This window comes from Brevibacterium sp. HMSC24B04, from assembly GCF_001806835.1.
Taxonomy (GTDB): Bacteria; Actinomycetota; Actinomycetes; order Actinomycetales; family Brevibacteriaceae; genus Brevibacterium; species Brevibacterium ravenspurgense.
In genome coordinates this window covers 1-44,469 of sequence record NZ_KV786124.1, presented here as the reverse complement: position 1 = coordinate 44,469, position 44,469 = coordinate 1, and the positions used below count along the sequence as shown (strand labels likewise).

Sequence of the window (44,469 nt, the reverse complement as noted above, 5' to 3'; positions counted from 1 at the left end):
GTGGCCACGGCCCTTCTGGCGCCCAAACTCACGCGGTAATGCAAACTCACGCAGTAATGCAGCGCTTTAAAGCGTGAAACTGCATTACACCGCAAATCCAGCCCAGCAGCGCCACCCCAACCAGCCGGGCGCACCCACGCAACGCAAATCCAGCCAACCAACACCACCCAGCGCCCCAACCTGCCCACGCAACGCAGAAGCCGGGACCAACACCCAACGGTGTCGATCCCGGCTTGTGCTTTAAGCCAGCGGGCTAGGGCAAGCCGTTAAGGCCAATCGCCCAACCCGCCTAAGCCAGTTACCTGAAAATCAGGCCTTGCCGATCACGTCGAACTTGGCGTTCGCGGTGATTTCGTCGTGCACGCGGACGGTCGCGGTGTAGGAACCGGCCTCCTTGATGTGCTTCGGAAGGGCGATCTGGCGACGGTCGAATTCGTGACCGACGGCTTCCTTCAGTGCGTCAGCGACAGCGGTGGTCGTGACAGCACCGAACAGACGGCCGCCCTTGCCGGCCTTCATTTCGATGCGAGCGGTGGTCGCTTCAAGCTTTTCCTTGAGAGCGATTGCCTCTTCGCGGTCAGCGATCTGACGAGCCTGACGTGCCTTGCGCAGAGCTTCAACCTGCTTTTCAGCACCTGCGGTCCACAGCTGAGCCCAGCCGCGGGGCAGCAGAAGGTTGCGAGCGTAGCCAGCGCGAACGGTGACAACGTCACCAGCGGCGCCGAGGCGGTCAACTTCCTGATTCAGGATGAGTTTGATGTTTGCCATTTCAGTACCCCTCCGATCAGCGAGCTGAGCTCGTGTAGGGCAGCAGCGCCATTTCGCGGGCGTTCTTAACAGCCTTGGCGATCTTGCGCTGTTCCTGCACAGTCACACCCGTCACGCGGCGAGCACGGATCTTGCCGCGGTCAGAGATGAACTTACGCAGAGTTGCAGTGTCTTTGTAGTCGATGTAGGAAGTTTCACCCGCACCCAGCGGGTTAGCCTTCTTCTTCACCGGCTTCCGGATTTCCGGCTTTGCCATTTTTACTCCTGTTGAAAATAAGCGTCGAAACAGTCGGCGCAAAAGCTATAGGCGATAGCTAAAAGCTAAGCGCGCAGGCTGGGCCGTAACGGCCCACAGCGGATCAGAACGGAGGTTCGCTTTCAGTGGGGCTTCCCCAGCCGCCACCGCCCTGATTCTGGTTGGGGTCCGATGCAGCCCACGGGTCGTTCTGCTGGCCGCCGAAGCCGCCCTGACCACCCTGGTTGCCGCCGGGCTGTCCGCCCTGCTGGCCCCAACCGCCGCCGGTCTGCTGGCCGCCGTAGCCGCCCTGCTGACCGCCGCCGTAACCCTGACCGCCGCCCTGGAATCCACCAGAGCGTTCGACCTTCGAAACCTGTGCTTTTGCAAAGCGCAGGCTGGGTCCGATTTCGTCGACGTCGAGTTCCATGACGGTGCGACGTTCGCCTTCCTTCGTGTCGAAGGAACGCGACTTCAGGCGCCCCTGAACGATGACGCGGGTGCCGCGGCTGAGTGATTCAGCCACGTTTTCAGCGGCATCGCGCCACAGAGAGCAGCGCATGAAGAGGGTTTCGCCGTCGCGGAATTCGCCCGACTTGCGATCGAACATGCGGGGAGTCGAAGCGACCGTGAAGTTGGCAACCGCAGCACCGTTGGGCGTGAACCGAAGTTCAGGGTCCGAGGTGAGGTTGCCGACGAGTGTGATTACTGGATCTCCGGCCATTCTGACTCCTTAGCTGAGCGCTGACTGTTTTCGAAAGTGATTACTGAGCTTCGGGACGAAGGATCTTGGTGCGCAGAACAGCCTCGTTGAGGCCGAGCTGGCGGTCGAGTTCGTGTGAAGTTTCCGGCTTCGCGGTGAAGTCGACGACTACGTAGTAGCCTTCGGTCTTCTTGTTGATTTCGTAGGCGAAGCGACGGCGGCCCCACACGTCCACGTTGTCGACCGTTCCGCCGTCAGCGGCAACGACCTTGAGCAGGTTTTCAACAGTGGAGTCCACGGAACGCTCTTCGAGTTCCGGTTCCAGAATGAGCATGAGCTCGTACTTACGCACGTGTAACCCACCTCCTTTGGTCTGAAGCGGCCATGGTCTTTCCATGGCAGGAGGGTATGTGCAGTGCTTCCGTCATAGCTCAGTTCTACACCGAGGCCATGACACAAGCCATCCCATCTTAGTCGTTCAGTGCGCTTTGGCGCCACTCGGCTTGGTGCCGGAAGGCTCGCCATCGGCGTTTTTCAGGGCTCCGGCGGCAAACACCCACACCAACAGGCCGGCAAGAGCCATCCAACGCAGAGTCGTGAACACGAAAAGCCATCCGGGCGCGAGCCCCTTGCCGGGGTCAATCGCATCGGCGTCTGCCAGGTTGACCGCGATGAACAGCGCGGCCTCGGACAGCATCCAAAGGAAGTGCAGCACGAGGCTGTGCACGGCTGCCGCCGCGAACGGCACCAGCCACAGGGCCTCACCAACACCCGCCCGAGGTGCCGTCAACAACGCGGCCACCAACAGCACCGCTGTTATCGGCAGGGGGCCGGCGGGGGCGCCAGCGCGCAGGAAAAGCAGAACCGCGACAGCTGCGACGGCCGCAAAGAACACAATGAGCGCCGCCACGTTGAGCGCCGAACCTTCAGCCCTGTAGGCGGCAAGCGAGAACAGCGAACCGCGGTCAATGCCGTCGGTCAGCCACATGTGAACTCGACCGGCAATCCTGCCGTCAACTACAACAAGCGCGCCCAGGACCACCATGAACAGCCCCACCACGGTCAGGACTGACTGCGTGGATCCGCGCCGCGCCGCAGCAATGCCCCACCCAAGCAGAACAACGACAGCCAGCGGGCTGATAAGCGCGGCCACCGCAAACATGACCGCAACCAGCACCAACGCCGACAGAGGCTTGCCCGCCGACCCGCCCAGCACCTCGGCACCCGGCACCTCGGCAGCCGGGCCCTCCCCGGCCAGCACCAGCGCCCACAGGGCCAGTGCGAGACCCACCGGATCGAGCGACTGCCCGATCGAGAAGAACACCACGGGCGACAGCGCGAACACCGCAAACCACGAACGGTCCCCCAGCAGCCGCAACAGGGCCATGCCCGCCAGCAGGAACGCGGCGAAGTTCAGCACCAGCAGAATCGCCATGCTTACAGCCGGTGAAAAAACAGAGCCCGCACCGGCAGCAAACCAATCGGCGGCAGGGCTGATCAGTGCAGAGCCCGTACGGCCGGGCGCTTCCGGCCAAGTGGTACCCAACAGGTCGTTGGCGATGGGGGACGCGCACATGCGGTAGGACGCGTGCGGCATGTCCCAGCCGGCCGCAATGCACGGCACCTGCCGCAGAATGCCTGCAAGCCCCACACATCCCAGCAGAACAAGCGATGCCATCGCCTGAAAACGCAGGTAACCCCTGCCGGGTGCACCGAGGAACTTTCCTCGACCGCCCAGCAGGGGTGCTGCGATATCAGCCGGTGACCGCATGAATCAGTTGCCGCCCGATGAATCCGAATCACGCTTCTTCGGCTTGTCCGGCTTCGGTTCCTTAGGCTTCTTAGGCTTTTCGGGCTTCGGCTTTTCCGGTTCCTTCGGCTTGTCGTTCTCCTTCGGCGGCTCCTTCTTGTCGCCCTCGTCCGGCTTGGAGTCTTCGTTCGAATCCTCGACTTCCGGAGCCTTCGTTTCCTTAGGCTTTTCTTCCTTCTTCTGTTCCTTCTTCTTGGTGCTCGGACGGTCGTAGTTGCGCTGCACCGGTGCGCTGCGCGACCCGCCACTCTTGTTCTTCGGCTTTTCAACATCCGGCAGTTTGCCGCGCTTGGGGAACTTCTCGACGTCCATGCCCTTCATGGCGCCCTGCATGTAGCTCGTCCACGCGATCGTGGGGTACGAACCACCCGTAATGGATCCACGGCCGCCGTAGGCGCCGATCTCGATGGGCTTGCCCTTGTCGTCATAGCGGAAGATCGACACCGCCGTCGCCAGCTGCGGGGTGTAGCCGACGAACCAAGCCGACTTCGACTCGTTCGACGTACCGGTCTTACCGGCAACCGGACGGCCGAGGTTCGACGCGTAGCTGCCCGAACCGCCCTGCACCACGCGGCTGAGCGCATAGGTGGTTTCGGCCATGACGTTCTTGTCGAACTTCCTTTCGCCCTTCGTGTCGGGCTTGTACAGCGATTCGCCTTCGGGGTTGACCACTTCGACGACAAAGTGCGGTGTGCGCTGCACACCCTCAGCGGCGAACGTTGCAAACGCTCCGGCCATCTGCAGGGTGGTGGGGCTTGCGGTGCCGAGCACGTTCGAGGCGTTGGAGTCCAGACCCTGCGTGTTCTCCGGCAGGCCGGCGCGCACTGCGACGTCCTTTGTCTTGTCCGGGCCCACGTCGATGTTGAGCTGCGCGTAGGCGGTGTTGATCGAACTCTGGGTTGCCTTCAGCAGCGTCACTTGGCCGTAGCTGGCGCCGCCGTAGTTTTTCGGGGTCCACGTGCCGCCGCCTGGCCGCTGGAACGTCTGCGCCGAACCGGTGAACGAGTCGCTCAGCGTAAAGCCGTTTTCCAGACCGGCCACCAGGGTGAACGGCTTGAAGGTCGAACCTGCCTGTGCGGTGTCCTGCGTGGATGCGTTGTGCATCCGCTTGAAGTAGTCCTTGCCGCCGTAGATCGCGCGGACTTCGCCGGTCTTGGGGTCAACCGAGGACAGCCCGACGTGCATACCGGCTTTGAGTTCCGGCAGGTTTTCCACGGACTTGACCGCGGACTTCATCATCTTCTTGTCGATGCCGGTCTCAATCTTCAGGCCGCCGCGGTCAATCTGTTCGTCGGTCAGTCCGCCGGCAGTCTTCAGTTCATGGCGCACGGCGTCCATGAGGTAGCCGGTCTGGCCCTTGCGTTCGTTGTCAGACTTGGGCTTCTTGAATTCGGGGAGTTCGACCTTGTAGGCCTGTTCCTGCGTCAGGTAGCCCAGATCGACCATGTTGTCGATGACGTAGTCGAAGCGCTCCTGCAGGCGCGAAGGGTCTTCGGCCGGGTCTTGTGCGCCCGGCGTCTGGATCATCGCCGCGAATGCTGCGGCTTCTTCGACCGTGAGGTCTTTAGCGTCCTTGTGGAAATAGGACTGTGAGGCCACCTGCACGCCGTAGCTGCGACGGCCCAGGTAGATGGTGTTGAGGTAGTTCGCCATGATCTGGTCCTTGGACAGTTCCTGGTCCAATTTGATGGCGATGAACATCTCCTTGACTTTGCGCTGCAGGGAGAATTCGTTCGTCAGGTAGTAGTTCTTGACGTACTGCTGGGTGATTGTGGAACCACCGCCGGCGTAGTCATTGGTGATGATGCCGACTGCTGCTCGGAAGATGCCCTTGATCGAAATGCCGCGGTTTTCGTAGAAGGTTTTGTCTTCGGCGGCCTGTGCGGCGTATGCCATGTTCGGCGAGATCTCTTCGGGCTTGAGGATCTCGCGGTTTTGGTCTTTGAAAGTGCCGATGACGTCCTTGCCGCCCTTGTAGTAGACGTGGGAAGTCTGGCCGGCGGCTTCGGCGTTGGGTTCGGGGATGGGTGTGAGGGCGTAGCCGATGGTGAAGCCGGCAATAGCCAGCAGAAACGCACCGAGCAGGCCGAAGCCCCACAGGCGCGCAGACGGCAGCCAACGCGTCCAGCCCTTCTTGTTTTTTCTCGGATAGTTCAGGAAGCGGCTGGCACTGGAACTCTTTGCCGCTGCCTTTCGCTTAGCAGTGGACACAGTTTTCCCCCAATACGAACAGACAGATCATTTCAGTCAACCACAGTTGACTGGGAGTCGTCCTACAAATGTGCCGAATTTCATTCGGCCTGTTTGATTCCTGTGACGCATCTCAATCACGAGGCGCCGCCCACCTTCCCGCTGCCCTCCCCCAGCTGCCGCTGGCCCGGACACAACGAAGGGCCGGTGCACGGTGCACCGGCCCTTCGCTTAAGCCCAGTCAGCCCTTGAGTCCGGGGAAGTCGGTGTCTGCCCATTCCTGGGCGGTGACGGTGGCTTCGCCGAATTCGGGGTGGAGTTCGAGTTCGCGGGTGCGCAGCTCCACACGGCGGATCTTGCCGGAGATAGTCTTGGGCAGTTCCGTGAATTCGATGCGGCGGATGCGCTTGTACGGTGCGAGCGTTTCGCGGCAGAACTTCAGAATCGACTCTGCCGTGGCCGCGGTGGGCTCCCAGCCCGGCGCCAGAACGACGTACGCCTTGGGCACTGCAAGACGGACGGGGTCCGGGGACGGGACGACGGCGGCTTCGGCGACCGCTTCGTGTTCGATGAGTGCGGATTCGAGTTCGAACGGCGAGAGCCGGTAGTCGCTTGCCTTGAAGACGTCGTCGGCGCGGCCGACGAACGTGATGTAGCCGTTTTCGTCTTTCGCTGCGACGTCGCCGGTGTGGAAGACACCGTCGTAGAAGGCTTCGGCGGTTTTGACTTCATCACCCCAGTAGCCCTTCGTGATGCCGACCGGGCGCGGGTCGAGGATTGCGCAGACTTCGCCTTCATCGCCGAGTTCGCCGGTGGCGGGGTCGCGCAGCACGATGTCGTAGCCGGGCAGCGGGCGGCCCATGGAGCCGGGAACCATTTCCTGGCCGGGCGAATTGCCCACCATGAGCGTGGTTTCGGTCTGGCCGAAGCCGTCGCGGATGTCGGTGCCCCATTCGGCGCGCACACGGGAAATGACTTCCGGGTTGAGTGGTTCGCCGGCGGACATGGTCTTCTGCGGCGGGGTGGGCAGCAGGCTGAGGTCGGCGTGGATGAGCATGCGCCACACGGTTGGCGGGGCGCAGAAGCTGGTAACGCCCACCCGTTCCATGGTCTTCATGAGCGCCGCCGCGTCGAAGCGGCCGTAGTTGTAGATGAAGATGCAGGATTCTGCGATCAGCGGGGTGAACAGGTTCGACCACGCGTGCTTAGCCCAGCCGGGGGACGAAATGTTGAGGTGGATGTCGCCGGGCTCCATGCCGATCCAGTACATGGTCGACAGGTGTCCCACGGGGTAGGACGTGTGGGTGTGGGCGACCATCTTCGCCTTCGACGTGGTGCCGGAGGTGAAGTACAGCAGCAGGAGGTCGTCGGCTTTTGTCACGCCGTCTGCCTGGAAGTCTTCCGAGGCGCCGGCCGAGTCTGCGTAGGAAAGGTCTTGTTCGCGCTGGGGTTCACCGCCGACGACGATCCGCTTGAGGTCGACTGAAACATCGTCGAACTTCGCGGCTGAGGGTGCTTCGACGACGACGTACTGTGCTTTGCCGCGGTCGGCGCGGTCCTGCAGGTCGATGGGGCCCAGCTGGACGGTAGTGGGCATCAGCACAGCACCGAGTTTGATGCCGGCGAGCATGGTTTCCCACAGTTCGACCTGGTTGTTGAGCATGACCATCACGTGGTCGCCGCGCTTAACACCGGCTTCGCGGAGGAAGTTGGCCACCTGGTTGGAGCGGCGGCGCAGAGTGTCATAGGAGTAGATGTTCTCCTGACCGTCTTCTTCGACGATCCACAGTGCCGGGTTGTCGTTGCCTTCGGCTACCTGATCGAACCAGTCCAGTGCGAAGTTGAACTCTTCAAAGCGCGGCCAGGTGAATTCACGGCGTGCTGCTTCGAGGTCGGTCCGGTACCGCAGAAGCGTGTCGCGGGCTTCGCGGAAGGTGGTGGTGACATCGCTCATGTGCGATTCTCCTTCTGTGATCTGGGCCTCTTTGCCAGATCTAAGACTAGCCCGCCTCGGGTTGTTCTGCCCACCAGGCCAGCAGAGCGGCCTTGGCCGTTTCAAAATCGGTCGGCCCGTTCTCCATCCGCAGCTCCAGCATGTGCTTATACGCCCGGCCAACAACCGGCCCGGGTGTGATGCCGAGGATCTCCATGATCTGCTGTCCGTCGAGGTCAGGCCGGATGGCGTCGAGCTTTTCCTGCTTCTGCAGGTTCTCGATGCGCCGCTCGAGGTCGTCATAGGCCCGCGCCAGACGGTCTGCCTTGCGTTTGTTGCGGGTGGTGACATCGCTGCGGGTCAGGATGTGCAGGCGGGTCAGCTGATCGCCGGCATCAGTGACGTAGCGGCGCACAGCCGAATCGGTCCACCCGGCATCGCCGTATCCGTAGAAGCGCAGGTGCAGCTCCACCAGGCGAGCCACCCGCTTGGTCGTGGCGTTGTCGAAGGCGAGCGCACGCATCCGCCTGCGTACGAGCTTCGCGCCGACAACATCGTGGTGGTAGAAGGTGACCGCACCGTTGGGTTCAAAGCGGCGGGTGTCGGGTTTGCCGATGTCGTGCATGAGCGCGGCAAAGCGGACCGTGAAGTCCGGGACTGAGATTCGCAGCTGCGAATCGGCCGGCAGCGGTTCATCGGCATCGTCGTCTTCTGCTGCCGCGGCATCGGCTTCGGCCTGTTTGCGGGCGTAGCGCTCTTCAAGTTCAACGGCCTGGCGCAGCACCGTCAGCGAATGCCAGTAGACGTCCTTGTGGCGGCCGTGTTCATCCTTTTCTTCCCGCAGGCGTGCAACCTCTGGCAGGAAGACATCCGCGAGACCGGTGACCACCAGCAGGTCGATCCCCTTCCACGGTGCTTTTCCGCAGATGAGTTTGACCAGTTCGTCTTTGATCCGTTCAGCCGACACGATGTCCATCCGGCCGGCCATGTCGGTCATGGCCTCGCGGACGTCATCGGCGACCTCGAAGTCCAGCTGGGATGTGAAGCGGGCCGCCCGCATCATGCGCAGCGGGTCATCGCTGAAGGAGTCCTCCGCTTTGCCGGGTGTGCGAATCCGGCCGGCGGTCAGATCTTCCAGACCGCCGAACGGGTCAACGAAGACTCGGCCGGGCAGGCGCACCGCCATCGCGCCGATCGTGAAATCACGGCGCACAAGATCGTCATCGAGATTGTCGCCGAAGGCCACAACGGGTTTGCGGGACTCAGAGTCATAGCTTTCAGCCCGATACGTGGTGATCTCAATCTGGAAGCCCTTCTTGACCATCCCGATGGTCCCGAACTTCTTGCCGATATCCCACCACGTGTCCGCCCAGTCGCGGATCAGCCGCACAATGTCATCCGGCCTGGCGTCCGTCGTGAAGTCGAGGTCCAGCATGTCCCGACCCAGCAGAGCATCGCGCACAGAGCCGCCCACCAAAGCCAGTTCAAAACCGGCATCGGCAAAGGTCCGGCCCAGAGGACCGAGCACATCGTCCAGTTTCTCGAGTGCCTCGCTCAGTCGAATGTGCGCTGTCGCTGCGTCCACGCAGACCTCCTTTTTTGTCCCGTACAAGGGTACCCGCGCGCTCACAGAAGCCGCGGAGGCCCGAACGGTAGGGTAGATCCCATGATTCGACCGCTTCCCAAACCGGGCCCGTTCCCGGTTCGCTCGCAGGCTGTGGAGGAAACCTCCGCCGGCGGGCTCGTGGTCGATTTTTCATCCCCCGGCCGCGAAGTCGCGGTCATCGCCCGCATCAACCGCGCCGGCAGACTCGAATGGTGCCTGCCCAAGGGCCACCTGGAAGCAGGCGAAACACCCGCCCAGGCCGCCCGCCGCGAAGTCGCGGAAGAAACCGGCATAGAGGGCAAAGTCATCGCGCCCTTAGGCAGCGTCGACTACTGGTTCTCCGCGGCCGGGTTCCGCATCCACAAGGTCGTCCACCACTTCCTGCTGCGCGCAGTAGGCGGGGAACTCACTGTCGAAAACGACCCCGATCACGAGGCGGTGGCAGCCGAGTGGGTCCCCTACGCTGATCTTGGCGAACGACTGTCATTCGCCAACGAACGCCGTATAGCGCTCGCCGCCAGCCGACTCCTGCGATACCCGTCATGAAGATCATCCGCCCGATCGCCGCAGCAGCTGCCGCGGCACTGACAGTCCTGCTGGGAACCACTCCCCTGCCCACCCCAGCGCACGCCCAGCCGGCACAGGAGCAGAGCTCCGCCTCGGCAGAAGAAAAAGACAGCGCCCCCGCCCAGAAGCCCGGTGTCGAGATCACCTCGATCACCCCGTGGCTGGATGACAAGGGCACCCTGTCCATCAGCGGGAACGTGCGCAGCGGTGAGGCGGACCTCAAGACACCCACGCTGCAGGTGGGTATGTCCACCCAGATCCTCAACTCCACCGACTCCGTCAACGCGTGGGCAGACAGAGCCAATCCCCACAGGACGCTGACGACAATCGCCCCGAGCTTCAAACCAGAAGACGGCGATGACGCCATCACAGCAGCCCCGCTGCCGGGGACCATCAAAGCCAACAGCACGGCCCGCTTCAGCGTGACCATTCCGGCCGCAAAGCTGGGCCTGTCAGCCAAAAAGCCGCTCTCCACGTGGGGTGCGCGCGGCATCCGCGTTGCCGCCACAACAGAAGCCGGGCCCTTCGGGGAACCGACAACGGCCTACACCACGTGGTACCCCAACCCGAAGATCGACCACACCAAGCTCGGGGTGATCATCCCCGCGACCATCACCCGGTTCGGCCTCGACGGAAAGTACATCCCCCAAGACCTCGAAAAAGCCGCCGCGGGCGGAGAACTCCGCGACCTGCTCGACGCTATGAAAAAAGCCCCGGATGCCGCGATCGCCCTCGATCCGCGCCTGGTGGTCAGCATCAGCAGCACTCTGGAAACCCAACAGGCCCCAGAAGAAACAGAAGCGCCCGACTCAGATGGAGAGAGCGAGTCGAAACCGGGCAGCTACACAGAACTCGAAGCGTTTTGGGACGAATTCCGGGAAGAGCTCACCAAACACGACATCATCCCGCTGCCCTACGCTGACGCCGACCTGCGCAGCATCCGCGCCGTGGGCGAAGACAAGCTGGCCGAAACGGCACAAGCCGCCTCTCGCCAGATCACAGAAGCGGTTCCCGAACTCGAAGGCAACGGCAGAATTCTGCGCTACTCCTGGCCGGCAGCGGCGGGAGCCGACAGCAAACACCTCGACACCTTCCACTCGACCGGGCACGACGCCCTGCTGCTGAGCGAAGACCAGCTGCCAGCAGAAACTTCGTACACATCGAACGCCCGGGCCCGCATCACCGCTGACGATGTCGGATCCAACATCCCGGTGCTCGTCACCAACCGCGACCTCAACGAAGCCCTCGGCATCACCCAGGCAACGCGGACAGGCGACGACACACCCGGCGAAGCTGACGGCGTCGACGATCCTGAGGCTCAGCCCAGCGAGCGCCCCCACTCCCCCAGAACAGCCGAAGACATCAGCCGCACCATCGCACTGACCGCAGCCATCACCTCGGAACGGCCCTTCGACCAGCGCTCCATCCTCATGAGCCTGCCCCGCCACACAGCAGAAGCAGACTGGGCAGACCTGGCAGCCATGCCGGAAGACCTCCCGTGGCTTGACCCCATCAGGCTGCCGCAGCTGGAGAAAAGCGAAGAATCCGACCGTGGGGCCTTCGTCACCGCGCAGAAGACAACCCTGCCGGCCCCTACGCTGGCGCCCCTGCCCGGCCTGTACACAGACATCGGCGTCTTCGATTCGCTTTTCGCCAACCCCACAGAAGCCCGCACCGCCGATTCGCGCATGCTCCTGACCTGCGCATCCGTCGGCTGGCAGAATCAACCCGCAGATCTTGACGAATGCGTCGAAAGCGCTACCAAAGCTGCCGAAGGCTTCGGCGGGCGAATCGGCATCGAGCAGGGTTCAACCGTCCTGCTGGTCACCGGGGAATCGACCACAATCCCGATCACGGTGCACAACAATTCGACCCGCGAAGCCGAACTCTCCGTCAACCTGCGCCCCCAAACAGCACAGCTGCAGGCCGAAACCTCACCCACCCAGACCATCGGCCCGGGCGAACACGCCCGCTTCACCGTCCCCGTCAAAGGCATCGCCAACGCCGACGTGCCCGGCCGCATCAACCTCATCGCAGCTGACGGCACCACAATCCCCACCGACGAAGAAATGCTCGTGCGCGTCCGCGCTGACTGGGAGAACATCGGCACCGCCATCGTCGGCACCGGACTGGCCATCGTGTTCGTCGTCGGCCTGTACTTCTCCGTCCGCCGCGGCCGCCCCAAGATCCCCCAAAGCCAACTCGAAGCGGCCATGGCGCGCGCAGAAAGCCAAAACGACTAGTCCCCCTGAGGAGTTTTGTGAGCACATCAAAAGCAGCGTCATTCGCCAAATCCTCAGCGATCATGGGAGCCGGAACCCTCGTCTCCCGCATCCTGGGGCTGGCCAAGACCATGCTGCTGACCGTGGCCATCGGCGTCACGATCGGCGGTGCCGCTGACGCCTTCGACGTTGCCAACAAAATTCCCAACAACCTCTACATGCTGTTGGCCGGCGGAGTGCTCAACGCCGTCCTCGTCCCGCAGATTGTCCGCGCGGCAGAACAGCCCGACGGCGGCAAGGACTACACCGACAGACTGCTGACCCTGTCGATCCTGCTGCTGGGCGGGCTGACCATCATCGCCACCGCGGCGGCCCCGGTGCTCATCTGGCTGTACTCATCATCCACGTGGTCAGCCGAACAGACCTCACTGGCCGTCGCCTTCGCCTTCTGGTGCCTGCCTCAGCTGTTCTTCTACGGCCTGTACACAATGCTCGGCCAAGTGCTCAACGCCAATTCGTCCTTCGGGCCCTACATGTGGGCGCCGGTTCTGAACAACGTTGTGGCCATCGCCGGACTGATCGTGTTCATCTGGATGTTCGGCCCCGGCTCCGAAGGCCAACACCCCGTGGGCGAATGGACCGGGCCCATGATCGTCGTACTCGCCGGATCCGCAACACTCGGCGTGGTCTCCCAGGCCCTCGTTCTGATCTGGCCGCTGAAACGCATGGGCTTCCGCTACACACCCCGCTTCAATTTCCGAGGCGTCGGGCTCGGCACAGCCGCGCGTGTTGCCGGCTGGACCTTCGGTGCGCTGGTCGTGGGCCAGCTGGGCTTCCTCGTGATTTCCCGCGCGGCTGCGCTGGGCACATCCCAAGGCGGCGAAGTCAGCGCCTCAAACGCCGCATACACAATCTCCTACCTGATCTTCATGCTGCCGCACTCACTCGTCGCGGTATCACTCGCAACAGCACTCTTCACACCGCTGTCAAAATACGCTGCAGCCGACGACACCGCCGCCGTGAAAGACAGCTTCCGCACCGGGGTGAACCTCGTCGGCCTGGTCAACATGTTCTTCACCGCAGCCTTCATCGCACTGGCCGGGCCTGCCGCCATGGTCGTCGGCGGGGCGGGCTTCGAACAGGCCCGAGCGCTCAGCCTGGTCATCATCGCCATGATCATCGGACTGGTCCCCTTCAGCGCCAACTACCTGCTGCAGCGGGTGTTCTACGCCTACGAAGACGCCAAAACCCCGTTCTGGATCAACCTGCCCCAAGTGGTGCTGACCTCCATCGGCGTGATCCTTTCCGCCCTCTTCCTGCCCCGCCACCTGATCGTTGCCGGCATCGGCCTGTCAATGAGCACCGGCTACACCATCGCAATGCTGCTGTCGTTCATCCTGCTGCACAAGAAGATCGGCAACCTCGGCGGCAAGCGGATCGTGTTCGCTCACCTCAAATTCACCGTGGCAGCTGCCCTATCCGGTGTCATCGGCGCATTCCTGCTGAGCCGACTGGGCGACTTCTGGGCAACCCGGGCAACCGCGTTCATCACCGCGGCCGGCATCGGCATGATCATGCTGATCATCTACTTCGGCATCTGCTGGGCCCTGCGCGTTCCGGAACTCCGCTCACTCATCACCACGGTCCGGGCCAAACTCGGCCGCTGATCTTCTTTTCAGACAATGGCGGTTAGAATCAAAAGCCACAGAACACACGGGAGGTGGGACAGCTGACAAGCGCAGACCGCGGCACAGTCATCGCCGACCGCTACGTCATATCGGAAGTGCTCCGGCCCTGGCTTCCCGACCACCCGGAAGCAGGCCAGGTCAACCTCGGCCTCGACGCTGTCCTCGACACCCCCGTCATCGTCTACACCGCCCATGAAGACACCGCGGCCGGCCTCTTCAGCACCGCCAACCGCGCCGCCCTGCTGGCTGATCCGCGCATCCCCGCCATCACAGATGTCGGCATGCAGGACGACCTCGTGTACATCGTGTGCGAACGCACCGGCGGCACCCCTCTGTCGAAAATGCTCGCGGGCGGACCCCTCACGGTCGACCAGGCAACAGCCGTCGTCGGCGAAGTCGCCACAGCACTCACCCACGCCGACAAACGCGGCCTGCACCACCTGATGCTCGGCCCCGAATCCGTTGCGGTCACCCCCGAAGGCGAAGTCATCATCCGCGGAGTCGGCATCGATGCCGCAGTCGCCGACGCCGTCGAAGACCTCGAACTCGACATGCTCACGTCCAGCCGCGCTGCCCGCCGCGACGCCCTGGACATCATCAACATCTTCTACGCCGCAATCACCGGCCACTGGCCCGACGACCACGGCCGGGCCGGCCTTCCCGCAGCCGGACGCAAAAACCGCCGCATCACACCCGTCGGCGCTTTCACGAACGACCTTTCCGACGACCTCGAAGTATTCCTCTCCGGGGTTGTCGGCGGCACCGACCCCGGCCCCCGCTCCCCCAGCGAAATCGTTCGCTACCTGGGCGAATGGGACACAGGCCTTCTGACCGAACTGCCGCAGCTGTCCCGCACAGAAAGCGAACTGTTCGCCGAAAGCGCCGGCCCCACACACCCAGAACCCGACGAAGTCGCACCGGAAGCCAGCGCATCCGACGCCCAGATGGCCAACGCCTGGGCCCGCATCGGGCTTGTGCGCCCCGGAGTTTCCGGCGCCGCCGCCGGCGTCAACGGAAGCGGCGTCACCCCCTATGACGACCGCATGAAAATGGCGAAAGCCACCCGCTTCCCGCTGTCGCCCGACCAGCTGAGCGGCAAACCCGAATGGACCGCCGAAGACTCGACGCCAAGCACCGTCAGCGCGCACGATCCCAACCTCACCGCGCCCATCATGCGCCGTGACGAATCAGACCCCACCACGCAGGCCATGCCCATCGTCCACGAACCCGAAGAACCCGCCGCGGACGACGGCGACGGTTCATGGTTCCTGGGTGGAATGTTCCAAACCCGCGAACAGGAATACGCGCGTCAGCGCGCCGAATACGATCACGAACGCCGCCTGCGCGAACACGCCCGCCAGCGCGCCGAAGAAGCACAGGCAGCAGAACGCGCCCAGGCGACAGACAACCAGCCGGCCCAGCAGCCGGCTGAAGCGCGACCGCAGGCACCCATCGTCAAAAGCGCCCCAGCGGCCACACCGGCACCCAACCAAACCAAACGCACAGCGGCAGGAACCGGCGCTGCGGCAGCCGGCGGCACCTCGGCGGCAGCTGGTGCTGCGGCCAGCAGTGCCGCAGCCCGCAGCACTGCCAGCGGTTCCGCAGCCGGCACCTCGGCAGCTGCGAAAGCCCAGAACAGCCAAACCAAGCGTTCAAAGAAGGGACGCGGACCCGTCTACACGGCACTCGCGCTCATCACCGCCGGCATCATCGTGCTGGTGATCGCAATCATCTGGATGTATGACGCCCGCGGCGGCGACACCGACACTGCGACCCCACAGCCGGCACCCGAAACCAGCACACCGGCACCCGCCGAAACGCAGGAAGCAGCTGAACCGGTCAAGGTGAAGATCACCAAGGCCAAACCACTCGACCCGCAAGGCGATGGAACGGAAAACAACGCGGCAGCCAAGAACGTCCTCAAAAAGAAGGGCGAATGGACCTCCGACCGCTACAACACGCCCGAATTCGGCGGACTCAAAGACGGCCTCGGCCTCGAACTGACTCTGGAAGGCGAACAGAAGCTCACCAAGGTCATACTCGACTCCAAAGCCAAGGGCGGTTCCTACGAAATCCGGGTGGGCGACGACCCCGAAGACGCCAAAACCATCGGCACCGGCGAATTCGGCAAGAAGACCGAAGTCGAATTCGACAAACCCGTCGAAGCCGACAGCTTCTACGTGTGGATCACCGAACTGCCCACCTACGAAGGCAATTCCAGGGCGGCCTTCAGCCGCATCACCGCCTACGCAGAAGAAAACTGAGACCGGCATCGCAGGCGGTACTCCACAGCACTGGAATAACACCCCAAACACCATCGTTGACCCAAAAGAAGATAACCGCCGGTGGCAAGCCGGAAACGCTTCCAAGGAGAACACCCGTGACCAATAAGAAGCTCATCATCGTGGGCTCCGGACCAGCCGGATACACCGCCGGCGTCTATGCCGCCCGCGCCGGATTCGAACCGCTCATCATCGCCGGCTCAGTCACCGCCGGCGGTGAACTGATGAACACCACTGACGTCGAGAACTTCCCCGGTTTCCCCGAAGGCATCCTCGGCCCAGACCTCATGGAGAACATGCGTCAGCAGGCTGAGCGCTTTGGAGCGGAAGTCATGTACGACGATGTCAAGACCATCGACTTCTCCCCCGGCGCACACCGCCTGACCACCGAAATGGGCGAAGAGTTCACAGCTGAGGCCGTCATCCTCGCGACTGGTTCGGCTTACCGCGAACTGGGCCTGGACAACGAAAAGGCACTCACCGGCAAGGGCGTCAGCTGGTGTGCAACCTGCGATGGCTTCTTCTTCAAGGACCAGCACATCGCGGTGGTTGGCGGCGGCGATTCCGCAATGGAAGAAGCAACCTTCCTGTCGCGCTTCGCTTCAAAGGTCACCCTCATCCACCGCCGTCAGGGCTTCAGCGCATCGCACGCAATGGTCAAGCGTGCCGAAAGCGACCCCAAGATCGAATTCCTGCTCGACGCCGAAGTCTCCGCAGTGCACGGCGACGACAAGCTCACGGGAGTCACCGTGCGCAGCACCGCCAACGGTTCGGAGTCCGCACTCGACGTCACCGGCCTGTTCATCGCAATCGGCTCCGACCCCCGCACAACCCTGTTCAAGGATCAGCTCGACCTGCACGACAACGGCTACATCAAGGTCGACGGACGGTCGTCGCGCACCAGCATCGAAGGTGTCTTCGCTGCCGGCGACGTCGTAGACTCGGTGTACCGTCAGGCCGTCACAGCAGCCGGATCGGGCTGTGCAGCAGCCCTCGACGCTGAAAAGTATCTGGCCGACCGCGCCGATAAGGAGTAATCATGTCTCAAGAAGTCACTGACGCCGATTTCGAGGCGGAAGTCCTCAAGCACGACAAACCCGTCCTCGTCGACTTCTGGGCCCCGTGGTGCGGCCCCTGCCGCCAGGTTGGCCCGATTGTCGACCAGATCGGCGAAGAGAACGCCGACAAACTCAAGGTCGTCAAACTCAACACGGACGACAACATGAAGACCGCCGCCGAGTACGGCATCACCGGCATTCCCGCCATGTATGTCTTCAAGGACGGCAAAGTCGTCAAGGAGATCGTCGGCGCCCGGCCTAAGCCGGCGCTTGAAGAAGAGCTCGCCGAATTCATCGGCTGATCTTCACAGATCACTGTTCAGGCGCCCAATGTAAACTCATTGGGCGCCTTGCACGTTATCGGAAGAGTTTATGGACACCTTTTTTTCGCACGGGAACAGCGATCCCATCATCGCGGTGACCAAAGGCCACCTGAGCCGTTTGGGCTACAAGGTGGGTGATGCAGACGACCCCGTATTCGATCATGAGTTCGAATCAGGTCTGCGTCAGTTCCAGCAGGATCGCGGGATCGTTGTCGACGGAGTGCTGGGAAAGGAGTCTCTTGACGAAATCGAGCTGGCTCGCTTCCGCCTGGGCGACCGCATTCTGAAATATGATCCCAGCCGCCCGCAGGTAGGTGATGACGTTGCTGACCTGCAGAAACGTCTTGCAAACCTCGGTCTGCTCACCGCGCGGATCAACTTTCGGTTCGAAGACGCTACGGATTCTGCCGTGCGCAGTGCCCAGCGGCAACTGGGCCTGAACCCCGACGGCGTGGTCGGACCGAAGACCATCAAGGCTCTCAACGACGTTCACCGAGACCACGCAGTCGGCAACCTGTTCAATCTGACCGAGCGCGCACGGGTGAAGTCCCTCGGCCCGTCTCTGGCTGGTCAGGTCATTGTTCTGGAATCAGCTGCGTCATACCGCCACTTCCCCACTCAGGAATTCACTCCCGCACAGGCTGAGTTCGAGCGTCGCATCAGCGACGACATTGCCCGTCGTGTTGACGGTCGACTCACTGCCATGGGTGCCGCTGTCGTACACGCAGCGAATGACAACCCGCGGATTGCAGACGATCTCCGGGCATCGGCGCTGATTTCCATTGCACAGGACAACAGCCCCTCTCCCCTGCCCAACGGCGTTGCCACGTACTACTTCGGATCTACCAAGACACCGTCGATTTTCTCCCCTGTTGGCAGGGAACTGGCAAACCTTGTTTCACGTGAAATTGCATCGCGCACTCCCCTGCTGGACTGCCGATCGCACGCGAAGTCATGGGAATCTCTGCGCGTTTTGAACACTCCGAAGATCTACGTGCTTGCCGGCTACGCCAGCAATGAGCACGATCATGCTCTTCTCGAGGACGCGGACGTCCGGGCAGACCTTGCCGAAGCTATTGTCGCTGCAGTACAGCGGCTTTTCCTCACAGAACAGAACGACTACGACACGGGAACACTCGATTTGAGTAACGTCCCGTGGGCGTCGCGCTCCTAAGGCTCCGCAAAAGCGCTTACAGGCAATAGAAAAGGCCGGCACCGTGTGGTGCCGGCCTTTTCTATTGCCTTGTTCTAAGGCATTACATTCCAAGTGCGTCGATAATACGCTTCAAGTCCTTTTCATCGGCGAATTCAACGCTGATGCGGCCCTTGCGCTTCCCCATCGAAATCTTGACTCGCGTGTCCAATTTGTCGCCAATCGTGCGAGCAATCGATTCGAGTTCAGGGTTTGGCTTCGATGTTTCACGTGAAACGGGCTTGTCGTCTCCCCTGTTCATGAGGACTACGGCTTCTTCCGTTGCACGAACAGACAGTCCTTCGGCCACAATGCGCTGTGCCAGAACTTCCATATGCGCGGCATCGTTCAGCCCCAACAGAGCACGGGCGTGCCCCTGCGACAGAACACCAGCAGCTACACGGCGCTGCACCAAGCCGGGAAGCTTCAGGAGCCGCAGGGTGTTGGAGATCTGCGGGCGCGAACGGCCAATGCGCTCCGAAAGCTCGTCCTGCGTGCACTTGAAGTCTTCAAGAAGCTGCTGATAGGCAGCGGCTTCTTCAAGCGGGTTGAGATCAACTCGGTGAAGGTTTTCAAGAAGTGCATCGCGAAGCAGGTCGTCGTCGCGAACATCGCGGATGATTGCCGGAATCTCCTTGAGACCGGCTTCCTGCGATGCGCGGAACCGGCGTTCACCCATGATCAGCTGGTACGACGGTTTCTTCGCATCCACCACTCGCACAACTACGGGCTGAAGAACGCCTACTTCTTTAATAGAAGTAACCAGTTCTGCCAGGGCATCTTCATCAAAGACATCGCGAGGCTGACGGGGGTTCGGCGCGATCTGTTCGACTGGAATCAGGCCAAATGCTGCACCGGGAACGTTCTGCAGATCCGTTTCACGTGAAACATCCTGCTGTGTTTCACGTGAAACATTCTTCTTTGCAGCCGCCGTGTTCTTCTTCGTGTCTGTAGACGGGGACTTCGTGGCACGTGTTGCAGACTTTGCCCCAGTCTTTGATCGGGGAGTGGTCTTCGCAGTCTTCGCCTTAGTACGCGACTGCCTCATTCCTACAGCCGGATCGACCTTTGTTTCACGTGAAACATTCTCTTTCTTTTCGCCTTCACCCGTGAAGAAGACGTCAATTGGTCGTTCGTCGCTGACGACATCCGGGATGAGCGCGCCGATTCCGCGCCCCAGGCCACGACGACGCGACTTCGGTGCTTCACTCATTGTGCTCTACTCCTCGGTTTGCAATTTCTTCGGCGGCTTCACGGTACGACAGCGCTCCAGAAGAATTCGGATCATAGGTGATGACTGTCTGTCCATAACTCGGCGCTTCGGATACGCGCACAGAGCGGGGGATAGGGGTATTAAGGACCTGCTTGGGGAAGTGGTTGCGCACGTCTTCAGCTACTTGAGCGCTGAGGTTCGTGCGGCCGTCGAACATGGTCAGCAGGATTGTTGTCAGTTCCAGTGAGGGGTTGAGGTGCTTCTGAATCAGCCGAATGTTGTTCAGCAGCTGGCTCAGTCCTTCAAGCGCGTAGTACTCACACTGGATGGGAATGATGACTTCGTTGGCAGCAACGAAAGCGTTGACAGTCAAGAGTCCCAGGCTGGGCGGACAGTCAATGAACACGTAGTCAACGCGAGAACCTTCATCCTCACGCTTCTTGAGATACTCCTGCAGGGCACCAGACAGTCGCTGTTCGCGGGCGACCTTTGACACCAATTCGATTTCAGCACCAGCAAGGTCGATGGTTGCAGGAACTACGGCAAGTGTTTCGAAATCGGGGCAGTAGGCCACGGTGTCCGCCATATCCATGTCGTCGATGATGACGTCGTAGATACTGGGGACATCGGTCGAGTGCTCAATGTTGAGAGCGGTACTTGCATTGCCCTGAGGGTCCGAATCGATGACAAGCACCTGCAGCCCCTGCTTGGCAAGGGCTGCTGCGAGGTTGACCGCTGTCGTCGTCTTTCCCACGCCGCCTTTTTGATTGGCGACGGTGAAGATTCTTGTTGAGTCCGGTTTGGGGAAGGTCGTTTCTGAGAGACGGGCTGCACGGCGGTTATCGCGTGCAATTGCCGCACCCAGGGGAGTCGACTCATCCAAGATAGGCATTCGCCCTCCATTCGCGCGGTGGGTTTTGATTACTGCCTATTCTACGCGTTTCACGTGAAACATCACGGCGCAAGAATAGAACAGTAATCGAACACTCAGCGGCGAATGACTTCGACTACACGGGTGGGCTGTTCTAGGATTCCTTCGCCCACATGCTTGATGACGGGGGACTGGCAACGGTGAGCTTTCACTGCCTTCTTGGACTTGTAGATCTCTTCCTGCGCGCGGTCGCCCTTGATGGCAAGAAGACGTCCTTCAGGACTCAGCAGGGGAGCGCACCACTCAATGAGCTGGGGGAGTGCCTTCACTGCACGGGCCGTGACGGCAGTGAACATTTCGATGTCCACGAGTTCTTCGGCCCGGGCACGAACAATGCGCACGTTGTCGATGCCCAGGTCATCCACGACCATCGTGAGCCAATCAACCCGACGTTCCATTGCCTCAATGAGAGTGAAGGAAACATCGGGGCACGCAATGGCCAGGGCAAGTCCGGGAAGACCCGCACCGGATCCTACGTCGCCGACTGTGTCACCGGGCTCAAGCAGCTCTTTCACGACCGCACAGTTGAGGATGTGCCGAGTCCACAGCCGATCGAGTTCACGCGGGCCGATGAGGCCCCATTCAACGCCCGTTGTGGCCAGGTGCTGAGCGTAGGCCTCGGCCAGCGGCAGACGGTCGCCGAAGACCTCTGCCGCGGCCTGGGGGACGGGTTCGATCATGACAGGCTGATGACCACGTGGCGCTTGGGGCCTTCGTCTTCGGATTCCGAAACCAGTCCGGCGCGAGCAACCTGATCGTGAATGACCTTGCGTTCAAAGGAGTTCATGGGCTTCAGCGCCACGGATTCGCCGGTTTCCTTGACCTGGTCGATCTTCTTGTTCGCGAGTTCCTTCAGCTGGTCACGGCGGCGGTTGCGGAACCCATCAATGTCGAGCATGAGCCACGAGCGCTGCCCCGTGGCCGTCTGCACGGCAAGGCGGGTGAGTTCCTGCAGCGAGTTGAGAACTTCGCCGTCGCGGCCCACGAGGATGTCGACTTCAGAGTCGTCTTCCGGCGGGATGATGGCGACCTGTGCGCGGCCTTCAACGACGTCGATGTCGATGTCACCGTCAAGGTCGACAATGTCGAGGAGCTCTTCGAGGTAGTCCGCGGCGATGTCGCCTTCTTCTTCGAGAAGTTCGGCGCGGGTGGGCTTCTTGTCTTCTGTGGAGTCAGTCATCGTCGCTCACTTCTTCTTTTTCTTCTTCTTCTGACGATTCTTGCTGATGGGCTGTTGGCGCTGGCCGCCCTTCTTGACCGGTGCTTCCTCTTCGGCCTTGGGCTGCATGTGCTTCGGCAGTGCGCGGCCCTTCTTGGCGTAGCGAGCCTGCATTTCCTTTTCAGCCTTGGATCCGGGTGCAGGCATGTTGCGGATGACGATGAACTGCTGAACCATCGTCCACGTGTTGGTGGCCAGCCAGTAGATGAGCACACCCAGCGGGAAGTAGATGCCGCCGACGGCGAAGATGATGGGGAACAGGTACAGAAGCATTTTCTGCTGCTGCATGAACGGGTTGTCCATGGCCTGCGCAGACATGTTCTTGGACATCATCTGCTTCTGCGTAATGAACTGCGTGGCAGCCATGATGATGATCATGACGGCGGTGAGGACCTTGACTCCCATGCCGTCGCTCATGAAGGTGTCGCGCAGGTAGATGCCGAAGATGGTGGCATTGTCCATTTGCTGCGCGAGCTGCTGCGTCATACCGCCGATGGCGCCCATCTTTCCGGCAGCGATGTCCGGGACGTTGTGGATGACGCGGAACAGCGAGAAGAAAACTGGAATCTGAACCAGCATCGGCAGGCAGGAGGCCAGCGGGTTGGTGCCGTGCTTCTTGAACAGGGCCTGCTGTTCTTCGGCCATCTGCTGACGCGAGTACTGGTCGCGCTTGCCCTTGTACTTTTCACGCAGCCGCTGCATGTCCGGCTGGAGCAGCTGCATTTTGCGCTGCGCCTTGATCTGGTAGACGAACAGCGGGATGAGGATCGCGCGAATGAGCATTGTCATTGCGATGATCGCAACTGCCCACGTCCACCCGTTTTCAGCGGGCATGCCGATGGCAGTGAAGATCTCGTGGAACAGACGGAGGATCCACGCGATAACCCACTGAATGGGCTTCAGGATTGTGTCCATGAAGTTTTCGTTCTCCTTGGCGGTCAGTCGGCCGTGTCTATTGTGCCACCCTTCGCGGATCGGGCCTTCATAGTGCGAGATTGCTTCTCCATGAAGGACCCGGGCACATAGTCGAGGCCGCCGGGTGAAAAGGGGTTGCATCGCAGCAGGCGCCACGTGGTTGCGATGGCGCCGCGGACTGCACCTTGGACTTCAAAGGCGTCGAGCGCGTATTTCGAACACGACGGGTAGTACTTGCACCTGTCGCCGTAGAGCGGTGAGATGAGTTTTCTGTACAGCCTCATGAGCCATACGAATGGCATACGAGGTGCCAGCCGGATTCCGTGCAGGGTTCGGCTGCCGTCGTGTGGCACCGGGGGCAGGGACGACGGGGTGTGCTCAGAGTCTTTGGTCAGCATGGATGCGCTGCAGTGCCGTCTGGACTCTGTCTTTGAGCTCTGCGTAGTCGGAGTGCGCTGCCTTGGGGTGGGCGCGTATGACGTAGTCGCCGGTCAGCTGGTCGATGAGTTCGGCGCTGATGGCGCGCAGTCGCCTTTTGACGAGGTTGCGGGTGACGGCGTTGCCTACGGCTTTGGAGACGATAAAGCCCACGCGCGGGGCGTGGGCAGTATCGAGGTCGGCATGGACGACCAGCGTCTGGCTGCCCGCTTTTCTTCCTGAGCGGAAGATCCGCTTGAAGTCTTCGGGGCGCCGGATGCGGTTCCGTGCCGGAAGCACGTCAGGCTGAAAGGTTTGCGCGGCCCTTGCGGCGACGAGCGGCGAGGACAGAACGGCCTGCACGCGTGCGCATACGGGCGCGGAAGCCGTGGGTCTTGGCGCGCTTGCGGTTGTTGGGCTGGAAAGTACGCTTGCTCACTTGTTTCTCCGTCTAGGTCAGTCTGTGCCCGAAGATCAGGCGTTTGGCGCAGATCTTCCTGTGAAAGCTTCAGGGGCTGTCTTGCTTCCTGCGCCTTCAGGCCAAGGGGAAGTTCACACAACTCAAACGGGCCCACAAACACAGGACGCTCAAGCTTAGCCTCTTCTGCCCGCCTTGGTCAAAACGAGTGCAGCACCGGTGGAGGGGTCACGATCCGCGTGTTGTCGCGGATCACAGGGAATGTGCACAGCCGTCCGTGGAGAACTTTGAACTTACATTTATGTAGTTAACGGAGTCGTTCACACGATGTTCACGGACGGATCCACAAATAACATCCGTGTAGTTATCCACAAAGTTGTCCACGATTGTGCATATCTTGGCCCCCGACATCGATTTGCTCCACATTCTGTGGAAAACTATGGGGACTGATTCGGAGTTCATTTCACATGTGTGGATAAACCTTGGGAAGGTCGATGAGCGACAAGACACGACTGCAGGAGATCTGGCAAGCGGTTCTCAATGCCCTTATGGCCGATCCCGCAATTCAGGCCCGTCACAAGGGCTTCCTCGCACTCGCGGTTCCCACGGCGCTTGTCGGTGACGAACTGATCGTCCTGTCGGTGCGCAATGATCTGACGCGCAAAACCCTGGAAGTCGACCTTCGGGACCGCCTGCAAGAGGAATTCTCCCGGGCGCTGGGCAAGTCCGTGACCTTTGCGATTGCTCTTGATGAGAATCTCGAACTGCCCGGTGACAACGAACCTGTCGAAGACGACAGCACAGATTCCGCAGCACCGGCAGAACCCCCGGCACCGGCACCTCGGGCGCCGATCGGCTCCCAGCCCCCGGCGGCCGCCCCGATCCCTTCCGTTCCGCACCATGCGGCACCGGCAGAACCGGCACCCGCCGTGAGTTCCGCCTCGGAAGAAGAGGACAGCGGCTTCACCGCGGCGGCCAGCGGAGCCGCGGATCTCAACCCCAAGTACACGTTCGACTCGTTCGTCATCGGGGCATCGAACCGGTTCGCCCACGCGGCAGCGCTGGCCGTGGCGGAAGCACCGGCGAAGGCGTACAACCCGCTGTTCATCTACGGCGAATCCGGACTGGGCAAAACCCACCTGCTGCACGCCATCGGCCACTACTCCATGCAGCTGTTCCCCAACCTGCGGGTGCGATACGTCAGCTCGGAGGAGTTCGTCAACGACTTCATCAACACGGTCGGTTCGTCGACCACGTCTAATTCGCTGCGACCGGCTTTCCAGAAGCGCTACCGCGAAGTCGACATCCTCATGATTGACGACATCCAGTTCCTGCAGGGCAAAGACGCGACCGTCGAAGAGTTCTTCCACACGTTCAACGCCCTGCACAACGAACAGAAGCAGGTCATCATCACCTCGGACCAGCCGCCGAAGCTGCTCAGCGGCTTCGAGGAGAGGCTGCGGTCGCGCTTCGAGTGGGGTCTGCTGACGGATGTGCAGCCGCCGGACCTCGAAACTCGCTTTGCGATTCTGCGCAATAAGGCAACGGGGGAGAACCTCGATGTTCCGGATGACGTTCTGGAGTACATCGCCTCTCGCGTGTCGTCGAATATTCGCGAACTGGAAGGCGCGCTGATTCGCGTGACCGCGTTTTCGAACCTCAACGATCAGGTCATCGACGTCGATCTTGCCGAAACTGTGCTCAAGGATTTCATCACGCAGGATGACACTCCGGAGATCACGGCACTCGACATCATGGGTCAGACCGCCCAGTACTTCAGCCTGACTCTGGAAGATCTCAAGGGCACCAGCCGTTCGCGCACGCTGTCGACTGCCCGGCAGATTGCCATGTACCTGTGCCGTGAGCTCACAGATCTGTCGCTGCCGAAGATCGGCCAGGCCTTCGGAGGCCGCGACCACACGACAGTCATGCACGCGGTGAAGAAGATCAAAACGCAGATGGCCGAGCGCAGGGCCCTGTATACGCAGGTCACAGAGCTGACAAACCGCATCAAACAGCAGCACCGGCTGTAGGAAAGCGTGATTCCACACTTGTGGAAAAGTCGGTGGATAACGCAGGTTTTCTGTTATCGAACCTCTGGAGGGATGACAGACCGTCAGTGGATGACTGTGTAATCACATGGATGTAAGCAACAGGCGTCCACGGAACCCCACCTATTCATGAACAGAGTTGTCAACGGGGTCTGTGTGGCGGTTGGCCGCATAGACTTTCGATGACATCGATGTAATTCCACAGGTTCCACAGGGCCTACTACTGCGTCTGTACTTACTCAAAGACTCAAGAGGGAACCCGCCGATTGCTTTTCTCGGGCTCCCGATGACAACTCTGTCGAAAGGTTCTCGACTGCTGCGAGGCGAAGTTCGGCGATAACGCCGCTGACATGTGGTCACAGTTCCTGGCCGCCGTTGTTCCCAGCTCGCTCGGCGTGTAATGTTGCTTTCTGCTTATGCTGCGACTAGTGCGCAGGCGATGAAGGCTGGAACCCTCGGCTTTGCCGGGAAGAACCGACCAGGAGAGATGTGAACGCTGAAGCTGCTCAGTCCGTGAAGTTCAAAGTGGACCGCGATGTCCTGGCCGACGCCGTAACGTGGACGACCAAGTCGATTCCGCAGCGCCCCGCTGTCCCGGTTCTCACCGGTCTGCTCATCACGGCTAATGCCGATGGCTCGGTTGATCTGGCTGTTTTTGACTACGAGGTTTCGGCTCGCGCTCGCATTGCCGCCGATGTCGAGGTGGAGGGCACCATCCTCGTGTCCGGTCGCCTTCTTGCTGACATTGCTCGCGCTCTTCCGCCGCAGCCCGTTGTGTTCGAACTCGACGGAACCAAGGTCAGCGTGACGTGTGGTTCTTCGCGCTTTGCTCTTATGACCATGCCGGTCGAGGAATACCCCGCACTTCCAGAGGTTCCCGAAACCACGGGTGTCATTTCGGCTTCGGACTTCCAGTCCGCTGTAGGCCAGGTCAACATCGCCACGTCGAAGGACGAAACCCTGCCGATCCTCACCGCTATGCGCGTTGAGATCGAAGGCGACCGCGTTACCCTCCTGGCCACTGACCGCTACCGTCTTGCGGTTCGCGAATTCACGTGGAACCCGCGCAACCCACAGGTTGAGGCGGTTGCCCTGGTCCGAGGCAAGACGATGGCCGAAGCCGCTAAGGCTATGAGCGGCGACATCGAGATCGCCCTTGCCGAATCCGGCGGCAAGGAAATGCTGGCGTTCTCGTCTGAAGGCCGCGTCACCACTTCTCTGCTGGTGGAAGGCGACTACCCGAAGGTCCGTTCGCTGTTCCCCAAAGATGTTGCGATCACCGCCGTCATGGAGACCAGCGCACTGCGTGAAGCCGTGCGCCGCGTGTCGCTCGTGGCCGAACGCAACAGCCCCATCAAGTTTGAGTTCGCCGACGGTTCGCTGGTGCTGCGCGCCGGGGCCGGTGATGACGCCCAGGCAACCGAAGCCCTGCCGGCGACCATCGAGGGCGAAGACATCACGACCGGCTTCAACCCCGGCTACATTGCCGAGGGTCTGGCGCAGATCGACACTCCGTTTGTGCGGTTCTCGCTGACCGAACCGAAGAAGCCGGTTGTCATCTCGGGCATGACCGAGGCTGACGGCGAAGAAGACACGTCGTACCGCTACCTCCTCATGCCGATTCTGCGATTCTGACGGCGGGCCCATGTGGGTCAGTCGGCTGATTCTGGACCAGTTCCGCTCCTATTCGCGGCTCGATCTTGAACTTGCACCCGGGGTGACGGTCTTCCTTGCCCCCAACGGCTGGGGCAAGACAAACCTGGTTGAGGCTCTCGGCTACGTTTCGACTCTGCGCAGCCACCGTGTGACAAACGACTTCCCGCTTGTGCGCACCGGCAGTGAGCGGGCTGTTGTGTCCGCTCTTGCTCACCGCGGCAAACGGCAGGTGCGGGTTGAGGTCACGATCAAGGCCAAGGGTGCCAACACCGCGCGGATCAACAAGCAGGCTGTGCGGGTGCGGGAACTCTTAGGTCTGCTGCCGGCAGTTGTGTTTGCCCCGGAAGACCTCGGCTTGGTCAAGGGCGAACCCGCTGAACGGCGCGCGTATCTCGATGAGCTGCTGGTTGCACTCACTCCCCGCTATTCCGCTGTCATTGCGGACTTCGATCGTGCTTTGAAACAGCGCAACGCGCTGCTGAAATCTCTGCGCAAAGCCCGGTACGAAGAGCGTTCGGGCGCTGCAGATGACCCATTGCGGGCCAGCTTGGGCCTCGAAGCGACCCTCGAGATCTGGGATCACGCTTTTGCACGCGCCGCAGCAGCGCTGGTCACGGGTCGGCTCGATCTTCTGGACCGGCTGGCTGAACCGCTGGCCGATGATTTCGCCAGACTCGCCGAAGACGCCCGCCCCGAAAGGCGCACGGCGGCAGCGACCTACGCGTCGCGCGTTGACTATTCGGTGATTGATCGTTCCCTGCCGGGTGCCCAGCAGGCCATGGAGGACCTCATCCTCGATGAACTGGCCAAGCGCCGCCGGGTTGAAATCGAAAGGGGAGTGACCCTCGTCGGCCCGCAGCGCGATGACCTCGATCTGCACATCGGCGGCACTCCGGCGAAGGGCTATGCCAGCCACGGCGAAAGCTGGTCGCTCGCACTCGCTTTGCGTCTGGCCAGCTGGAGGGTGCTCCAGGCAAATCCGGATGAACCCGACGATTCACCCGTCCTGGTGTTGGACGACGTCTTCTCAGAACTCGACGAAGGCCGCACCCGCAGACTTGCCGACATCATCCAGGAAGCTCAGCAGGTCCTCATAACAACAGCTGTCGCCGCCCACATCCCGGAGAACCTGACAGGTGAGATCATCGATCTGACAGCAGGCACCTCGGCAGGGGATCAGGCGGGAGGACAGGGCTGATGAACCAGAAGATACCGGTCTCGAACGCCGCTCTCGAAGCACTCGATCGGGTCAGGCGCATGGGTTCGGTGCAGGCGCGCTACAGCGGGTCGCTGCGCCGAGTCCCGCAGGGGATCCGGGAACCCCAGTACTCCGGGGCAGGTGAAGATCCGCGTGATCCCAAGAAGCTGTCGGCTGACCTGTCGGCTCTGACGAAGGCGCGCGGATGGACCACGTCGATGGATGTCGGATCGCTGCTGGGCAGATGGCCAGAGCTTGTTGGTGAGAACGTTGCTCAGCACTGTGTTCCGGAACTGTGCGAACCGCCGAAGCTCACGGTGCGTGCGTCATCGACAACGTGGGCAACTCAGCTGCGGCTCATGCGCGACATGCTGCTGGATCGGCTGGAGCGCGAACTGGGACGGCGCGTCATCGACGACCTCGAGATCATCGGTCCCAAGCAGAAGTCCTGGAAGAAGGGCCGCCGGTCCGTGCCGGGCCGCGGTCCGCGCGATACTTACGGGTGATTTTCTGCCCCGTGCCCAAGCACGAGGTGCCGCCTCGGTGCGGTCGTGACTGTTTCTGCCCGGTTTTCGGCAGGTTCTCGAACCTGTGCCGGCCCGTACAGGCGGCTGTGGGGTCTGTGGACGGCCCGCCCCTCATCGGCAGATCTGAAAATGCGCAGAAACGGCCGTTGTGTGACTGTGAGGCCCTGTTTGCAGCCAGGACGCTGTAGACTTGGACGGTAATCTGCACTGATCCGAGGAGTTCCATGGCCGACGACCACCAACCGCATTACGATGCCGGTGATATCACCGTTCTCGAAGGGCTCGAAGCGGTCCGCAAACGGCCCGGCATGTACATCGGATCAACATCCGAACGCGGTCTTCATCACTTGGTCTATGAAATCGTCGACAACTCGGTTGACGAAGCCCTGGCCGGCTACAACGACAGCATTGAAGTGACCATCCTCGCCGACGGCGGCGTGCGCGTGGTCGACCACGGGCGAGGAATCCCCGTGGCTATGCACCCCTCAGAAGGCCGACCGACTCTGGAAGTAGTGCTTACGGTTCTGCACGCCGGCGGTAAGTTCGGCGGCGGCGGCTACGCGGTCTCCGGTGGTCTGCACGGCGTCGGTTCGTCCGTTGTCAACGCGCTTTCGCTGCGCATGGACGCGGTTGTCCGCCGTGACGGCAAGGTGTGGCGACAGTCCTACGAACGCGGTGTCCCCACCTCGGACGTGGTGGAAGGCGAAGACACCGATATCACCGGCACCGACATCACGTTCTGGCCGGACCCGGATATCTTCGACACCGTCGAATTCAGCTTTGAGACCCTGCGGGCGCGCTTCCAGCAGATGGCGTTCCTCAACAAGGGCCTCAAGATCTCTCTGACTGATGAACGTCAGCCCGAAATCGACGATTCGGACGTCCAGCTGGAAGACGAAGACACAGAAGAGTTCAAACCGCGCGAAGTCGTCTTCAAGTACGACAATGGTCTGCTTGACTACGTTGCCTACCTCAATTCGGCCAAGAAGAGCGAAACCGTCCACGACGACGTCATCGCCTTTGAACACGAAGACAAAGAACAGGCAATCGCCCTGGAAGTGGCCATGCAGTGGACCACCGGCTTCCAGGAGGGCGTGCACACATACGCCAACACCATCAACACGCACGAGGGCGGTACCCACGAAGAGGGCTTCCGCACAGCGCTGACCTCGGTGCTCAACTCCTATGCGCGCGAACAGAAGCTGCTGCGCGAAAAGGACGCCAACCTCACCGGTGAGGACATCCGCGAAGGCCTCACCGCGGTCGTGTCGATCAAACTCGGTGAACCTCAGTTTGAGGGTCAGACCAAAACCAAGCTGGGCAACTCGGAGGCCCGCAACTTCGTCAGCCGCGTCGTGCGCGACGAACTGACCCACTGGCTGGAATCCAATCCCGCGAATGCCCGTGAGGTTGTGCGCAAGGCCGTGCAGGCTTCGCAGGCTCGTCTGGCTGCGCGCAAGGCTCGTGAAGCCACGCGGCGGAAGGGTCTGCTGGAAACCTCCGGCATGCCCGGCAAGCTGCGTGACAACCAGTCGAAGGACCCGACGATCTCGGAAGTGTTCATCGTCGAGGGTGACTCGGCAGGCGGTTCGGTCGTGCAGGGCCGCAACCCGCTGACTCAGGCGATCCTCCCGCTGCGAGGCAAGATCCTCAATGTGGAAAAGGCCCGCCTGGACCGCGCGCTGGGCAACAACGAAGTCCAGTCGATGATCACGGCGTTCGGCACCGGAATCGGCGATGAATTCGACATCGAGAAGCTGCGCTACCACAAGATCATCCTCATGGCGGACGCCGATGTTGACGGTCAGCACATCACCACGCTGCTGCTGACTCTCATCTTCCGGTACATGAAGCCGCTCATTGAGAACGGCTACGTCTACCTGGCAACCCCGCCGCTGTACCGCATCAAGTGGTCGAACGCGGAGGACGACTTCGCCTATTCGGACGCTGAACGCGACAAGCTGCTCACTGAGGGCCGCGCCGCGGGCAAGCGCCTGCCGAAGGATCTTGCGATCCAGCGCTACAAGGGTCTGGGCGAAATGAACTACCAGGAACTGTGGGAAACCACGATGAACCCCGAAAACCGTCTGCTCAAGCAGGTTGAACTCGAAGACGCGCTCGTGGCTGACGAAATCTTCACCATCCTCATGGGTGACGATGTCGAATCGCGCAAGCGCTTCATCCAGGAAAACGCCAAGGACGTCCGCTTCTTGGACATCTGATGCCGGGACGCGCTGTCGGGCACGACGGCTCAGGCAGCGCAGTTCCGACACAGATCCGCTTAGGTTTCTATCAACGGAGGATCCGGTCAGGTGGCCGAAGAAGACAACAACAACGTAAACCCTGAAGAACAGCCCCCGGTTGACGGCGCTGGCACCCAGGTTGCCGCTCGTGTCGAGCAGGTCAACCTCAATGCCGAAATGCAGCGGTCCTACCTGGACTACGCGATGTCGGTCATTGTCGGCCGTGCTCTGCCGGATGTTCGCGACGGTCTCAAGCCGGTTCACCGGCGTGTGCTGTACGCCATGTACGACGGCGGCTACCGCCCCGATCGCAGCTTCTCGAAGTGCTCGCGCGTGGTCGGCGACGTCATGGGCCATTTCCACCCGCACGGTGACTTGGCCATCTATGACGCGCTCGTGCGTCTGGTGCAGCCGTGGAATATGCGCTACCCGCTCATTTCGGGTCAGGGCAACTTCGGTTCGGCCGGTGATGACGGCGCGGCTGCTCAGCGTTACACGGAATGCAAGATGGCGCCTCTGTCCCTGGAAATGGTCCGGGACATCGAAGAGGAGACCGTCGACTTCCAGGACAACTACGACGGCCGCAACCAGGAACCCGTCTACCTGCCGTCGCGTTTCCCGAACCTGCTGGTCAACGGTTCGGCCGGTATTGCCGTCGGTATGGCCACCAACATTCCGCCGCACAACCTGCGCGAAGTCGCAGCTGGTGCGCAGTGGCTGCTGAGCCACCCGGATGCTTCCAACGAGGAGGCTCTCGAGGCGCTGCTGGGCATCATCAAGGGTCCCGACTTCCCGGGTGGGGCCACGATTCTGGGCCGCCAGGGCATTGAAGACGCCTACCGCACCGGCCGCGGTTCGATTACGCAGCGCGCGGTTGTTGAAGTCGAGGAAATCCAGGGCCGCACCTGCCTGGTTGTCACCGAACTGCCCTACCAGGTCAACCCGGACTCGCTGGCCGCGAAGATCGCCGGCTACGTCAAGGACGGCAAGGTCGCCGGCATTGCCGACATGCGCGACGAATCGTCCGGCCGTACGGGTCAGCGCCTGGTGATTGTGCTCAAGCGCGATGCCGTGGCGAAGGTTGTTCTGAACAACCTGTACAAGCACACGCAGCTGCAGGAGAACTTCTCGGCGAACATGCTTGCGCTTGTCGACAATGTGCCGCGCACCCTGTCGATCGACGCTTTCCTCCGCCTGTGGGTCAAACACCAGATCGATGTGATCGTCCGCCGTACCCGCTTCCGTCTGCGCAAGGCAGAAGAGCGCGCTCACATTCTGCGCGGTTACCTCAAGGCTCTGTCCGCTCTGGACGAAGTGATTGCACTCATCCGCCGTTCGCCGTCGTCTGACGAAGCGCGCACCGGCCTGATGGAGCTGCTGGATGTCGACGAAGTCCAGGCGAACGCCATTCTTGACCTGCAGCTTCGCCGTCTTGCAGCGCTTGAGCGCCTCAAGATCGAAGAAGAAGCACAGAAGATCGAAGAGCTGATCAAGGAATACAACCACATCCTTGAAACCCCGGCTCGGCAGCGCGAAATCGTGTCGGAAGAACTCGACGCGATCGTCGAACGCTACGGCGATGACCGTCGCACCCAGATTCTGGCTGGCTTCGACGGCGACATGTCGATGGAAGACCTCATCCCCGAGGAGCAGGTGGTCGTCACGATCACCCGCGGCGGCTACGCCAAGCGCACCCAGACGAACCTGTACCGCGCACAGCGCCGCGGTGGCAAGGGTGTTGCCGGCGCTCGCCTCCGCGGTGAGGACGTGGTTGAGCACTTCTTCGTCACCTCGACCCACAACTGGCTGCTGTTCTTCACGAACAAGGGTCGGGTCTACCGTGCGAAGGCCTACGAACTTCCCGAAGCACACCGGGATGCGCGCGGCCAGCACGTGGCAAACCTCCTGGCTCTGCAGCCGGACGAAGAGATCGCTCAGGTCCTCTCCATTGCCGACTACGATGCGGCTGACTACCTGGTGCTCGCCACCAATTCCGGTCTGGTGAAGAAGACCCGTCTGGGCGAATACGATTCGAACCGCACCGGCGGTGTCATTGCCATCAACCTGCGCGAAACCCCGGATGGGGGAGTGGACGAACTCGTTTCGGCTCGCCTGGTCAACGGCGAAGACCACCTGCTGCTCATTTCGAAGAACGGCATGTCGATCAGGTTCCCCGCGGACGACGAAACGATCCGTCCCACGGGACGGGCCACCTCGGGTGTTACCGGTATGAAGTTCCGGGACGACGATGCTCTGCTCGCCATGGATGTTGTCACTCCGGGCACCGATGTGTTCGTTGTGACCGAGGGCGGTTTTGCCAAGCGCACCCCGGTCGAGGAATACCGAGTCCAGGGACGAGGCGGAATCGGCATCCGCGCGATTCGCTTCTCTGATCAGAGGGGAGTGCTGGTCGGCGGTCTTATCGTGGAAGAAGATGACGAGGTGTTCGTCATCATGGAGCGCGGCAAGATTGTGCGTTCCTCCGTTGCCGAGGTTTCGCAGACCGGACGCAATACAATGGGCGTTGTTTTCGCCAAGCCCGGCAAGCGCGACCGTATTATGGCCGTGACCCGCGGTTCTGGTCACGAAGACGAGGAACTGGACGAAAACGCAGACGAAATCGCGGTCGACGAAGCTGCAGAGGGCACCTCGGAAGGGGAAGCCCCCGCAGTGGAAGGCGACGTGCAGGACTCCGCCGCCAACGGGAGTGATGAGCAGTGAGCAATAGCAAAAAGCCAGGCAGGATCATTCGGACGTCGTCCGGGTCCACACGCCTGACGGCATCGAGCGATGCCGACAAGCCCAAGCCGGCAGAAGCTGAGCAGAACAAGCTCGCGGCCAATACCCCGGAAGCTGGTTCGCAGTCCAAGGGCTCGCAGGCCAACGGTGACTCAGGTTCCGTGCACTCGACATCAAAGGGTGTGCGGATTGGCGGTAAGAAGGACAGCAGCGACTCCGGTGCGGCCAGCGGAAGTGCGCCTTCCGCAGCAAGTGGAGCAGGAAGCGCGAGTGGAGCAGGCGCCTCGGCGGCTTCTGCACCCACCGGCACCGGTACTGGCAAGCCTCAGCAGGACGGCGCAAAGAAGGACGATTCCGAGACCACGGTCATGCAGACCAGCGGCACCCGGACCACAGCGCAGGGTTCGCAGAATGCTGCCCAGACTGAAACGGTGAGCCCGTCCGGTGGGGAAGCCGCAGCGTCGGCGGCCTCTGGCCCGGCTTCGGGTGCGGGTGCGGGTGCGGCTTCGGGTGCGTCGGCTGTGACGGCTCAGTCCTCGCAGGGTCTGCGGATGTCCGGTTCCGCGCAGCGAAAGGGTCCGCGCACCGTCAAGCTGGCGGTGTCGAAGGTGGACCCGTGGTCGGTTATGAAGATGACCTTCATGCTGTCGCTTGCTCTGGGCATTGCCACGATCGTCGTGATGTTTGTTCTGTGGCTGGTGCTCGAAGTGACGGGTACTTTCGGAAGTCTGCAGGCGGCACTCGCCGAATTCGCCGGCGAAGAAGGTGCTGACCAGCTGCTGCAGGTGTTCGGCCTGGGCAGGATCCTCAGCTTCGCCGTCATCATCGCGGTGGTCAATGTGATTCTCATGACCGCGCTGTCGACTCTGACATCGATCATCTATAACATCGGTTCGAGCCTGGTGGGCGGTTTCCACCTGACGCTGACCGACGACTGATCTTCGAAGCACAGTTTTCGCAGAAGAAACGCAGGCCCCGGGTTCGCTCGGGGCCTGCGTTTTTCGTGTCATTGGGGGATGGTTGAGGTCGATTTTGCATTGTGTGGGACGTGGGGCTATAGTAGTTTTTCGGTTCACCCCGAAGGGGCCTATAGCTCAGGCGGTTAGAGCGCTTCGCTGATAACGAAGAGGTCCGTGGTTCAAGTCCACGTAGGCCCACGAACCAACTCAGATCGGAGGTATTCGTGAAGAGATGGTTTGGTGCCGCGGCAACGACCGCAGCAGGACTGCTGACAGTCTTGGTTCTTCGCAAGAAGAGGCAGGAAGGTCACAGCACTTGGTCTCAGTACACCGACAGGGTAGAATGAGACTCACCTCTTGGGGGTATGGCGCAATTGGTAGCGCATCTGCTTTGCAAGCAGAGGGTTAGGGGTTCGAGTCCCCTTACCTCCACAAGAGAAAGGCCTCTCACCAGGGACAACGTCCGGTGAGGGGCCTTCGTCATTTCGTTAGCGGGTCCAGTACCCCACGTTTACCCACCTTTTAGCCGCTGTAGGTCCTGCATCCCCACACCCGTTAGCCGGGAAACACCCGTTAGCCACGAATCCTCGCTTTAGCGGCACGGAGACTCCCTTTAGCAACCGAAACTCCCTTTAGCAGTTGCTCCTAAGGCGCAGAATCCGGCTAAAGGGTGTCGAGCCGTCTGAATATGGGTGGGAACTATGTCGTGGGACATCCGCAGGCCGATTCTCAGGTGCAGGGGTGAACGATGTCCTGAAACCAGACAGCAGTGAGGAACGTTCATTCAGCCAGACTGGCAAAAATGAAACCTTAAACACGGGTAATGCGCGTAAACACGGGCAACGAACGCTATTTATGCCACACATTTTGTCCAGGTAACAAGTTTTGTGGGTAAAAGATGAAACCCGATTCTGCCGCGTAAACACAGGGGAAAACCGGGATTTTTGCCACACATTCTGACCTATAACCCCAACAGGAGCATGACGGCTAGATCGAGAAAAACAAAGACCGGCCCTGGGCTCCCACCAAAATGGGTAGCGGTACCGGTCATGTTGGTATTCAGGCTAGGCGATGACACCTAGCTGTGCAACGGTGAGGGCTCGACAAGCCACTCGGTAATGTTTTTGTGTTGGATCCCGTCGCGGCTCATGTCGAACTGGTCCATGCTCAGCACGGTTTTCGGGAAGTTGTCGGTAACCCCGCGAAGGGCACCGAACTCGCGGTCGACGGTGTTTTGGCTGCCGAGCAGGTAACTCACCTGGAAGTACTCGGTGTCGGAACCTTTGCGGGCGATGAAGTCAATCTCGCGCGCGCCGGCTCTTCCGACACTTACCTCGTACCCGCGCGCAAGCAGCTCCACGCACACGATGTTTTCGAGGGTCAGCTCAATGTCGGCCTGGTTCGAAAGGCCGAGCGTTTCACGAAAACCGTGATCCACCGCATAGTACTTCTCAGTTGCCCGAAGCCTCGCCTTCCCCGCAATGTCAAAGCGCGGAACCCGATAAATCAAGAAAGCGTTCACGCAAAACTCAAGGTAGTTCAATACGGTATCAACCGAAACGGTGCGCCCCTCGCTTTTGAAAAAACGCACCAGTGACTGCGCCGAGAAGGTTTTTCCAATATTTGCGAAGCAGTAACCGACGATGCGGTGAAAAATGTCGACGTCGCGGATCTGGTGATACTCAATCACGTCTTTGAGCACAACCGAGTTGTACACCGAGTCAAGGTAGTCGAGCGAGGGTTCCCGGTCGAGGTTGAAGTATTTCAACGCCGGGAAACCGCCGAACTGCACAAAGTGCTGGAAGTGTTCGCTCAGTGTGCGGTCGCTTTGGCGGTGCAGCTCGACAAATTCCGCAAACGAAAACGGTTGGATCAAGAACTCAACGTAGCGACCGGCAAGATGTGTGGCGAGATCACCGGAAAGCATGCGCGAATTCGACCCGGTGACATAGATATCTGCGTCATAGTCGACGCGGATCGCGTTGATGGCTTTCTCCCAGTCGGCGACCTGCTGAATTTCGTCAAAGAAGAAATACGCGCGGGTGTTTTTGTTGAGGTTTTCGGCTTCGATGCGCCGTAGCAGCGCCGCTGCGTCTGTGATGTGAAGCCCGTCAGCGGACTCAAAATTCATCGCAAACACTTGTGGATCAGCGCTGCCCGCGCGAATCACTTCTTGCAGCTGCTGCAGAATCGTAGATTTGCCGGAGCGACGCACACCGGTGAGCACCTTCACGAGGGGTTTGTCGATAAAGGGCTGGATCCGCGAAAAGTATCTCGGGCGTTCAATGATTCTGTCCACCACAAACCTCCCTGTTTTGTCGAGTATAGTCGACAAGCTGCTACTTTGCGGAGGTTTTGTCGATCATAGTCGACAAGAATCGCGCTGGCTCGGGCACAAAACAGCGCACCGCGGGAAGGTTGCCGGCGTGTGCCAGCGTCCAACCCGCGGTGCGCTATTCGGACGGTGCGGCCCGAATCGAGCCGCTGAGCCCTCGAGCCGTTAAGCCCTTGAGCCTAGAAGTCCCAGTCGTCGTCGGTGGTGTCTTCGCCCTTACCGATGATGTAGCTCGATCCTGATCCACTGAAGAAGTCGTGGTTTTCGTTGCTGCCAGGTGACAGCGCCGCGAGAATCTCAGGGTTCACTTCGGTCTCTTCAGCGGTAAACCGCGACGGGTAACCGAGGTTCATCAGCGCCTTGTTCGCGTTGTAACGCACGAACACGGCAACGTCGTCCATCAGGCCGAGCGGCTCGTACAGCTCACCCGAGTACTGCAGCTCAAGCTCGTAGAGCTCTTCCAGCAGGTCGAAGGTGAACTTGCGCATCTCTTCCTGACGCTCTTTGCTCTGCGTCTCGAGTCCGCGCTGGTACTTGTAACCCGAGTAGTAACCATGCACTGCCTTGTCACGCAGAATCAGGCGGATCATGTCTGCGGTGTTCGTCAGCGTCGCGTGCACCGAGAAGTGCAGCGGCAGGTAGAACCCTGCGTACAGCAGCAGCGACGACAGCAGCGTCGAAGACACTTTACGCTTGAGCGGATCATCGCCGTAGTAGTGGTGCAGCACCTTCTTGCAGCGTTCCTGCAGCAGATCGTTGGCAACTGCCCAGCGGTAGGCGTCGTCGATTTCCGGGGTGCTCGTCAGCGTTGAGAACACCGAGGAGTACGAGCGGGCGTGCACCGACTGCATGAACGCAATGTTGGTGTAGACGGCCTCCTCGTGTTCGGTGCGGGAGTCTTGGATCTGCACGATCTCACCGACAGTTGCCTGCACGGTGTCGAGCATGGTCAGACCGGTGAAGACGCGCATCGTGAGGGTGCGCTCTTCCTGGGTCATTTTCTGCCACGCGGGGATGTCGTTTGACAGCGGCACCTTCTCTGGCAGCCAGAAGTTCGCGGTCAGACGGTTCCACACCTCGAGGTCTTTGTCGTCGGTGACGCGGTTCCAGTTAATGGGGCGCAGCCGGGCTGTCGGGTCGTGGCGGTACGACGGCGGGGTGACCGAGATCTCTTGCAGCGGGCGGTCGGTGTTCAACGGATCAGTCATAGTTCAATAAAGCTCTTTCACTAGTGGTGTCTGGTGGTCAGTGCGCGGAGTGCGCGGACGGCGCGCGGTGCGCCCGCGCGCGCAGCACGGGCGCACACGCGGGCGCGAACGCGACTACAGCGCGCAGGAAACGCAGCCTTCGATCTCGGTTCCCTCGAGCGCGGGCTGGCGCAGGCGGATGTAGTACAGCGTCTTGATGCCCTTGCGCCACGCGTAGATCTGCGCGCGGTTGATGTCGCGAGTGGTCGCCTCGTCTTTAAAGAACAGCGTGAGCGACAGACCCTGATCCACGTGCTTGGTCGCAGCAGCGTAGGTGTCGATGATCTTCTCGGCGCCGATTTCGTAGGCGTCTTCGAAGAACTCGAGGTTGTCGTTTGTCATGTGCGGAGCCGGGTAGTACACGCGGCCGAGCTTGCCCTCTTTACGAATCTCAATCTTCGAGGCGATCGGGTGGATCGAAGCCGTCGAGTTGTTCACGTAGCTAATCGACCCGGTCGGTGGCACCGCCTGCAGGTACGCGTTGTAGATACCGTGTTCGCGGATCGACTCGCGCAGCTGTTCCCAGTCCGCAACCGTCGGCAGCGCAACTCCAGCCTCGGCGAAGAGCTCACGCACCCGCGCGGTTTCTGGCACCCACTCCTCGGCCGTGTAACGGTCGAAGTAGCTGCCGTCAGCGTAGTCGCTCTTCTCGAAGCCCGCGAAGGTCGCACCGCGGTCAATCGCCAGCTGGTTCGAAGCGCGCAGCGCGTGGTAGGTCACCGTGCGGAAGTACGCGTCGGTGAAGTCAATTCCCTCTTCGCTGCCGTAGTGGATGCGCTGCGAAGCGAGGTAGCCGTGCAGGTTCATCTGGCCGAGGCCGATGGCGTGTGACGCACGGTTACCCTCGGCAATTGACGGCACCGCCTGAATGTCGGTCTGATCCGACACACTCGTCAGCGCCCGCACCGCAATCTCAACGGTTGCGCCGAAGTCCGGGCTGGCCATTGCCTGCGCAATGTTCAGCGAGCCGAGGTTGCACGAAATGTCGTGACCGATCGTCTCGTACCCGATTGCGGCGTCGTACTCAGAGGCGGTGTTCACCTGCAGAATCTCCGAGCACAGGTTCGACATGTTGATGTGCCCCTCGAGCGGGTTCGCACGGTTCACAGTGTCTTCGAACAGCACGTACGGGTAGCCCGACTCGAACTGCAGCTCAGCGAGGGTCTTGAAGAACTCGCGCGCGCTGATCGTGGTCTTGCGGATCCGCGGGTTCGCGACGAACTCGTCGTAGCGCTCGGTGATTGACTGATCCGAAAGCGGAATACCGGTTTCGCGAAGCACATCGTAGGGGCTAAACAGGTGCATATCTTTGTTCTGCTTAGCCAGTTCGAAGGTCACATCCGGAATCACAACCCCAACCGACAGGGTCTTAATGCGGATCTTCTCGTCAGCGTTTTCACGCTTCGTGTCGAGGAACCGCATAATGTCGGGGTGGTGCGCGTGCAGGTACGCAGCGCCTGCGCCCTGGCGAGCGCCGAGCTGGTTCGCGTAGCTGAAGCTGTCTTCGAGGATCTTCATCACGGGAACAACACCGGAAGCCTGGTTCTCGACCTGCTTAATCGGGGCACCCGCCTCGCGGAGGTTTGACAGCAGCAGCGCCACACCGCCGCCGCGCTTGGACAGCTGCAGCGCAGAGTTAACGCTGCGGCCAATCGATTCGAGATTGTCTTCAACGCGCAGCAGGAAGCACGACACGAGCTCGCCGCGCTGTTTCTTACCCGCGTTCAAGAACGTCGGAGTTGCCGGCTGGAAACGGCCCGAGAGGATCTCGGTGACCGTCTTCGAAGCCAGTTCCTCGTCACCCTGACCGAGGAACAGCGCCGTGGCAACAACTCGCTGCTCGAAGTTTTCGAGGAAGAGGCTGCCGTCGAAGGTTTTCAGCGCGTAGGAGGTGAAGAACTTAAACGCACCGAGGAAGGTCTGGAACTTGTGCCCGAAAGCGTCGGCCTGTTCGTGGAGGCGCTCGACGAAGTCCTTGTCGTAGGCGCGCAGGTATTCGGCTTCGTAGTACTCGTTTTCGATCAGCCACTCCAGGCGTTCCCACACCGAAGCGAACTGCTTCGTGTTCGGGATGACCTGCTGGTTCAGGTAGGCCTCCGCCGCTTCGTGATCCTTGTCAAACTGGATCGACCCGTCCGCCGCAAACAGGTTCAGCTGGGCGTTGAGCGCGTGGTAGTCCTTCCGCTCGCCGACCCGGCCAACCCGTGCAGTGTTGGGGGTGGTTGTTTCTGATGGTGTGGCGATCGTCATGCGACGTCCTCCTCATTTGCTTCTGCTTCTAATGTGTTCTGTCGTGCCCAAAATTCGTCTAAACCAGCCTTGACTCGAGCAACGTCGCGGTTGGTGCCAAGAAGTTCAAAGCGGTACAGCTCAGGAACTTTGCACTTGGCTGAGATGATCGGTCCTGCGATGCAGTAGTGCTCACCGAAGTTGGTGTTCCCCGCGGTAATCACGCCGCGGATCAGCGCGCGGTTTGCAGGATCGTTCAGGAACGTAATCACCTGCCGCGGCACCGCCCCGGCCTGCGCTCCGCCGCCGTAGGTCGGAACCACGAGCACGTAGGGCCTGGTCACTCGGATCATTCCCTCTGTGCGCGGTCGGAGTGGGATCCGCACCGCCGGGCGCTCGAGCTTCTCGACGAAGCGGAGGGTGTTCTCCGAAACGCTCGAGAAAAACACCAGGTCAGGTGAATCTTGCCCCTCGAGCACTCGCACCTCCGCGACGCTTCGTGTTCGGCCTTCCCTGCGTTCACTCATCAGCATGTTCTCCTCTCAGCATTTGCGCCTCAGCAATCCCACCCCTACATCTAGTCCTGACCCACATTGCGGGGCACCACATATAGTGTTTAGCACGAATAATCTCACAAAACTACGACACGCCGAAGTACAGACGACGTCATACCGAACCCAAGACTCAAAGGGGATACTTATGGTGCTGTCAGACTCGACTTACTACGGTAGAGAGCACAAGTGAGACCCGGAAACTAAAGAATGAATGAGGGCGCCTGGTGACCGCATCAAAGCAATTTCAAGTTCCTCCAGAGATTCACGTGGAAAGCGTTCGCGCTTTTGTGAGCGAGTGGGCAGAGATCACCAATCCTGAAAAGATCGAGCTCGTCTCAGCAGCGGATGACGCCAGGCTGCTCGAAGAGGCCATCGCCGCCGGCGAAATGCTCCGCGCAGGCAAAGGTCGCTACTACTCACGGTCACACCCGAAAGACACCGCCCGCACCGAAGAGCGCACCTTTGTCGCCACGGCTGACGAGGCGGATCGCGGGCGCTACAACAACTGGCGCCACTCAAGCGAGGTCAAACCGCTGCTGACGAGCCGCATGCGCGGCGCTTCGGCGGGTAAAACCATGTACGTGGTGCCGTACCTGATGGCCCCTCCCGGCACCCCGCTTGCGAACTTCGCGCTCGGAGTTGAGCTCACCGACGACCGCAACGTGGTGCTGCAGATGATCCGCATGGCCCGCGTCGGAATTGAGCACTTCGACGGTGTCAGCGACCAGGACTTCTTCGTGCGCGGTGTGCACGTCACCGGTGACCTGACCGCGCTGCAGCAGGGCACCGACGCCGACGAGCGGATGTTTGTGACCGTCGCAGACGAGCGCACCATTTTGCACTTCGGCTCCGCGTACGGTGGCAACGCGCTGCTTGGTAAAATCGCCCACGGTCTGCGCCAGGCGTCCTACGACGGTTACGCCTCAGGGAAGTTCCTCGCGGAGCAGTTCCTGCTGCTTGGGATCCACGACCGTGAAACCGGCGTCACCACGCACGTGTGCGGCGGCTTCCCGAGCGCGTCAGGGAAAACCAACCTCGCGATGACGTTGCCGCCAAACGGACTCGGCGACCGCTACCGCGTTGATTTTTACGGCGACGACATCGCCTGGATGTGGGTTGACGACGAAGGGAAACTCCGTGCCATCAACCCCGAAAACGGTGCCTTCGGTGTCGCAAAAGACACCAACGAGGGTTCCAACCCCACCGCGATGGCGGCAATCGCTGAGGGATCGGGCACGATCTTCACCAACACCGCCTACAACGAAGTCACCGGCGAGGTGTGGTGGGAGGGTCTCACCCCCGAACCCCCGGCCGACCCGGCAGGGTGGCTCGACTGGACCGGCGCGAAAATCACCGACCGCACCGCCGAGCAGCAAAACGAACCGTGGGCGCACCCGAACAGCCGCTTCACTATTCCGCTGGAGCGCATCCCGAACCTCGCCGAAGACGTCTCCAAACCCGAGGGCGTGGTCGTTGACGCGATTATCTTCGGTGGCCGCACCCGCGATCGTGAACCGCTGATCCGCGCAATCGACAACCTTGTTGATGGCGTCTACGACGGGCTGACACTCGGCGCCGAGGCGACTTTCGCAGCGGACGGGCTTGACGGGCAGCTGCGTTACGACCCGATGTCGATGCGTCCGTTCTTCTCGTACTCCGAGGGTCGCTACGCCGAACACTGGCTTAAAGTGCTCGGGCAGCTGAAAGAGATGCCGATGTTTGCCCACGTCAACTGGTTCCAGCGCGAACCCGAAACCGGTCGTTACCTGTGGCCGGGCTTCCGCGAGAACCTGCGCGCGCTGAACTGGCTCACACAGTACCGCGACGGCAAAGTCAAGGGACGCAAAACCCCGATCGGCGTGCTCCCGCTTGTTGAAGAGCTCGACTTTACCGGTCTCGAAATCGACGCGGCGGATCTCGACAAACTGCTGCGGGTTGACGTTGAACGCTGGCTGCAGGAAACCGATCACCGCGCTGAGCACCTGCGCGAGCTGCCCGATATGCCGCGCGAAATCTGGGACGCACACGAGGCGCTTGTCGAGGCGTTGCGGGCCGAGGCGGCAACTGACGCAGGGGGCGCAGACAGCTAGCGCCTGCGCCACCGCGCGGCCGCGGCGACACAAAACTGCCACACAACAAACGAGGGGGAAACCGAAACGTGTTCGGTTTCCCCCTCGCCTTTGGGTTACGCGCCCGCGAAAACTAATCGCGGCTGGTTTTTTCGATCAGCTCAGCGAAGCGGTCAATGTATTTCTGCAGGAACTCAACGGTTGACTCGCGGGTGATCTTATCCCCGTCACCGAAAAGCTCAGGCGACTGCGACAGGAATACCTCGGGCTGGCCAAGCGTTGGCATGTCGAAGTAGGAAAGCGCAAGGCGCAGGTTCTTCTGCGACGAGTACCCGCCCATGCGTCCAACAGAGTGGCTCACAATTCCCGCCGGGAGTCCCTTCCACGCAACGTCGGCGTTGGGTTTCGACCCAATATCCACCGCGTTTTTCAGGCACGCCGGGATGGTGCGGTTGTTCTCCGGGGTCACAAACAGCACCCCGTCAGAGGCCTTAATCGTCTCGCGGAACTCCGTGTACTCCGCCGGCACCGGCTTGTCGGTGACCTCTGGGTCGTCGTAGTCGAAATCGTACAGCGGCAGGTCGCGGATCTCCACGATCTTCGCCTCGTACCCCTCAGGGAACATCGGAATCAGGTTGTGCGCAATCTTACGGGCAAAGGAGCCACGACGCAGGCTCCCAACAATCACACTCACGCGCTTCGTCATACGTTTCACTCTCTTTTCTCTATTTCAACTGTGGATCATGCACCGCGATCCGCGCCCTCATACGCCACAGACTCGCGCGGCGCGAGCTGCCGGTCGCTGCCCCAAGCCGAGCAGAACCGGCACTCGCTCACGAGGTCAAACCTATGTTAACAATTCCGCCATTGCGAACCTCATGAGTAACCGAAGCTCCGAGTGGGGTTACCCGCAAATCGTGGACACGTAGTGGAGCTACCTAGTTGTACTAACCGGGGACGTTGGTTGAGTTT

General features: G+C 61.0%; 36 protein-coding genes and 2 tRNA genes. 17 read left to right on the top strand and 21 right to left on the bottom strand.

Features of this window, described 5'->3' with window-relative positions; translation table 11 throughout:
- Window positions 1-309: 309 nt before the first annotated feature.
- The 8 genes from rplI to HMPREF3092_RS10650 all read right to left on the bottom strand — a co-directional run bounded on the left by rplI (window position 310) and on the right by HMPREF3092_RS10650 (window position 9,224).
- Window positions 310-768 (bottom strand): 50S ribosomal protein L9, encoded by a 459-nt coding sequence (gene rplI / locus HMPREF3092_RS10685; protein WP_062022870.1) that lies wholly within the window; start codon window positions 766-768, stop codon window positions 310-312.
- A gap of 16 nt (window positions 769-784) precedes the next feature.
- Window positions 785-1,024 (bottom strand): 30S ribosomal protein S18, encoded by a 240-nt coding sequence (gene rpsR / locus HMPREF3092_RS10680; protein WP_019174237.1) that lies wholly within the window; start codon window positions 1,022-1,024, stop codon window positions 785-787.
- A gap of 103 nt (window positions 1,025-1,127) precedes the next feature.
- Entirely contained in the window at window positions 1,128-1,727 is a 600-nt protein-coding gene (locus HMPREF3092_RS10675; protein ID WP_061944524.1) for a single-stranded DNA-binding protein, read from the bottom strand.
- A 40-nt stretch (window positions 1,728-1,767) separates the two neighbouring features.
- Entirely contained in the window at window positions 1,768-2,058 is a 291-nt protein-coding gene (gene rpsF, locus HMPREF3092_RS10670) for a 30S ribosomal protein S6 (RefSeq protein ID WP_019174235.1), read from the bottom strand.
- A 126-nt stretch (window positions 2,059-2,184) separates the two neighbouring features.
- Window positions 2,185-3,477 carry a hypothetical protein gene (locus HMPREF3092_RS10665; RefSeq protein WP_070424870.1) on the bottom strand — a complete coding sequence of 431 codons (1,293 nt, stop codon included), beginning with the start codon at window positions 3,475-3,477 and terminating at the stop codon, window positions 2,185-2,187.
- 3 nt (window positions 3,478-3,480) lie between these two features.
- A complete protein-coding gene (locus tag HMPREF3092_RS10660) occupies window positions 3,481-5,727 on the bottom strand; it encodes a transglycosylase domain-containing protein (RefSeq protein WP_070424869.1) in 2,247 nt (748 codons plus the stop codon).
- Window positions 5,728-5,947: 220 nt separating this feature from the next.
- Window positions 5,948-7,660: an AMP-binding protein gene (locus HMPREF3092_RS10655; protein WP_070424868.1), complete on the bottom strand. Its 1,713-nt coding sequence runs from the start codon at window positions 7,658-7,660 to the stop codon at window positions 5,948-5,950.
- Window positions 7,661-7,706: 46 nt separating this feature from the next.
- A complete protein-coding gene (locus tag HMPREF3092_RS10650) occupies window positions 7,707-9,224 on the bottom strand; it encodes a CCA tRNA nucleotidyltransferase (RefSeq protein ID WP_070424867.1) in 1,518 nt (505 codons plus the stop codon).
- Between the two features lie 81 nt (window positions 9,225-9,305).
- On the opposite strand from HMPREF3092_RS10650, the gene HMPREF3092_RS10645 reads away from it, so the two are divergent.
- The 7 genes from HMPREF3092_RS10645 to HMPREF3092_RS10615 all read left to right on the top strand — a co-directional run bounded on the left by HMPREF3092_RS10645 (window position 9,306) and on the right by HMPREF3092_RS10615 (window position 18,559).
- Window positions 9,306-9,791 carry an NUDIX hydrolase gene (locus HMPREF3092_RS10645; RefSeq protein WP_019174230.1) on the top strand — a complete coding sequence of 162 codons (486 nt, stop codon included), beginning with the start codon at window positions 9,306-9,308 and terminating at the stop codon, window positions 9,789-9,791.
- Complete coding sequence (locus tag HMPREF3092_RS10640; protein ID WP_070424866.1) at window positions 9,788-12,055, top strand: DUF6049 family protein; 2,268 nt, start codon at window positions 9,788-9,790, stop codon at window positions 12,053-12,055. Before HMPREF3092_RS10645 ends, HMPREF3092_RS10640 begins: the two co-directional genes overlap by 4 nt.
- Before the next feature lie 17 nt (window positions 12,056-12,072).
- The gene (murJ, locus tag HMPREF3092_RS10635) at window positions 12,073-13,701 is read left to right on the top strand and encodes a murein biosynthesis integral membrane protein MurJ (protein WP_083274374.1); all 1,629 of its coding nucleotides are present in this window, start codon (window positions 12,073-12,075) and stop codon (window positions 13,699-13,701) included.
- Window positions 13,702-13,754: 53 nt separating this feature from the next.
- The gene (locus HMPREF3092_RS10630; RefSeq protein WP_070424865.1) at window positions 13,755-15,986 is read left to right on the top strand and encodes a hypothetical protein; all 2,232 of its coding nucleotides are present in this window, start codon (window positions 13,755-13,757) and stop codon (window positions 15,984-15,986) included.
- Window positions 15,987-16,102: 116 nt separating this feature from the next.
- Window positions 16,103-17,041, top strand: a complete 939-nt coding sequence (trxB, locus tag HMPREF3092_RS10625; protein WP_070424864.1) for a thioredoxin-disulfide reductase — start codon at window positions 16,103-16,105, stop codon at window positions 17,039-17,041.
- A gap of 2 nt (window positions 17,042-17,043) precedes the next feature.
- The gene (trxA, locus tag HMPREF3092_RS10620; RefSeq protein ID WP_019174225.1) at window positions 17,044-17,364 is read left to right on the top strand and encodes a thioredoxin; all 321 of its coding nucleotides are present in this window, start codon (window positions 17,044-17,046) and stop codon (window positions 17,362-17,364) included.
- Window positions 17,365-17,434: 70 nt separating this feature from the next.
- Window positions 17,435-18,559, top strand: a complete 1,125-nt coding sequence (locus HMPREF3092_RS10615; protein WP_070424863.1) for an N-acetylmuramoyl-L-alanine amidase — start codon at window positions 17,435-17,437, stop codon at window positions 18,557-18,559.
- Window positions 18,560-18,641: 82 nt separating this feature from the next.
- On the opposite strand, the gene HMPREF3092_RS10610 is transcribed toward HMPREF3092_RS10615, so the two are convergent.
- From HMPREF3092_RS10610 to rpmH, 8 genes are all read right to left on the bottom strand, one after another.
- On the bottom strand, window positions 18,642-19,790 hold the full coding sequence (locus HMPREF3092_RS10610) for a ParB/RepB/Spo0J family partition protein (RefSeq protein WP_070424862.1): 1,149 nt from the start codon (window positions 19,788-19,790) through the stop codon (window positions 18,642-18,644).
- Window positions 19,783-20,682 carry a ParA family protein gene (locus HMPREF3092_RS10605; RefSeq protein ID WP_070424861.1) on the bottom strand — a complete coding sequence of 300 codons (900 nt, stop codon included), beginning with the start codon at window positions 20,680-20,682 and terminating at the stop codon, window positions 19,783-19,785. The genes HMPREF3092_RS10610 and HMPREF3092_RS10605 overlap by 8 nt, the downstream gene beginning before the upstream one ends.
- A gap of 95 nt (window positions 20,683-20,777) precedes the next feature.
- Window positions 20,778-21,401, bottom strand: coding sequence for a 16S rRNA (guanine(527)-N(7))-methyltransferase RsmG (gene rsmG / locus HMPREF3092_RS10600; RefSeq protein WP_070424860.1), 624 nt, complete (start codon window positions 21,399-21,401; stop codon window positions 20,778-20,780).
- Window positions 21,398-21,901: a Jag family protein gene (locus tag HMPREF3092_RS10595; protein ID WP_070424859.1), complete on the bottom strand. Its 504-nt coding sequence runs from the start codon at window positions 21,899-21,901 to the stop codon at window positions 21,398-21,400. The genes rsmG and HMPREF3092_RS10595 overlap by 4 nt, the downstream gene beginning before the upstream one ends.
- A 6-nt stretch (window positions 21,902-21,907) precedes the next feature.
- Complete coding sequence (gene yidC / locus HMPREF3092_RS10590) at window positions 21,908-22,855, bottom strand: membrane protein insertase YidC (protein ID WP_070424858.1); 948 nt, start codon at window positions 22,853-22,855, stop codon at window positions 21,908-21,910.
- Window positions 22,856-22,878: 23 nt separating this feature from the next.
- On the bottom strand, window positions 22,879-23,253 hold the full coding sequence (gene yidD, locus HMPREF3092_RS10585) for a membrane protein insertion efficiency factor YidD (protein WP_070516187.1): 375 nt from the start codon (window positions 23,251-23,253) through the stop codon (window positions 22,879-22,881).
- Complete coding sequence (gene rnpA / locus HMPREF3092_RS10580) at window positions 23,234-23,572, bottom strand: ribonuclease P protein component (protein WP_061944961.1); 339 nt, start codon at window positions 23,570-23,572, stop codon at window positions 23,234-23,236. The genes yidD and rnpA overlap by 20 nt, the downstream gene beginning before the upstream one ends.
- Before the next feature lies 1 nt (window position 23,573).
- Complete coding sequence (rpmH, locus tag HMPREF3092_RS11095) at window positions 23,574-23,711, bottom strand: 50S ribosomal protein L34 (RefSeq protein ID WP_081499682.1); 138 nt, start codon at window positions 23,709-23,711, stop codon at window positions 23,574-23,576.
- A gap of 473 nt (window positions 23,712-24,184) precedes the next feature.
- On the opposite strand from rpmH, the gene dnaA reads away from it, so the two are divergent.
- The 9 genes from dnaA (at window position 24,185) to HMPREF3092_RS10535 (ending at window position 35,495) form a co-directional block, all read left to right on the top strand.
- Window positions 24,185-25,723 carry a chromosomal replication initiator protein DnaA gene (gene dnaA / locus HMPREF3092_RS10575; protein WP_070424856.1) on the top strand — a complete coding sequence of 513 codons (1,539 nt, stop codon included), beginning with the start codon at window positions 24,185-24,187 and terminating at the stop codon, window positions 25,721-25,723.
- Window positions 25,724-26,230: 507 nt separating this feature from the next.
- Window positions 26,231-27,376: a DNA polymerase III subunit beta gene (gene dnaN, locus HMPREF3092_RS10570; RefSeq protein WP_019174215.1), complete on the top strand. Its 1,146-nt coding sequence runs from the start codon at window positions 26,231-26,233 to the stop codon at window positions 27,374-27,376.
- Between the two features lie 10 nt (window positions 27,377-27,386).
- A complete protein-coding gene (gene recF / locus HMPREF3092_RS10565; protein ID WP_070424855.1) occupies window positions 27,387-28,595 on the top strand; it encodes a DNA replication/repair protein RecF in 1,209 nt (402 codons plus the stop codon).
- A complete protein-coding gene (locus HMPREF3092_RS10560) occupies window positions 28,595-29,101 on the top strand; it encodes a DciA family protein (RefSeq protein WP_070424854.1) in 507 nt (168 codons plus the stop codon). The genes recF and HMPREF3092_RS10560 overlap by 1 nt, the downstream gene beginning before the upstream one ends.
- 245 nt (window positions 29,102-29,346) lie before the next feature.
- Window positions 29,347-31,344 (top strand): DNA topoisomerase (ATP-hydrolyzing) subunit B, encoded by a 1,998-nt coding sequence (gyrB, locus tag HMPREF3092_RS10555; protein ID WP_070424853.1) that lies wholly within the window; start codon window positions 29,347-29,349, stop codon window positions 31,342-31,344.
- Window positions 31,345-31,434: 90 nt separating this feature from the next.
- The gene (gyrA, locus tag HMPREF3092_RS10550; protein WP_070424852.1) at window positions 31,435-34,086 is read left to right on the top strand and encodes a DNA gyrase subunit A; all 2,652 of its coding nucleotides are present in this window, start codon (window positions 31,435-31,437) and stop codon (window positions 34,084-34,086) included.
- Window positions 34,083-35,042 carry a DUF3566 domain-containing protein gene (locus HMPREF3092_RS11555; RefSeq protein WP_256174442.1) on the top strand — a complete coding sequence of 320 codons (960 nt, stop codon included), beginning with the start codon at window positions 34,083-34,085 and terminating at the stop codon, window positions 35,040-35,042. The genes gyrA and HMPREF3092_RS11555 overlap by 4 nt, the downstream gene beginning before the upstream one ends.
- A 145-nt stretch (window positions 35,043-35,187) precedes the next feature.
- Window positions 35,188-35,261 (top strand) — tRNA-Ile (locus tag HMPREF3092_RS10540).
- A 161-nt stretch (window positions 35,262-35,422) separates the two neighbouring features.
- Window positions 35,423-35,495, top strand: a tRNA-Ala gene (locus tag HMPREF3092_RS10535).
- A 646-nt stretch (window positions 35,496-36,141) separates the two neighbouring features.
- Here HMPREF3092_RS10535 and HMPREF3092_RS10530 read toward each other — a convergent pair.
- The 4 genes from HMPREF3092_RS10530 to nrdI all read right to left on the bottom strand — a co-directional run bounded on the left by HMPREF3092_RS10530 (window position 36,142) and on the right by nrdI (window position 41,401).
- Entirely contained in the window at window positions 36,142-37,362 is a 1,221-nt protein-coding gene (locus tag HMPREF3092_RS10530; RefSeq protein WP_070424851.1) for an ATP-binding protein, read from the bottom strand.
- Between the two features lie 215 nt (window positions 37,363-37,577).
- The gene (gene nrdF, locus HMPREF3092_RS10525) at window positions 37,578-38,606 is read right to left on the bottom strand and encodes a class 1b ribonucleoside-diphosphate reductase subunit beta (RefSeq protein WP_082784698.1); all 1,029 of its coding nucleotides are present in this window, start codon (window positions 38,604-38,606) and stop codon (window positions 37,578-37,580) included.
- A 114-nt stretch (window positions 38,607-38,720) separates the two neighbouring features.
- A complete protein-coding gene (gene nrdE, locus HMPREF3092_RS10520; RefSeq protein ID WP_070424850.1) occupies window positions 38,721-40,895 on the bottom strand; it encodes a class 1b ribonucleoside-diphosphate reductase subunit alpha in 2,175 nt (724 codons plus the stop codon).
- Window positions 40,892-41,401: a class Ib ribonucleoside-diphosphate reductase assembly flavoprotein NrdI gene (nrdI, locus tag HMPREF3092_RS10515; RefSeq protein WP_016664109.1), complete on the bottom strand. Its 510-nt coding sequence runs from the start codon at window positions 41,399-41,401 to the stop codon at window positions 40,892-40,894. The genes nrdE and nrdI overlap by 4 nt, the downstream gene beginning before the upstream one ends.
- Before the next feature lie 251 nt (window positions 41,402-41,652).
- On the opposite strand from nrdI, the gene HMPREF3092_RS10510 reads away from it, so the two are divergent.
- Window positions 41,653-43,518, top strand: a complete 1,866-nt coding sequence (locus HMPREF3092_RS10510; protein ID WP_070507295.1) for a phosphoenolpyruvate carboxykinase (GTP) — start codon at window positions 41,653-41,655, stop codon at window positions 43,516-43,518.
- A gap of 112 nt (window positions 43,519-43,630) precedes the next feature.
- Here the strand turns inward: HMPREF3092_RS10510 and HMPREF3092_RS10505 are convergent, their stop codons facing one another.
- Window positions 43,631-44,203, bottom strand: coding sequence for an NADPH-dependent FMN reductase (locus tag HMPREF3092_RS10505; RefSeq protein WP_019174205.1), 573 nt, complete (start codon window positions 44,201-44,203; stop codon window positions 43,631-43,633).
- Window positions 44,204-44,469 lie beyond the last annotated feature (266 nt).

What these genes read in the sequence shown, in the direction of transcription:
- gyrB (WP_070424853.1), top strand. Translation starts at nt 29,347, where the DNA reads ATGGCCGACGACCACCAACCGCATTACGATGCCGGTGATATCACCGTT.
- rpsR (WP_019174237.1), bottom strand. Translation starts at nt 1,024, where the DNA reads ATGGCAAAGCCGGAAATCCGGAAGCCGGTGAAGAAGAAGGCTAACCCG.
- HMPREF3092_RS10615 (WP_070424863.1), top strand. Translation starts at nt 17,435, where the DNA reads ATGGACACCTTTTTTTCGCACGGGAACAGCGATCCCATCATCGCGGTG.
- HMPREF3092_RS10595 (WP_070424859.1), bottom strand. Translation starts at nt 21,901, where the DNA reads ATGACTGACTCCACAGAAGACAAGAAGCCCACCCGCGCCGAACTTCTC.
- dnaA (WP_070424856.1), top strand. Translation starts at nt 24,185, where the DNA reads ATGAGCGACAAGACACGACTGCAGGAGATCTGGCAAGCGGTTCTCAAT.
- nrdE (WP_070424850.1), bottom strand. Translation starts at nt 40,895, where the DNA reads ATGACGATCGCCACACCATCAGAAACAACCACCCCCAACACTGCACGG.
- HMPREF3092_RS10610 (WP_070424862.1), bottom strand. Translation starts at nt 19,790, where the DNA reads ATGAGTGAAGCACCGAAGTCGCGTCGTCGTGGCCTGGGGCGCGGAATC.
- HMPREF3092_RS10675 (WP_061944524.1), bottom strand. Translation starts at nt 1,727, where the DNA reads ATGGCCGGAGATCCAGTAATCACACTCGTCGGCAACCTCACCTCGGAC.
- HMPREF3092_RS10655 (WP_070424868.1), bottom strand. Translation starts at nt 7,660, where the DNA reads ATGAGCGATGTCACCACCACCTTCCGCGAAGCCCGCGACACGCTTCTG.
- HMPREF3092_RS10560 (WP_070424854.1), top strand. Translation starts at nt 28,595, where the DNA reads ATGAACCAGAAGATACCGGTCTCGAACGCCGCTCTCGAAGCACTCGAT.
- yidC (WP_070424858.1), bottom strand. Translation starts at nt 22,855, where the DNA reads ATGGACACAATCCTGAAGCCCATTCAGTGGGTTATCGCGTGGATCCTC.
- nrdF (WP_082784698.1), bottom strand. Translation starts at nt 38,606, where the DNA reads ATGACTGATCCGTTGAACACCGACCGCCCGCTGCAAGAGATCTCGGTC.
- nrdI (WP_016664109.1), bottom strand. Translation starts at nt 41,401, where the DNA reads ATGAGTGAACGCAGGGAAGGCCGAACACGAAGCGTCGCGGAGGTGCGA.
- recF (WP_070424855.1), top strand. Translation starts at nt 27,387, where the DNA reads ATGTGGGTCAGTCGGCTGATTCTGGACCAGTTCCGCTCCTATTCGCGG.
- yidD (WP_070516187.1), bottom strand. Translation starts at nt 23,253, where the DNA reads ATGCTGACCAAAGACTCTGAGCACACCCCGTCGTCCCTGCCCCCGGTG.
- HMPREF3092_RS10605 (WP_070424861.1), bottom strand. Translation starts at nt 20,682, where the DNA reads ATGCCTATCTTGGATGAGTCGACTCCCCTGGGTGCGGCAATTGCACGC.
- HMPREF3092_RS10645 (WP_019174230.1), top strand. Translation starts at nt 9,306, where the DNA reads ATGATTCGACCGCTTCCCAAACCGGGCCCGTTCCCGGTTCGCTCGCAG.
- rsmG (WP_070424860.1), bottom strand. Translation starts at nt 21,401, where the DNA reads ATGATCGAACCCGTCCCCCAGGCCGCGGCAGAGGTCTTCGGCGACCGT.
- rplI (WP_062022870.1), bottom strand. Translation starts at nt 768, where the DNA reads ATGGCAAACATCAAACTCATCCTGAATCAGGAAGTTGACCGCCTCGGC.
- HMPREF3092_RS10505 (WP_019174205.1), bottom strand. Translation starts at nt 44,203, where the DNA reads ATGACGAAGCGCGTGAGTGTGATTGTTGGGAGCCTGCGTCGTGGCTCC.
- HMPREF3092_RS10640 (WP_070424866.1), top strand. Translation starts at nt 9,788, where the DNA reads ATGAAGATCATCCGCCCGATCGCCGCAGCAGCTGCCGCGGCACTGACA.
- trxA (WP_019174225.1), top strand. Translation starts at nt 17,044, where the DNA reads ATGTCTCAAGAAGTCACTGACGCCGATTTCGAGGCGGAAGTCCTCAAG.
- HMPREF3092_RS10665 (WP_070424870.1), bottom strand. Translation starts at nt 3,477, where the DNA reads ATGCGGTCACCGGCTGATATCGCAGCACCCCTGCTGGGCGGTCGAGGA.